The following is a 57,671-nucleotide window of genomic DNA, read 5'->3' as shown; positions in this document are numbered from 1 at the left end:
AAATTCTATGCCTACGGAGAGGAAGAAGTTCTGTTCAAGCCCACCCTTGCAAACGAAGACCAGTTCCGCAGCACTTTCGAGGAAGCATTGTCATATTTCGTCACCGGAACCGTGAGCGAAGACAAGGGATTTGCGATTGCGCCCTACACCAAGGTGCGCTGGGAAAATGAAGGCACGATCGTCGACAGCGATAGTGCCATGTCGATGGGCAACTACTATTTCACGAGACGGACGGCTCCGAGACCAAGGTTGAATACTCTTTTGGAATTGAACGTATGGGTGACGGTCAGCTGAAGATCGTCCTGCATCACTCGTCGCTGCCTTATTCGCCAAACTGATCTGGGACGAGAACCTCCTCAGGTTGCGGCAGCAGGCGGGCGGGGCCGGATCGACCGGCCCCGTTTCCCTCCTGGCAGCCTGAGGCAACTCCGTCATTGCGGGGGTTAGACTCCGAGCGCAACGCCGTCTTTTCTTGGTTCCGATGCACCGGTAAGAGTGCCGTTCTCCCAATCAATGCGGATCGCTTGTGCGCCGCCGATCGGATCCTGTGCCGGAGAGAAGGTGAAGCCTCGCCGTTCGAGCTCGGCTTTGGTCGAGCCGTCAATCGTGTGCTCTGACTCCACTGTGGTCCCGTGGGAGGTCGGCGTCACGCGCGGCAAATCGATCGCCTCCTGGAGGTCCATGCCGTAGTCGAGGACCTTTGAGATCAGATGGGCATGGCCTAGCGCCTGATAGTAGCCGCCCATCACGCCGAACGGCATCTCCACCCTGCCGTTGCGGGTCACCATGCCGGGGATGATGGTGTGAAGCGGCCGTTTCGATGGCCCGATCCTGTTGGGGTGGCCGACCCTGAGGGAGAAGCTCTGGCCGCGATTGTGCAGGATGACGCCCGAGCGAGGTGGGATGAGGCCGGCGCCGAAACTGTCGAAGATAGAGTTGATGAAGCTTGCCGCATTTCGATCTCGGTCGACGACCGAGATATAGACGGTGTCACGATGAAGCGGCATTTCGAAGGGTGGTAGGTCGGTCAGCGCCTTTGTCAGGTCGATCCTTCCCGCAAGCCTGTCGGCCAGTTCGTCGGACAGCAAGTGATCAACCGGGACATCCGCCTTCTCCGGATCGGCGATCCAGGCGTCGCGGGCGGCATAGGCAAGGCGCGTTGCCTCGATTTCGACATGCAGCCGGTCGGGCGACTGTGGATCCCCTTTGGCGCCGAAGCGGCTCAGGATGTTGAGGATCAGGAGAGCGATGACCCCTTGGCCGTTCGGTGGACACTCATGAATCGTGTAGCCACGAAAATCAGTGGTCACCGGGATCACATATTCGCCGCGCGCATTCGCGAAGTCTTCCAGCGTGTGCAGACCGCCAAGCGAATTCAGATAGGACACCATGTCCTCGGCGACCGGCCCCTTGTAGAATGCACCGCGTCCCCCGGCAGCAATGCTTTTTAGGGTTTCCGCAAGCTCCGGCTGGCGGTGAACCTCGCCGATCCTTGGCGCCCGTCCGCCGGGAAGGAAGATTCGAGCGGCGGTCGCGTCGGCCGCGAGCAGTTCTTGTTCGAGGGACCAGTCGCGGTGAACGCGTGGGGCGATCGCGTAACCCTCCTCGGCGAACCGGATCGCGGGCGCAAGTACGTCGGCAAAGGGAAGCTGGCCGTGATCGGCGTGGAGGCGTGTCCACGCGTCGATCGCCCCGGGAATGGTTACTGCCGCAGGCGACTGGCGTGGCACCTCCGTCAGTCCTTGCATATCGAACCAGTCGGCAGTGAGGGCCGCGGGCGTGCGGCCGGACCCGTTATAGGCGATGACTCTTAGGCGATGACTCTGTCGGAACCATTGGGCGCGTAAAGTGCGAAACAGTCGCCACCGATGCCGGTCGAGCCCGGTTCGACGACGCACTGCACCGCGCAGGCGGCAATGGCCGCATCCATGGCATTACCGCCCGCTTCCATGATCCGCAGTGCAGTGAGGGTGGCGGAAGGGTGCGAGGTCGCCGCCATCGCATTGATCGAAACGGCGGCAGATCGCGTCGGCTTCTCGAAGTTGCGCATTTCGTTCATTCTCTTCGTGCTTGCCGCAGGCATGTCTCAGGTCCGCGCTCGGTAGGGTGTGAGCCACGTTTCCAGCGCGTTCAGTGCCGAGATGATGGTGAAATTGAGCGTGAGATAGATCGCGCCGGCGGCCACGAAGACCTCGACGGCGCGATAGGTTTGCGAAATGAGTCCCTGCGCGATGCCGGTGACCTCCATCAGTGTGATGATCGACGCAAGCGATGTGCCCTTGATCATGAGGATGATCTCGTTGCTGTAGCTCGGGATCGCCTGGCGAAGGGCCAGGGGCAGGATGACGAGGCGCAAGGTGAGCAGCCGTGACATGCCGAAGCTGAAGGCTGCCTCGATCAGGCCGCGGGGCACGCCCTGTATCGCGCCGCGCAGGATCTCGCTACCGTAGGCCGCGGTATTGAGGCTGAGCGCGAGGATGGCGCACCAATAGGGCTCGCGAAACAGCCACCAGAGTCCGATCGCCTGGAGCGAGGGACGGAATTGGCCGAGGCCATAGTAGATCAGGAAGATTTGCACGAGAAGAGGCGTGCCGCGAAAGACCGCAACGAAAGCGCGGATGGGCAAGACCAGGACCGGGTTATTTCCCTGCTGCGCAAGCGCGAGCAGCAGCGCCATGACGAAGCCGATGCTGATCGAGGACGCCGCAAGCTGGAGGGTCATCGGCAGGCCTGCGAGCAGGGCGGGAACGATCTCAAGAAAAAAGGTAAGGTCAAACACGTGCGAACCATGCCCCGCCGGGCCCGGGCCTCGCTGTAGCGGAAAACCGAGGCGGTCATTGCCGCAATCACGAAATAGAGCATGGCCGCCGCTATGTAGAAGACAAAGGGTTCTCGTGTAGATCCGGCGCCGATCTGCGCTTGTCGCATCAGTTCGACGAGGCCGATCACTGAGATCAGTGCGGAATCCTTGAGCACCAGCTGCCAGACATTTCCGAGCCCCGGCAGTGCATGGCGCATCAATTGCGGCACGATGATGAGGCGCAGGGATTGAAAACGGGACAGGCCGAGCGCCTTGCCCGCTTCGAACTGGCCGCGATCCACGGCGTGATAGGCGCCGCGATAGACCTCGCCCTGATAGGCGCCCGATATGATACCGAGAGCCAGGACGCCGGTTGCAAAAGTCGGCAGTCCGATGAAGCCGGCGTTGCCGAAGAATTCGCCGAGTTGCGTGAGGGCGATGCTGCCGCCGTAGTACAGCAAGTAGATCGTCAGGAGATCGGGCACCCCTCGAAACACCGTGCTGTAGGCGTTCGCGAGCCAAAATGGGATGCTGCGCGACGAGAGCTTGCCACCTGCCGCCAGCGCGCCGAAGACGGCGCCGAGGAGAAAGCCAAGGGCCGACAACGAAAGCGTAATACCGGATGCGATGAGCAGGGCGCCGCCCCAGCCGCCCTCCGCCAGGGCGAAAATATGCGTGATATCCATCATATCAACCGAAGCCTTTCAGCGCGCTGCCTGGCGTAAACGGCTCGCGCCGTTTCGCCATGCAGGTCCGCTCGCGCCTACTTGACCGGCGTCACATCCGCCTTCAGCCATTTTTCCGAGAGGCGCTTGATGGTGCCGTCGGCGATTGCGCCGTCGATCGCCGCGTTCAGCATCTCCTTCAGCTTGGCGTCTTCCTTGCGCAATCCCGCGCCGGTTCCGAAGCCGAACAGGCCACCGACGAAGCCTGGCCCGGCAAGTGTGAAATCGGAGAATTCAGGCTTTGCTAGCGTCGCGGCGAGTGCTGTCTGCTGTGCGAACAGCGCATCAATGCGGCCGGCCGCCAGGTCGAGGTCATGCTGCTCGGTTGTCTTGTACTCGCGAATTTCCACGGTGTCGGCAAAGTATTTCTTCAGGAACTCGAGCATGGTCGTCGCCGCCTGGACGCCGACCACCTTGTCCTTGAGAAGTGGCTTCAGCCTCTCGATCGCGGCCCTCGATGCGGCCTCGTCCCCCATGTCGAACTTCTCCGTCGAAAGACCGAGCTTGCCGAATTCGCTGTCCTTCGCGACCGCGAAACCGCCCGGATCGACCGCATAGGGCTGTGTGAAGTCCATGACCTCGAGCCGCTTCGGCGTTATGAACATGCCGGCCATGATCACGTCGAATTTGCCGACTGTCAGCGAAGGAATCAGTCCGTCCCAGTCCTGGGCGATGAACGTGCATTCGACCTTCATCCGGGCGCATAGATTGTTGGCGAGTTCGATCTCGAAACCGTCGAGCTTGCCGTCGGCGGTGGTGAAGTTCCAGGGAGCGTAGGCACCCTCGCTTGCGATGGTTATCGCCTTGGGCGCCTCTTGTGCCAGTGCGGTGTGAATGAAGCCGAGCATGCCGAATGCGGTCGCTATCGCGGCCAAACGACGAATTTTCATTTTGCTTCCCCTTATCATAACGCCGATCTGACTGATCTGGCGTTCTCGCGACCTGCGCCCGGTCTCGTCGCCGGATCGAGGCCATTCCTGTCCAACCGGTGTTGGTTCACCGGCTCGGAGTCACGAACTCGGCCAGCATCGGCGCTGTGCCGAGGATATGCTCCTGCATAACCTGTTCCGCTTGGCCAGCGTCGCCCGATCGCAATGCTGCGATCACCGCGGCATGCTCTTCTCGCGCGGTGAGCGGTTTTTCGACATAGTCGAACCAGATGCGCATGTAGGGCTCGATTACCGCGTGCAGGGCCGAAATCTGGTGGATGAGCTTGGGCCTCTGGCTCAGTGCACATATCCGGCCATGGAATTCCTGATGGCGGACTACCCAGTCACTGCTGCCGCTCTGGCTCGCGCGCTCCATGCGATCGAGCAAGCGCTCGAGATCTTCGAGTTCCTCCTCGTCGATCCGTGGCATCGCCAGTCTGACCGCGAGTCCTTCCAGAACGGAACGTATCTCGAAAATCTCATAAAGTTCATCAACGGTCAGGCCGGCGACGACACATCCCCGATTGGGCCGCAGAACTACCAGCCCGTCAGAAGCCAGACGCCGAAAGGCTTCGCGCACCGGCATGCGGCTCATGCCGATTTCGGCCGCAATCTCCTCGGGAATGAGCCGCTCGCCTGGTCGGTAGCGCCCGAGGCGAACGGCTCGCTGAAGGTGCCTGTAGGCCTCCTCTTCTGCGGTGGCGGACATGCGTGACTCTGTCGAAATGGAGGCTGGCATGCGGTCCTGTGTATTTTTGTATCCACGTATCTAATCAAGAGCCGGTGCAACGTCAATGACCCCGGCAGACGGCGCTCCAAAAAACGAGAACGGTCGGACGGCCCCGTCTTCAGGAGGGCACGACAGCGAGGGCGGCCGGCCGGCTTCGGCGCAATGTGCGCCAGTATTGGTGGGACCTAAGAATCTTCGTAAGCGGCGGCCACTGCGCTATTGCGCCTGTCCGGTACGCTTGCGAGAGGCACCGGCATCCTTAATCAGCAAGCCGGCTCGATCCGGGCTCCGTCTGGAAATGACAGTTTGCGCCCAAGCTGCATCGCCCGCGAACGTCTCCAGGAATTTGCCATCCAATGCATTTGGTGCAATCTGCAGTCATGAAGATATCGGGGTCCGATCTCCACCTGTTTCGTGTCTTTGAAAGCGTGGTCCGCAATGGCGGCATATCTGCAGCGCAGATGGAACTGTCGCTAAGCCAGCCTACAGTCTCCAACCATCTGACCGCGCTTGAACAGCGGCTTGGCGTGAAGTTATGTGAACGGGGGCGCCGCGGCTTTTCGCTCACGGAAGAAGGGCGCCGGGTTTACGAAATCTGCACGGAAATCAGCGGGATGCTGGACTCCAACTCGGCCCGCCTCTCGTGCCTCAGAAGCGCTTTGGCGGGAAAGGTGGGCATCGGCATTGTCGACTGCATGGCGACCGACCCGAGTTTCCTGATTTCCGACGCGATTGCCGACCTTTCCGAAACCGCACCCGAAATCGAGTTGAATCTCAAGATCATGCGGCCGAATGACATAACAAAGGCGGTGGCGGAAAACGACATAGACATTGGCATAGGCGGTTCCGACATCAAGGTCGCGAGCGTGAGATACCACATCATCTACCGTGAAGAGCACGCGGTATTTTGCGGATCGGCGCATCCCTTGTTTCAGCGAAAGGAGGAAGAGATCACAAGTGCGGAATGCGACCGCCATCCATGGGTCCACAGAGGCTATTGGTATGGTATCCGGCGCCACCGCTTCGACAACTCAGCCGCAAACCGCGTAGCCTTCGATATCGAGGCGCAGCTCTTGATGGTCCTGTCAGGCGCCTACCTCGGGGTCCTGCCCATCCATTTTGCGAACTCGTTCGAACAGCAGGGGCGGCTGCGCCGACTTCCCCTGGCCGATGAAGCCTATTTCGCCGACATCGAGGTCGCCACGCGTGCAGGCGAACAGGCCGCCAACGTCGCCTATGTGCGCGACGCGATCATCAACGCGCACCGGATGCATTTGTAAAAATCAATGTATCGGTTCTCTGAATGATATTCTTGCCGCGCCGGCAGAGGTCTAGGCTCTGACACGGCTGGCGATGCGCAGGGCAGAATGTTGCCTGCGGACTTCCCTGCCAAATGTGCAGCAGCGATTTGGCCGCCGGGTCGAGCGTTCTGATCTTGGCTTCAGGGGTATGGAATGAGCACAGATGCTCTGCTGCTTCGCAACCTTCCCGGTTTTTCGCTGGAAACGACAAGACGCGTGGTCGCAAGTCGCTACGGAATCGAGGGGACATACAAGCAACTGACTTCCGAGCGCGATCTATCCTGGCGCATCGAGAGCACCGATGGTCGCGATGTCGTCGTCAAGATATCGAATGTAAGTGAACCTGAAGGCGTCGTGGATATGCAGGTCAAAGCCCTGAAGCATATCTTCGAGCGCGATCCGGCCCTTTCGGTACCTCGCGTTGTTCCCTCCCTCGCGGGCGCCCCCTATGAATGGATCGAGGACGAGCGCGGCTCCCGGCACATGGTGCGTGTGCTTACTTTCCTTCCGGGAAAGGTCATGGAGCAGGTTGAGGAAGCGTTTTCCGCCCGTACTCGGTTTAACATAGGAGCGATAGTAGGGCGACTTGCCTACGCGCTGCGCGATTTTTTTCATCCATACGCAGGCAGCAATGTGCACTTCTGGGACATTTCACGTGCCCTGGCCTTGCGCCCGCAGATAGCAAAGATCTCTGACGCCAGGCTTCGGCAATTGTGCGAGGAGATATTCGAGCGCGCCGAGCGCTTTACCCTTCCCCAATTGTTAAAGACGCGCCGCCAAGTCGTGCATCAGGATTCGCATGGCGGCAATGTCCTTGTCGATCCGAACGACAGTACATCGCCGGTGGGCATCATCGATTTTGGCGATATGGGCTACAATTCCATTGTCGCGGAGATCGCGACCGCCTCCGAGACATTCTCAAAATTCGATGACGATCCGGTCGCCTACCTTTGCGACGTGACGTCAGGTTTCGATTCAACATACCCGCTCGAAGAAAATGAGATCGATCTCATTTACGATGCGATGCTCCTGCGCCTCGCGATGGCCACTGTCATCGTGGAGGCGAGGGAAGCCACGGAAGAAACCGCCATCCCGCACATCGAGGACGCCAGCCATTATCCTCGAATGATGGAGTTGCTGAGCCGTCAGGGTCGCGCACAGGCGATCCGCAGGCTTCGTCAGGCATGCCGGTTTCCGGTGTATGGCGCCATCAGCATCGATGGCGAGCTTCTCGCAAATGACTATGACGCGCTCAGGCGTGAGCGCGAAGCTCACCTCGGACCGATATGGCATTTCTACGACAAGCCGCTGCACATCACGCGGGCTCGCGCAGCCTGGATGTATGCCGCCGACGGCACCGCCTATCTGGATGTTTACAACAACGTCCCTCAGATCGGTCATTGCCATCCGCATGTGGCGAAAGCGATCTACCGCCAGGCTAGCGCGCTGAACACCAATACGCGGTATATGTGCGACGTAGCGGTCGAATACGCAGCGCGCCTGACGGCCGACCTGCCTGACCACCTCGACACCTGCATCTTCGTCAACTCGGGCAGCGAAGCCAACGACCTGGCGATGCAGATAGCCATGTCGCTCAGCCGGCACGATGGCGGCTTGATCATCGACCGGGCCTACCACGGCTGCACCGAACTGACGACGGCGCTCTCCAATGAAAGCTGGCGTCACCTTCCCCCTGACGAGCATCCCAGGCGGATTGAAACCCTGATGGCCCCGGATATGTACAGGGGCGCTTTTGCCAACGACCCGCAAGCAGCAGCAAAGTATGCGGCCGACGCCGACAGGGCGATCGCCACCCTGCGCGAAAGGGGCCATAGGCCGGCGGCATTTATAGTCGACACGGCGCTATGTTCGAGCGGGGTTCTGCGGGCGCCAGAAAACTATTTCAATCTCATTGCGGAAAAAATTCGTTCGGCGGGCGGATTCGTCATAGCGGACGAGGTACAAGCCGGTTGTGGCCGCATGGGAACCTTTTGGGGGTTCAGAGCAAACGGGCTCAAGGACGAATATGTCGACTTCATAACGATGGGCAAACCGGTGGCAAACGGCCACCCTCTCGGCGTTGTTATTCTCAGCTCGGCGCTCATGAAGCGGTTCCTCAATGGCACCTACCCGCTGTTGTTCAGCACCTTCGGCGGCAACACCGTCGCATGCGCGGCCGGCATGGCCGTGCTGGACGTCATTGAGCGAGAAGACCTGATCAAGCGGAGCGCCGCCGTCGGAGATTATCTGCGCCAGGAGCTTAGGCGCCTGGCTGAAAGGCACGCCATCATCGGCGACGTACGCGGACTTGGAATGATGACCGGCGTGGAACTGGTGACCGATCGTCTCACAAAAGAACCGGCTGTGACGCAAACCGAGCGGCTTGTTGAAGACATGCTTGCCCGAAACATCCTCATAGGGAAAGGCACGCCCAACACCCTCAAGCTCCGCCCACCATTGATCTGGTCGCGAAACGAAGTCGACATTTTCGTCAGCGCTTTCGACCGCAGCTTGAGAATGCAGCAATGAACCCTGCCGGCGATTCACCTGGAATGATCTTTTGGGCCGAAGGGCCTTGGCCGACTTCACCTGGGCAAGGAAGAAGAGTGGTAGCTGGTGTCAAGCTGGCCTTTAGGCAGTGGCGACGATCGGCCGGTCAATGATGCTCTCCTGGACCTCGAGAGCGGAACACCTAGCCTGCCGGCAGAATGGCAAGCGGGAGCAAACGGGAGAATCTTCATGAAGAAACAACTACGACTGGCTGTCACGATGACGGCCGTCTTGTTTTCCACAGGCGTCTCGTTGGCGCAGGACAAGGTCGTCAACGTCTACAACTGGTCTGACTATATCGACAGTTCCATCCTTGAGGATTTCACAAAGGAGACCGGCATCAAGGTCGTCTACGACACCTTCGATTCGAATGAAATTCTCGAAACCAAGCTGCTTACCGGCGGGTCCGGCTATGACGTGGTGGTTCCCGCCGGACCATTCCTGGCCCGCCAGATTCAGGCCGGCGTGTTCCAGAAGCTCGACAAGTCCAAGCTGCCGAACCTCAAGAACATGTGGCCCGAAGTCATGACCCTGCTGGCGAAGTACGATCCCGGCAACGAACATGCCGTCAACTATATGTGGGGCACCACCGGCATCGGCTACAATGTCGACAAGGTGAAAGCCAAGCTCGGCGACGTGCCGATCGATAGCTGGGACGTGCTTCTCAAACCGGAGAATGCGGCCAAACTGGAAAGCTGCGGCGTCAACATCGTCGATGCCCCCGACGAAACCTTCGCCATCGCCATGAACTTTCTCGGCAAGGATGGCGACAGCAAGAAAACAGAGGACCTCGAGGCTGGCGGTGACGTTTACGCGAAGATCCGCGGCTATGTCCGCACCTTCAATTCCTCGGCCTATATCGAAGGTCTCGCCAATGGTGACATCTGCATCACCATCGGCTGGTCGGGCGACATACTGCAAGCGAAGAACCGCGCCGAGGAAGCCAAGAACGGGGTCAAGATCAACTATCTGATCCCGAAGGAAGGCACCTATATGTGGTTCGACAATCTTGCCATTCCGGCGGATGCCAAGCATGTCGATGAGGCGCACGCGTTCATCAATTACCTGATGAAGCCGGAAGTCATCGCCAAGTCATCCAACTATGTGCAAACGGCCAACGGCAATTTGGCCTCCCAGAAATTCCTCGACGAGGCGGTGCTCAAGAACCCCTCCGTCTATCCAACCGAGGAAACGCTCGAAAAGCTGTTCACGATTTATCCCTACGAGCACAAGGAGCAGCGCGTACTCACCCGCCTCTGGACGCGGATCAAGACGGGCAACTGAACGGGATATGGGGCGGACACCGCCCCATATTTCGATCGGCGCTTCGGGGTGAAAATCTGCCGCCGCGCGATAGCAATGCATAGAAGAATAGCGAAGGGGACATGGTGAGACCTCGTGGACCGGTACTGCACAGATCGATGGCCTAGGGCGGATCCGAATGCGGAGCCATCCATGTCGATCACCGGCTTTGCTTCTGATTCAACCTTGGAGGAACAATGCCGGCCTTGGATTTGATCCAGCCCGAATTGGGCGCTTACGTCAGCAGTGTCGCCATGCCGGACGACTTTGCCCGGTTTTGGACGTCGACCATCGCCGAGGCCCGCCAGGCCGACGGTGAGGTCAGCATCGTGCCGGTGCAGACAACGCTCAAGGCGGTGCAGTCCTTCGACGTCACCTTTCCGGGATTTGGCGGTCATCCGATCAAGGGATGGCTGATCTTGCCCACGCACCGCCAGGGGCGCCTGCCCGTCGTCGTCCAGTATATCGGCTATGGCGGCGGCCGCGGCTTGGCACATGAGCAGCTGCATTGGGCGGCGTCAGGGTTTGCATATTTCCGGATGGATACACGTGGGCAGGGAAGCACCTGGAGCGTCGGTGAGACCGCCGATCCGGTCGGCTCGACCTCGTCCATTCCCGGCTTTATGACGCGCGGCGTACTGGATAAGAGTGACTACTATTACCGACGCCTGTTCACCGACAGTGTGCGGGCGATTGATGCGCTCGTAGGGCAGGACTTCATCGATTCCGAACGCATCGCGGTCTGCGGTGACAGTCAGGGCGGCGGTATATCGCTTGCCGTTGGCGGCATAGACCCGCGTGTCAAGGCGGTAATGCCTGACGTGCCATTTCTGTGCGACTTTCCGCGTGCTGTGCAGACTGCCCTGCGCGATCCCTATTTGGAAATCGTCCGTTTTTTGGCGCAGCATCGCGAAAAGAAGGCGAAAGTCTTTGAAACACTCAACTATTTCGACTGCGTCAACTTCGCCCGTCAGTGCAAGGCGGCGGCGCTGTTTTCGGTAGCCCTGATGGATGAGGTCTGCCCGCCCTCTACTGTTTATGGCGCATTCAATGCCTACGCGGGCCATAAGACCATGGTAGAATACGAATTCAACAACCATGAAGGCGGGCAAGGCTACCAAGAGCGCGAACAGATGGCGTGGCTCAGCGGGCTGTTCGGTGTCAGCTGATGTTAAGCGGTCCAGCGCTGGATTGTGGCCGCTGTCCCACGCGTAAAGCTCTGGCTGATTACAGGTTGGCGAAGTTGGTCGCCCCCATCGATGTTGAGACCATCAGCGTTGAGTTTCGTGCATTCAGCTCAACGCGTGGCCGGCCAATCCATAAATCCACGGTCCATTGTCTTCCGGGTTCAGAAACCGGCGGCCCTTAGACCGCGATGCTTTTGGAATGCTTCGTGACCGAGGACCACACTCCGCGAGAAAGTTGCTCGGCTTGGAAAGTCGATGTTGATCGAGGACCGACGTTCGGATCGTCGGGCAACATCTCGGTCAGACTGGATGATGGTTGGCTGATGACGCCGACGGGAACCGGGCTGAAGGCTAAATCCAATCCTTTCGTGACCTTGCCCCGAGAGACGGGAAGGTCCGGGTTGGGGTCATGGGCGTGAATTCGGCCGGGGACCAACGAGCTTCCGCTTAAGGTCGGACTTTGCCGTTTCTGAAGACGCGGAAGCCCTCGATCCCGCTCCCCGCTGCATTCGCAGGACATCCGGTTTTGCGACGTCGCAAATATCAGTCGCGAACCGATTCAAAAGTCGGGAATTTTGCGACAAGGACCGGGTAACGACCCCCACAAGAAAAAGTTTTCGGGCATGTGTCGGGGCGCTTGGCTATCGTTCGTCTTGTTTACCTGACACGGCGGCGAGATTTTGCAGCATGGCGAAGATCGTATTCGGAATGAACCAGTCCCTCGACGGCTATGTCGACCACCAGGAACTACCTGCGCCAAGTTCCGCGCTCTTTCGTCACTGGATAGAGCACGTGCGCGACCTGACCGGCAGTGTGTACGGTCGCCGCATGTACGAGGCCATGCGCGATTGGGACGAAGACCGTCCTGAGTGGAGTACGGAGCAACACGAGTTCGCGGCGGCGTGGCGGCGCCAGCCGAAATGGGTTGTATCGCGCTCGTTGAAGTCGGTCGGTCCCAATGCCACGCTTATCGAGGATGACGTCGAGGTAGTGATACGCAGGCTAAAGGCCAAGCTAACAGGAGAGATTTCCGCTTCCGGACCAGAGTTGGCGCAAAGCCTGACCGAAATGGGTCTGATCGACGAATACCGCCTCTACCTTCACGCCGTGGTGCTTGGTCGTGGCAAGCCCTTCTTCGCCGGCTCTCGGCCACCGCTCCGCCTTGTGGCCAGCGAGCGAATCGGCGGGGAAGTCGTCAGGTTGACCTACGTTCCTGCCTGATTACAGACCACGCCGACCAGGCCCGCTTTGAGGTCGAAAGCTGCCGTTCCTGTGTCGCGCATGGCGGCGCCGCACATCGGCGGCAGCCGCTGACTTCGATGAAGATCACAGCGAAATCGCAGTCCGGATGGTATGCCGGATAGATGATCGCCCCGGACATGATGTCGTGCCCGCGGGGTTCAAACATCAGCGCCTGGCGGATCCAGTCATGATCGCGAACGAATATTTTACGTCGCTCGCCACGCAGTCGAACTCCTGCAGCACCTGCTTCTTGGACAGACCCCGTTCGGAGATAGCCTTGACGGCTGCCGAAGCGCGACCGCCGAAGATCTTCCACACGGACTGGCAGTCGATCAACACCTCGTTGGAGTCATTCATCGCAGTGCTCCTTGCGTTCCCGTGGGCCGGCCTGACGCTGGCTTTCCCTGTTTTCAAAAGATCCGGGCGGGTCGCCGACTTGGACGAACCCACCCTTCGCCAACTAATAGCTCTTGATGTTCTCCCAGCGCTTCAGCAGATCGGCATGGGCTTCGATCCACGCAGCCACGGCCTCGTCCATCGACTTGCCCTCGTTGACAGCGGCGTTGATCGCCGTGATGTCGGCGAGCGGAACGTAGACGCTGGCGATGACTTCGCGGGCGTGTGGGTTCTCCGCAGAGAAACCCTCCTGGCCGATCCAGTAGTAGCTCTGCGGCGGCGGAAAAATGCCCATGGGGTCCTTGAGGAATTTGACGTCGTATTTCTGCATCATCCAGGAGGGCTCCCAGATGGTGACTGCGATCCATTCCTGACGGTCGACGGCCGACTTGAGAGCAGCCGTCATCGCGGCGGTGCTGCCCTCGATGAGCTGTAGCTTGAGATCGTATTCCTTGACCGAGTTGGCTGTGTCGCGCATCAGACCGGAACCCGGCTCGATGCCGACGATCTTGCCGCCGAACTTATCGGCGTTGTCATTCAACTGGTCCATGGAATCAATCGTCACGTATTTCGGCACGGCGACGCCCTGGAAAAGGCCGTGAGAGACCGGAGAGATTTTCTCCAGCCGGCTCTTGTTCTTGTCCCAGTAGTCATGAGCGACGTAGTCGGTCTGCGAAGCGAGGATCTGGACGTCGCCCTTGCTGAGCGCGGCGTAGGCAATGCCCCACTCAGAGAACTCGGTCACCTTCACGGTGTAGCCGGCATCTTCGAGTACCTTTTTGGTGATACCGGTGATGGGGGTGAGGTCCTCCCAGGACATCGTACCCATGGTAATGGTCTTTTCCTGCGCGTGAGCGGGCAACATAGTCATACCGACCATCGCGACAGCGCAGAGCGCTTTCCACAACGTTTTCATTTTACTTACTCCCTGTTTCGTTCCCATTTTCATTCGAAGACTTTGCGGTCGGCTCGGTCTTCACATTGCGCGGCGAGAGCTATCCCTGGCGGCCAGCACGCAATTCCTGCAGCCGGATCACCGTGTTGACGCTGAGCCACGCGAGCGGCTCGGGAGGCAGCCGCGCGGGCTCCGGCTGATCCGAGAATTTGTCGAGCATGTCGGAGCGGGTATCGGTCGCCAGATCGGCGGCCATGACGCCCGCGAGAGTGCTTTTTACGGTCCCAAGACCGTTCTCGCAGCAGGCCGAATAAAGGCCTTCTTCGATCTCGCCGAAGGCGGGCACATGGTTGCGGCTGAGGCAAAGCCGTCCGGCCCAGACGTGTTCGAACGGCACGTCCTTGAGATATGGAAAGCGGGCGTCCAGAGACGCTCGCTGCTCGGCGGCGATTCCAACCAAGCGCTTGTCGCTGACCTGGACGGCCCAGTCGTAGGTGAACCGGGTACGGATCACGATACGCGAGAAGCCGTCGGTGCTGATCTTCCTGACCGTCGCTCCCATCGGATCAGCAGGGAGTAATGCCCACATATCCTTGCCCGTGGACTTGGAAGTGAAGGGGGCAGTCATCGATGCATAGGTGAAGATGTGCATCAGGCGGCCGCGGAAGTAACCGAAATCCTCGACGTGCCCGTTGATGCCCAAGATGACCTTCGGCGCGGTGACGGTGCCACGACGCAATACTGCTTTCCAAGCTCCGCCGTGCCGCTCAAGTTTGAGCACTGGCGAGTGCTCGAATATGTCGACCTTCGACGCCAGCCCCGCGGCGAACCCGCGGATATAGTCAGCGGGCTGGATCATCACCGCGCCCGGCGTATAAAGGCCTCCCAGATAGTAATTTGACCCGGTGATCGCCCGCATCTCTTCCGCATCAAGGAAGCGATGCTTTTCGCCGATTCCTTGCAGCGAGCGACCGTAATTCTCGTTGAGCTTCATGCCGCGATTTGTCGCCGCCGCATTGATTTTGCCCGACCGATCGAAGGTCTCGCGCGACATGTCGTATTCCGCCGCAGCGTCGGCGGCGAAAGATATCGCAAAGCGGTTCTGAGCGATCTCCGCCACCGTCACGGTCTCGCTGGCGACGGAATATTCGCCCGACGACAGATTGTGCGGGACGTCGATCATGTAGCCGGAATTCCGGCCTGAGGTACCTTTGGCGATCTCTCCCGCTTCCAGCACGACGATCTTGTCGCCAGGCCGGAGTTGAGATAACCGGCGCGCAGCAGACAATCCCGCGAAGCCCGCACCGACGATCAGCCAGTCGGCCGACAGGTCGCCGTCGAGCGTCCGGACCGGGAAGCTGCGTGTGCTGATCGCCTCCCAACCCGAGGTTCCGGATTCCGCCGGAAGACGCTTGACGACGATGTCGTTCATCGAACCGTCTCGTCGACCGAACGATCGGAAACGTCGATCCAGATCGTCTTCAGTTCGCAGTAGTTGTCATGCGCGAAGATCGACTTGTCGCGGCCGCCGAAGCCGGATTCCTTGTAGCCGCCGAACGGAGTGGTCGCATCGCCTTCGCCGAAGCAATTGACCGTGACGACGCCCGCCCGGATTTCTCGCGACAGCTTGATCGCCTTGCGAAGGCTTCCCGTGTAAACAGACGCGGTTAGGCCGTAGTTGGTGTCATTGGCGAGAGCTATCGCCTCGGCAAGCGAATTGAACGTCGTGACCGAAAGGATCGGTCCGAAAATCTCTTCCTGAAAGAGGCGACTCGAAGGCGTAACACCGTCAACGACGGTCGGCTCGATGTAGATACCCTTGTGCGTGTCGCCGCCATGGGCGACGGCGAGCTTTTCGGTCTTCACGTCGTTGAGGAAGGATTTCACCTTCTCGAAGTGGCTCTTGCTGACAAGCGCGCCAATGCGATTTTCCGGGTCGAGCGGATCGCCCGTCTTCCACTCGCGCATGTAGGCGCCGATGCGCTCGAGCAACTCATCCTTGACCTTGGCATGGACGATGAGCCGCGAAGTCGCCGAGCAGTTCTCGCCCATGTTCCAGAAAGCGCCGTTGACGACCTGTTCGGCTACCAGGTCGAGGTCTTCGGCATCCTCGAGAACCACTGCCGGATTTTTGCCCCCGCATTCAAGGACGACGCGCTTGAGATTGGAATCCGCTGCGTAGCGCAGGAAACGGCGACCTGTCGGCGTCGATCCGGTGAACGCCACCATATCGACGCCCATGTGCATGCCGATCGGTTCGCCGACATCCTTGCCGCCGCCCGTGACAACATTGAAGACGCCCGCCGGGATACCCGCCTCATGGGCCAGCTCGGCTACACGGAGCGTGGTCAGGGTCGTCTCCTGCGCAGGCTTCACGATGACCGAGCAACCCGCTGCAAGCGCCGGTCCTATTTTCCAGGCCAGCATCAGGAGCGGAAAGTTCCACGGCAGAACGCAGCCTACGACGCCGACCGGTTCGCGCACGACCATCGTCAGCGCGTTTGAACCCACAGGAGCGGTATTGTCATAGAGCTTGTCGATCAGCTCGGCATGCCAACGGAGCGTGTGGATCGTATCGGGAACATCGACGGTCTGGCATTCGCGGATCGGCTTGCCGCTGTCGAGGGTCTCCATGACCGCGAGTTCGTGGCGGTTTCGCTCGAGAAGCTTCGCGAAGTTGAGGAGTACGGCCTTGCGCTCGCCAGGCGACCGGAGGTGCCAGCGGCCGTCATCGAACGCGTCCCTGGCCTTGGCCACGGCGAAATCGACATCGCTGGAGTCGCACGCGGCGATCTCGGCAAGCGTCTCGCCCGTAGCTGGATTAGTGGTCTTGAATGTCTTGCCGGAATTGGCCGGACGGAATGCCCCGTCAATGAAGGCAATGGTCGGGAATTGAATATCTTCGGCTATCGCCTTGTATTCGGCGGCGGTCAAAGGCTCATGCATAATTCGCTCCCGACGTGATCCGGGCGACCGTGCGCTTCAAGGTGGCGACGACGGTCTGGAGAGTTCGCTTTTCTTCTGAATTGAGCGGGCGCAGCGGGGCCCGCACCGTGCCTACTTTCAGCCCAATCAGCTCACAGCCATACTTGATCGACTGAACGAACTTGCCGCACTCGAGGAAATCCATGAGGGGCAGCATCGCGGTCATGATGGCGCGGCCCTTGTCGAAGTTCTTTTCGAGCACGCAGGCGTCGTAGAGAGCGACATGTTCGCGCGGCAGAAAGTTGGAGCCGGCGCAGACCCAACTTTTCGCACCCCATGCAAAGAATTCGAGTGCCTGGTCGTCCCAGCCGCAGGAGAGCGAAATATGGGGGAACTTCCGGGCAAGCCGGTGGAGGTTGCCCATGTCGCCGGAGCTCTCCTTGATGGCCACGACGTTCCTGGACTTGCCCACGCGGGAGAAATAGTCCTCTCCCATCATCACGCCCATACGAGCGGGATAGTTGTAGAGCATGATCGGAAGGCTCGCCGCGCGGTCGACCGCAAGGGCGTGAACCGCATTCTCGCGCTCGGTCGGTAAGGCGTAGGGTGGCGACGATACGAGGATGGCATCGGCACCGATCTCCTTCGCCGCCTTGGCATATTCGATCGAGTCTTCGGTCCTGGTAGCGCCCGTTCCAACGATGAGCGGAAGCCGGGTGCCAATCACCTCCTTGGCATAGGCGGCGAGATCGAAGCGCTCCTGGGTGCTCTGGGCGTAGTATTCACCCGTCGACCCGCCGACGATGATGCCGTGCACCTTGGCCTCGATGAGCGACTCAAGAACGTCCGCGAAAGCGGCGTTGTCGATCTGCCCGGCCGGGTCGAGCGGCGTCACCGCCGGCGTGTAGATGCCCTCAAATCTCAAGACAATTCTCCATCGGTGGAGTGGTCGTTTCGACCAAGGCGTCGTTCGGCCAAACGACGGCCCTCTGCGAACTCTCCTTGAGAATTCACAGCACCCGGAACCGGTTGGTCGCGTTTGATGGTGCAGAATATCGCACGTCGGCGCGCCGGAGTCAACAAATTGTATTTATTACGTACACAATAATTATATTTTGATAATACAATGCCATATAGAAAGCTGTGAAGCGACGCATCCTCCGGGGCAGCAAATGCGACAACAGCGTGTCGCCGGCCAAGCCACACAGCGCGACCAGAGCCGCTCGCAACCGAGCGCCGGTGACAGACAGAGCTGAAAGGGAGGCACCGCCTTATGGCGCGACTGGTTTATACGCCCACCAAGGCAGTCTCGGCAGGCAAGGCTGCCGCACCGGACCAGCCGGCCAGATGAGTTGTGGCGCGGCAGAGAGACGATCGATCTGATGATCACACAATGCTGTCAGGAATCGCCAACCAGAGCATCCGCCTTCAAGCCCTGGGGCGCGATGAACATCTCCATGTTCTCGCGAGATAACTCCCAATGCTCGAACACCAGGTCGACGACGGCGCCCTCATCATGATCGCTAATGGCCGAGATAAAGCCATCATGGTGTTCGACTGCAATTTTGAGGCGCTTGCGCATGTCATCGTTGCGCGGGCGGAAGAAAGTGTGACCGATGCGGGCATGGTCGATCAGCAACCTGCCAAGGCTGGGTTGAAGGTAGGCATTTCCGGACATCTCGCCGATTATCTCGTGGAACCTGTTGTTCTCGACCACCATGGCAAGTGCGTCGCCCGACTGGCTCGCAGCACGGAAACGCGCCTGTGTGTCCTTTAGGTCTGACATCTGCGAAGATTTGAAATTCTGAACCGCAAGCCGGCCGATGGCGGCGTAGACCATAGGCGCTACCAAGAAGAATTGCCGAAGCGTCGAGTGGTTCATTGGAACAACCCGAGCGCCTCTGTTCGCGCGAATTTCGATGTAGCCTTCGCCCTCCAAGCGGCGGAATATTTCCCTAACCGGAGTCCGCGACAGGCCGTAGCGTTCGCTTAGCGCCACCTCATCTAAATCCTCGTCAGGATCGAGTTCCATCGTCAGGATGCGACGCTTGAGATCGTCGTAGAGATTGCCCTTGCTTCCTTTCATCGCACACCTTCTGAACGCTTCTTCGAGTCAATGAAACTTAGCATTCCGCCAAGAATCGCATGCGCTAGTGAGCGAGTCAACGGATTGTATTTTGTTGGTACACATGTATAGACCCCGGTGATCGATGGCTCACCCGTCAGAGGAACGCAGCCGAACCCCTCCGAATGCGAATCGAACAAAACCCACGGACAGCGCGGAAAAGGAATGGCCAAGAAGTTTGCGTTTCTCCTAGTTCGCGACTTCACCCTGTCGCCGCTCTCGCTTTTCATCGACACGCTGCGCCTGGCGGGCGACGAAGGCGATCGCAGCCGCAGGGTGGAATTCGACTGGCAGATCGTCGGCGAACGCGGCCTGCCGGTCAGGGCGAGCTGTGGTGTCGAATTGCTGCCGACAAAGGCGATCGGCAATCCGGAGGCCTTCGACAATGTTGTGGTGGTTGGAGGCCTGCTCGACACGAACCGGGGCCTGAGTTCGGATAAAGAGGCATTCCTTTTGCGGGCCGCCGAGAAGGGCGTGCCCCTGACCGCGCTTTGCACGGGGAGCTTCGTGCTCGCGCGCTACGGATTGTTGGACGGCTACAGCGCCGCCGTAAGCTGGTTTCACATCAAGGACTTTCGTACCGAGTTCCCTGATGTGAACGCCCATGCGGATAGTCTTTTTTCGGTCGACCGTAGCCGCGCGACATGCGCTGGCGGCACGGGAGCGGCAGACCTCGCCGGCTATTTCGTATCGCAATTCATCGGCCAGAAGGCGGCGGAAAAAGCCGCCAAGATTCTTGTTCTCGATCGAATCCGAAACATCTGGGACGTGCAGCCGGTCGGGGATCTGTTTCCCGAAGCGTCGAGCCGCGCGGTGAAGCGGGCCTTGCTGTTGATGGAGAGCAATCTCCAGGAAAAGGTGTCGGTTACAGAAATCGCGAGCCGGTTGAATTGCTCGAGGCGCCAGTTGGAGCGTCTTTTCGGGACGGAGTTGGGCATCAGCCCGATGGCCGCCTATCTGGCGCTACGGGTGCATTATGCAAAATCCCTGCTGGAAGGCAGCGACCTGCAGATTGGCGAAATCGCGTACCGATGCGGCTTCGAAAATGCCGGGCATTTCAGCCGGGTGTTCCGTCAGCACACCGGTATCACGCCTACCCACCTCAGGCATCCGAGCCGCTCGGTCCGCAATCCCGCCAAAGAATGATCAACAAGCAGCTAGGGGGCAATGTAGCCCCGGGTGCGCAATTTGGGAAATCGTGGCTCTCCGCTTGTCGCAAACTCGCCCTTGTGCCTCGGCACCAGCGATGCCCGCTTTTGGTGTGCAAACGGATCGTTGGAACGACTGAAATGCGGCGCTGAGCTGCCATTCAACTCACGCACTGACGAAGGCAGCTTCGGGTCATGGTCATGAATTTCAGCCGGGGCGAACGAGCTTCCGCTTAAGGTCGGACTTTGCCGTTTCTGAAGACGCAGAAGCCCTCGATCCCGCTCCCCGCTGCATCGGCTACGAATGACCGGTCACGAGATAGGCCAATAGGTAACATAGTGGCCAAAAAGGCAAAACTATTTGGCAATCGACGGCCAGCGTCAGACGGCCGCCGCCCTTATTCACTGCAGTGCGAATTCCGCCGCGTTGTTTGCGAATGCGCTGGCGCCGTGGTCGGCACGGCCGACCATTTGCCGCAACCCGGCGAAAAGCTCGCGGCCGAAGCCGAACTCATTGCCGGCAAGATCGCTGTCCGCCGCCCGCCGCAGCGCGAAGTCGCCTGCCGGCACCAGCACTTCCAGCGTCCCGGTGTCGGCGTCGAGCCTGATGATGTCGCCGTCATGGATCCTGGCGATCGGCCCGCCCTCGACTGCCTCCGGCGTCACATGGATCGCCGCCGGCACCTTGCCGCTGGCGCCCGACATGCGCCCGTCGGTGACCAGCGCCACATGCTGGCCGCGATCCTGCAGCACGCCGAGCACGGTGGTCAGCTTGTGCAGTTCCGGCATGCCGTTGGCTTTCGGGCCCTGAAAGCGGATGACGGCGATGAAATCGCCGGTCAACGTGCCGGCCTTGAACGCCTCATTGAGCCCTTGCTGGCTATCGAAAACCTTGGCCGGCGCCTCGATAATGCGCCGCTCCGGTTTGACCGCCGATGTCTTGATGACGGCGTGGCCGAGATTGCCGGACAGCATTTTCAGCCCGCCCGTCGGCTGGAACGCCTTCTTGAACGGCGCCAGCACCTTCTCGTCGCCGCTTTCGCGGGGCGAGGCCTCGCGCACCACGCCGCCATCGGCGCCGAGCCTGGCCTCGACCGCATAAGGCCTTAAGCCTTCGCCCCAAACCGTCTGGACGTCCTCGTGCAGGATTCCCTCGTCGAGCAGTTCGCGGATCAGGAAGCCGAGCCCGCCGGCGGCGTGGAAATGGTTCACGTCGGCAAGGCCGTTCGGGTAGACCCGGGCCAGCAGCGGTACGGCTTCCGAAAGATCCGAAATATCCTGCCAGCTGATGGCGATGCCGGCCGCGGCCGCCATGGCGATCAGGTGGATGGTGTGATTGGTCGATCCGCCGGTGGCGTGCAGGCCGACGATGCCGTTGACGATCGAGCGCTCGTCGATCATCCGGCCGACCGGCGTGTAGGCGTTGCCGAGCGCGGTGATCGCCAGCGCCCGCTTCGTCGCCTCCCGCGTCAGCGCGTCACGCAACGGCGTGCCGGGGTTGACGAAGGAGGCGCCCGGCGTGTGCAGGCCCATGATCTCCATCAGCATCTGGTTGGAGTTCGCCGTGCCGTAGAAGGTGCAGGTCCCCGGCCCGTGATAGGATTTGGACTCGGCCTCGAGCAGCTCGGCCCGTCCTGCCTTGCCTTCGGCATAGAGCTGGCGGACCTTGGCTTTCTCGTCGTTGGGCAGGCCTGTCGTCATCGGCCCGGCCGGGATGAATACCGCCGGCAGATGGCCGAAGGTCAGCGCCGCGATCACCAGCCCCGGCACGATCTTGTCGCAGACGCCGAGATAGACGGCGGCGTCGAACATGTTGTGCGACAGGCCAATCGCCGCCGCCATGGCGATCACGTCGCGCGAGAACAGCGACAGCTCCATGCCGGGCTGGCCCTGGGTGACGCCGTCGCACATCGCCGGCACGCCGCCGGCGACCTGGGCAATGCCGCCGGCCTCGCGCGCCGCGTCCTTGATCAGCGCCGGAAACGTCTCGAAGGGCTGATGCGCCGACAGCATGTCGTTATAGGAGGTGATGATGCCGAGGTTCGGCACGCGGTCGCCGCCAAGCGCCAGCTTTTCCGAAGGGCTGCACACGGCAAATCCGTGGGCGAGGTTGCCGCAGGACAGCACGGCCCGGTTGGCGGTGCGGCTCGAGGCCTCGGCGATGCGGCCGAGATAGGCCTCACGCCCCGGTCTGGAGCGTTGGCGGATGCGCTCGGTGATGGCTTCGATGTCGCGTCTTGCGGTCATGGCGTCGGTCCTTTCAGGCGAGGTCCCGCAAACACCGTTCGGCTGTCCGCCGGGCCTCGGCAGGTTGAAATCAGGGTGCCCAGAAAACCTCTACGGGCCTTTTGGCTGCGTCCAGCACGGCGCGAATGGGCTTTCGCGTTTCCGATGCCATCGCGCTTTCGAATGCCTTGCGCTTGTCCTCGCCCTCGATGTGCAGCGCGACGAAGCCGGCGCTGACGATCCGCGCCAGCGACAGCGTCAGCCGCGGCTCGCCGGCGCTTGCTGCATGAACCGGGAGCACGACCATTTCCGACGACGGGTCGAGCAGTGTTTCCAGATTGTCGGCGTCAGGAAAAAACGACGCGGTATGGCCATCCGCTCCCATGCCAAGCACGGCCACGTCGAGCGGCCAGGGCAGCGACCGCAACATCCTGCTGTCGGCCTCCGACATATCCTCGATGCTTTCAGCCTCCTGGTAGAGCGGCACGAAACGTGCGGCTGCGGCGGCGTGTTGCAAAAGATTGGCGGCGACCAGCCCGGCGTTGGAGCGCGGCGAAGACGCCGGCACGCAACGCTCATCGACCAGCGTCACCGTGACCTTGTTCCAGGCGATCGGGATATTCGAAAGCGATGCGAAGAAATTCGCCGGCGTCGTGCCGCCGGAAACGGCGAGCAATGCCGTGCCGCGCTCAGCGATCGCATTGGTCAGGCGGCCTGCGACGTGGCCGGCAAGTGCAGCCGCCAGGTCCTGGCGTTCGGCAAATGCGTGCCAGCTGTAAGCGGCGCCGTTCAATTGCTCTCGTGCCATGTCCGCCCGTCGCGTTCGATCAGCGCAATCGAGGCGGAGGGGCCCCATGTGCCGGCGGTATAGCCCTGCGCCTCCTGCCTGGCGCCTTCCCATGCGTCCTGAATCGGGTCGATCCATTTCCACGCCGCCTCGACCTCGTCGCGGCGCATGAACAGCGTCTGGTTGCCACGGATGACGTCCATGATCAGTCGCTCATAGGCGTCGGGGGCGCGGCCGTCGAAAGATTGCGCGAAGCTCATATCGAGCGGGATCTGGCGCAGCCGCATGCCGCCAGGCCCCGGATCCTTGATCATGATGAACTGCTTGACGCCTTCGTCGGGCTGCAGCCTGATGACCAGCTGGTTGGCGGAGATCGGCCCGGCGCTGTCGCCGAAGATCGAGTGCGGGATCGGCTTGAATTCGATGACGATCTCCGAAACGCGTGTCGCCAGCCGCTTGCCCGTCCTGAGATAGAACGGCACGCCCGCCCAGCGCCAGTTGCCGATTTCGGCCTTGAGCGCGACGAAGGTCTCGGTGTTGCTGTTCTTGCCGAGCTCCTCGACATAGCCTTTCACCGGCCCGCCGGCCGAGGCTCCGGCACGGTACTGGCCGCGCACCGTGTGCTTGGGCGCTTCATTGCCGTTGATGCGTTTCAGCGCGCGCAGAACCTTCAGCTTTTCGTCGCGCACGGCGTCGGCGTCCATCGACGACGGCGCCTCCATGGCGACGAGGCAGAGAAGCTGCAGCATGTGGTTCTGCACCATGTCGCGCAGCGCGCCAGCCTTGTCGTAATAGGTGACGCGGTCTTCGAGGCCGACGGTCTCGGCCACGGTGATCTGCACATGATCGACATTGGCGGAATTCCACAGCGGCTCGTAGAGCGCATTGGCAAAGCGCAGCGCCATCAGGTTCTGCACCGTTTCCTTGCCGAGATAGTGATCGATGCGGAAAATCTGGCTTTCATGGAAATCGTCGCCGACCAGATCGTTGAGCTGGCGCGCCGAGGCGAGATCGCGCCCGATCGGCTTCTCCAGCACGATGCGCGAGTTCGGCGTGATCAGCCCGTTCTCTTTCAGCTTGTGTGAGATGTCGCCGAACAGCGCCGGCGCAACCGCCAGATAGAAGGCGCGGATGCATTCGCTGTCGCCGATCGCCGTCTTCAATTGGTCGAAGCCGGCGCCGGTCGTCGCGTCGGCGGAGACGTAGGAAAGCCGGGCAAGGAACGTCTCCAACTCCGCGGCGTCGATATCGGCCGGGTTCACATGGTCGGAAATCGCCTGCTTGGCGAAGGCCTGGAATTCCCCGTCGGTCATCTTCGAGCGCGACGTGCCGATGATGCGCGTCGGTTCGGAAAACTGATGGCCGCGCTGGCGATGATAGAGTGACGGCAAAAGCTTGCGTTCCGACAGATCGCCGGTGCCGCCGAAAATAATGAAGTCGAAAGGGTCGACGGGAATGATCTGGCTGGTCATGGTCTGTCCGCTCTGACGCCGCTCGCTGTGTGGCGGTGGATATAATCTAATCGATTTAGATTTTCCAGTGACACGGCGTCACATCCCAGGGCCAATCGGGTGTTGCCGATTGTTCTGAGGTGTGGCCTTGACACTGGCGCAACCCGGACGCTTGTCGGCGAGGTGGTTCCGGGAGGCCTTCGCAGATGCAGCATAGAGCGGGATCGAGGCGAAAGCCAAAGGAGAAATCGAGAGTTTGTTGATCTTTCGGCGGCCATTGCCGGTGGCTGCCGCAGCGGGGAGTCTTCAATCATGAGTGAGAAAGCCATGCGCCTGGAAAACAAAGTTGCCATCATCACCGGTGCCGCGTCAGGCTTCGGCGAGGGCATGGCCAAGCGTTTTGCCGAGGAAGGCGCCAAGGTCGTTGTCGCCGACCTCAACGCTAAGGGCGCCGAACGCGTCGCCAACGAGATCGGCCGGGCGGCGATCTGGACCCAGAGGGACGTCTCTACCCGTTCCGAGTTCGACGAGATGGTCAATGCCGCAAGAACCGCCTTTGGCCGCATCGACATCATGGTCAATAATGCCGGCTACACCCATCGCAACGGCGATATGCTCGAGGTCGACGAGACGACTTTCGATCTGATCACGGCCGTCAACATGAAGGCGATCTACCACGCCGCTCTGGCGGTCGTGCCGGTGATGGATAGGCAAGGCGGCGGCGTCATCCTGACCACGGCCTCGACCGCCGGCATCAGGCCGCGGCCAGGCCTTACCTGGTACAATGCGTCGAAAGGCTGGGCCATCACCGCGACCAAATCCATGGCGGTGGAACTCGCGCCGAAGAACATCCGCGTCAACTGCCTGTGCCCGGTCGCCGGCGAGACCGGCATGCTGGAAAAATTCATGGGCGCCGACACACCCGAAATCCGCGAGAAATTCCGTGCGTCGATACCGCTTGGCCGGCTTTCGACGCCGCTCGATATAGCCAACGCGGCGCTCTGGCTGGCTTCGGACGAGGCGGCCTTCGTCACTGGCGTGGCGCTGGAGGTTGACGGCGGGCGGTGCATCTAAGCCGTTCGGCCCCGCACCCCGGGTGGCTGAGTGGCAGCAGCCAAATGAGCCGTCGGCAACGTCAAGGAATGGCCTGACGGCCCTAACGGTAAAGCGCGTCGCCTTTGAATGGACTCATGCGACGCGCTTTGGGCTCTTGTTTTTATGGATGTCGTTGTCGCAAAACCGCTACCCTCGGTTCAAGCCCGAGGGCATGCTTTCGCGCGACATGCATCAGGCGCCGGTCTTGACGAAGCTCTTGTAGATCCAGCCGCGTTTGCCGTTGTAGACGATCTGGCACCATTTCTTGCAGCCCATCACCTGAACCGAGGTCTTGGCCGGAATGGTGACGATGGCCGCCGCACTGTTCTTCGGACCGGTGCGCATGGTGACGCCCCTGAGGATGCGTCCGGTCTCTGCCGCGCTCGGCTGCTTGGCCTCGACTTTGGCTTGGGTGCTATCCTTCTGTGTCGCGGCCGGCAGCGGTTCTGGGGTGGGGATGGCTGCGGTTGGAGCCCCGTCCGTCGCCGCCTTGGCGGGAGCGGCGACTTTGGCAATCAATGCTGCCACTTTGGTTTTCGCCGCCGGATCGGCGAATGCCGCCGCAGCGGACGGCTTGTCCGCTTTTTCAGCCTGGCCGGCCAGCTGGCCGGATGTGGTCTTCGGTCCCGATCTTGTCCAGCGAGGATCATTGGGCGCCAGCGCCGCTATCTCGGCCTTCGCTGCAACCACCGCCGACGAAATCGCATCGGTCTTGCTCGCAGCCTGCTGCGCCGCTTCTATCCTCGCGGCCGCGGCCGCGGCCGGCACGATCCTTGTCGTTTTCACCGAAATGCTGGAAACGATCTGCTCGGGACTGGCGACAGCTTGTCTCTCGCTGGCCGGCAATGCCAGCCATAGCGCCAGCGCTGCCACGCCAAGCAGCGCTGCTGTGCCAAACGCGGCGATGACCAGGTGCAGGTTCGACCGGATTTGCCGCCAGAATCTGGGCTGCATGTCGTAGCCAAACTGCATCGCAAAGCGCCGTCGTTCCGGCGCGCCGAAACTGAAGGGCTCTCTCACTCTTGCAACCTCCATTTGCGGGCCAACGTTCTTACGACCTGTGCCGGGAAACCGGCATTTGGTCGGCATCGGTCCCAATCCAACGCGGGCAGGCCCGCAAAATCCCCCTTCGACTGCCCAGAACCGGCATCCTTTGCCGGCGATTGTGGCATCACTGCGCCCTTGCCGGACGGATTCTGCACCTTTACGATCGATTCTGCAACTTGCAAGGGATTTTGCAACCTGTGGTTATATGCGGTCCCTCAAGGCATACCAGTTGAGTGCAAAAAACAGAAGAGGCGCGCGCAAGCGCCGGCCTCCGGGAAAGGCCGGGATGTTCAGGTCCTCGATCAGCCTCAGCCGGTCCCGGTTGCCGGCGACGGTTTCGGCATAGAGCTTGCCGAAAAAGTTCGACAGCATGACGCCGTGGCCGGAATAGCCGCCGACCGAGATCACATTGGGCATCACCTCGCGCACGAACGGTTTTCTCGGCATCGTGATGCCGACATAGCCGCCCCAGCCATGGGTGATCTCGACGTCCCTGAGGTCAGGGTAAATCTCGGCGATCTGCCGGCGGATGTGGACATGGATGTCTTTCGGATCGTTGACGGCGTAGATCTCGCGCCCGCCGAACAGCAGTCGCCCATCCGTCGATTTGCGGAAATAGCGAACGACGAAGCGGGAATCGTCGACCGCCTCACCGCCCGGCAGCACGTTTGAATCCCCGAGCGGCACCGTCGCGCCGATGAAGGAGCCGATCGGCATGATATGCGCGGCACTGATCGGCTCGAGCGTGCCGCCATGGGCGTTGACGCCGATCAGACATTTCTCGGCTGATATCGTGCCTTTCGGCGTCGTGACCCTGACCTTGCCGCCAACGGACGCGATGGCGGTCGCCGGCGTCTGCTCGAACAGCTGCGCGCCCGCCTGCGCCGCCACTTTTGCCGTGCCGATCACCAGCTTCAGCGGATGGATGTGGCCGGTGCCGGTGTCGCGGGTGCCGCCGAAATAGCGCGCCGAGCCCAACCGCTCCGCCGTCTCCCTGGCGTCCATGAAGCTGATGTGCGGATAGTGGAAGCGGTTCGCCATGATCTCGGCATGCGCCTTGTAGTCGTCGACGTAGCGCTGCTTGTGCGCCACCGACATCTGGCCGGGCATGTAGTCGATCTCGATCTTGTTGACAGCGGCGAATTCGAGGAGATGCGCCTTGGCCTCTTCGGCGAGGTCGAACAGCGCCTTGGCTCGGGAGAAGCCGTATTCCGCTTCGAGCTCTTCGGCCCAGGCGCGCTGACCAGTGCCGAGCTGGCCGCCATTGCGGCCCGAAGCGCCGTCGCCGAAACGATGCGCTTCGATCAGCACGACATTGCTGCCGGCCCTGGCCAGGTGCACCGCCGCCGACAGGCCGGTAAAGCCGCCGCCGACGATCACGACGTCGCATGTCCGGTCACCGTCGAGCGCCTTGTATTCGGGCCGTGGGCCGGCGGTGTCCTCATACCAGGAGCGGCCGGGGGAGATTGGGGATTGGTAGGGCATGATGCTCGGTAGGGGAGTAGGGCAGTAGGGCAGTAGGGCAGTAGGGCAGTAGGGCAGCAGGGCAGTAGGGCAGCAGGGCAGTAGGAGCTATTCAGGTGACAATTTGCGGATCAGAAGGCGCAATAGCGTCCCTACGCTCTCGCTGCGGTCCATCAAAGGTTCGATCGTCTCGTGCGAGGCGATTCCGACACGGTGCGCAATCATAAGATGCGTCTCCAGTTCCTTGAGTGATCCTTGGGCGATCCTGAGAAATTGTTGATAGGAAGCTCGGCTCTCTCGGCCGTAACCCTCAGCGATGTTGGCAGGCACGGAGGTAGCTGCCCGACGCACCTGACCTGTCATTCCATAGAGCTCGTCTTTCGGCCAAGCTCGTGTCACTTCATAAATTGATACTGCCAGGTCCATTGCCTGCTGCCAGACGATCAGATCCCTGTAGGACTCGATCTTCGCCATTACGTGCCGCCCCCTACTGCCCTACTGCCCTACTGCCGTACTCCCCTATTGCCGTACTCCCCTACTCCCCTCACACATTCAACAACAAATACTCCCGCTCCCACGGGCTGATCACTTCCATGAAGGTCTCGAATTCCGCCCGCTTGATCGCCGCATAGGTGGCGGCGAACGACTTGCCGAGCAGCGCGCAGAGTTCCTCGTCGGCTTCGAACAGGTCGACCGCCTCGAGCAGGCTGCGCGGCAGGTCGATCTCGGCCTCGTTGGCGGTGGTGAGAACCGGCGGTTCGGCCTTGATCTTGTTGGTCATGCCGATCAGCCCGCAGGCGAGCGATGCGGCCAGCGCCAGATAGGGATTGGCGTCGGAGGAGGGGATGCGGTTCTCGACGCGCCTGGCTGCCGGGTCGGAGCGCGGGACGCGGAAGGCGGTGGTGCGGTTGTCGTAACCCCATTTGTTGTTGACCGGCGCCGAAGCCGACTGCGTCAGCCGGCGGTAGGAATTGACGTAGGGCGCAAACATCACCAGCGCGTTCGGCACATGTTTCTGCATGCCGCCGAGGAAATGGAAGAAGGCCTCGGTTTCCGAGCCGTCCTCTGCGGAAAAGACGTTCCTGCCGGTCTTCTTGTCGATGATCGACTGGTGGATATGCATCGCCGACCCGGGCTGGCCCTGGATCGGCTTGGCCATGAAGGTGGCATAGATCTCATGCTTGAGCGCCGCCTCGCGGATGGTGCGCTTGAACATGAACACCTGGTCGGCCAGTTCGATCGGATCGCCGTGGCGCAGATTGATCTCGAGTTGGCCGGCGCCTTCCTCGTGGATCAGCGTATCGATCTCCAGGCCCTGGCTTTCGGAGAAATGGTAGATGTCGTCGATCAGTTCGTCGAACTCGTTGACGCCGGCGATCGAGTAGCCGGCGCCACCGCCGATCGCCCGGCCCGAACGCCCGACCGGCGGGGTCAGCGGGTAGTCCGGATCGGGATTCTTGCGCACCAGGTAGAACTCGATCTCGGGCGCCACCACCGGCTTCAGCCCGCGCTTGTCGTAAGCGGCAAGCACACGCTTCAGCACGTTGCGAGGCGTGAACTCGACCGAGCGGCCGTCCTGGTGGACGAGGTCGCAGATGACCGCCGCCGTCGGGTCCTCTTCCCACGGCACCACGGTCAGTGTCGAAAGGTCCGGCATCAGCTTGAGGTCGCCGTCGTCTTCCGGATAGTTGAAGCCGTTGCCGTTCTCCGGGTAGCCGCCGGAGATCGTCGTCATGAACACGGCCGAAGGCAGCGCCAGCGAGGTGTTGGAGGTGAATTTCTTCGACGGCATCATCTTGCCGCGCGCAACACCGGCCTGGTCGGGCGTGATGCATTCGATATCCTCGATGCCGCGCCACGCCAGCCAGGCGCCGACTTCCTTCCAGTTTTTCACACCACGTTGATTTTTCACGAAGGCAGGCGTGCGGATACGTCCTCCGCGGCTCGACGGGCGGACTTCCTTTTTTGCAGGCGGCATCATTCACCAGATTGGGTTGCGGATTTGGGAGTATAGCCGGGGCCGGTGATGGAAGGGAAGGGGAGCGCGGTTGCGTTTGCCTGCCCAGTTGAAAACCGCCGCAAGCAGCTTAGGTTCGACGCAAGTTCAATGACCTCGTTTGAAGACGTCGCATGCGGAACAATCATGAATTGACCACGATCGGCTTCGATGCCGACGACACGCTCTGGCAGAACGAGCAGTTCTTCCGCATCACCGAAAAGCGCTTTGCCGCTCTGCTCGCCGATCACGCCGAGGAGCAGCACATCTCGGCAAGATTGCTGGAGGCGGAGAAGCGCAACCTCGCCGTTTACGGCTTCGGCATCAAGGGGTTTACCCTGTCGATGATCGAAACGGCGATCGAGATCACCGAGGGCCGCGCGCCGGCCTCGGTCATCGCCGAAATTCTTGCCGCGAGCCGCGAGATGCTTGGCCATCCGATCGAGGCGCTGCCTCATGCGCGCGAAACCGTTGAAAAACTGGCGGATGCCTATCGCCTCGTGCTGATCACCAAGGGCGACCTTTTCGACCAGGAACGCAAACTGGCGCAATCGGGCCTCGGTGACCTGTTCGATGCCGTCGAGATCGTCAGCGACAAGAGCCCCGCTACTTATATCAGCATCTTCGGCCGCCACGGTGATGGCGCCGAAAAAAGCATGATGGTCGGCAATTCGCTCAAGTCGGACGTGGTGCCGGCCATCGAGGCCGGCAGTTGGGGCGTCCACGTGCCGCATGAGCTGACCTGGGCGCTGGAACATGTCGAGCCGCCGGTCACCGCGCCTCGCTTCCGCCAGATAGCCGATCTCTCGGAACTGCCCCGGCTGGTCGACAGCATCGTCAAAGCCGGCTGATCGCGTATCTCGGCGTCGAACCGGCCTGCGCGGCCCCCTCCGTCGCGGCCCCTCCATCGCGCGGCTCTTGTACAATCCACGCTGTAAAATCGTTTTCTACTTGCAAATCAGTCGCAATTGCAGAATATGCGACAAGCGCGGCGTCACAGCAGCCGCGCGGCATGCGAGTAAATCGCGACAGGAGATTTTGATGATCGAGAGATACGGGCGACGGGTTGTCGTCGGGTTGATGGCTGCGGTTTTCGCTGCGGCGTTGGCTTCAAGCCCAGCGAAAGCGCAGGAAAAATTCAAGGCCGTGACGACCTTCACCGTCATCGCCGACATGGCGAAGAACGTGGCGGGCGACGCAGCGATCGTGGAATCGATCACCAAGCCGGGGGCGGAGATCCACAATTACGCGCCGACGCCGGGCGACATTCAGCGGGCGCAGGGCGCAAAGCTCATTCTGTGGAACGGGCTCAACCTCGAACTCTGGTTCGAAAAGTTCTTCCAGAACCTCAGCGACGTGCCCGGCGCCATCGTCTCCGAGGGTGTCCAACCGATGAGCATCGCCGAGGGACCTTATACCGGCAAACCGAATCCGCACGCCTGGATGTCGCCGACAAACGCGCTGATCTACGTCGACAACATCCGCGACGCCTTCGTCGAGCACGATCCGGCGAATGCCGAGACCTACAAGGCCAATGCAGAAGCCTACAAGGCAAAGATAGAGGCGGCCGTCGCGCCGATCCGCGATAAGCTTGCCTCGATCCCGCAGGACAGGCGCTGGCTGGTGTCGAGCGAGGGCGCTTTCTCCTACCTCGCACGCGATTTCGCGCTGAAGGAGCTTTATTTGTGGCCGATCAACGCTGACCAGCAAGGCACCCCGCAGCAGGTTCGCAAGGTGATCGACGCCGTCAGGGAAAACAAGATCGTCGCCGTCTTCAGCGAAAGCACCGTGTCGGACAAGCCGGCCCGGCAGGTCGCGCGTGAGACCGGAGTGCATTACGGCGGCGTGCTCTACGTCGATTCCCTCAGCGAGGCGGACGGCCCGGTGCCGACCTATATCGACCTGCTGCGTGTGACATCGGATACGATTCAGAAAGGCCTCGCCGCAGGGCTGTCGCAATGAACGCAGCCGTTCCGCCTCTTGCCGCCGCGTCGGAGGATGCGGGAGGCGGTCTCGCCATTCGCGGCGCTACCGTCACCTACCGCAACGGCCTCACGGCGTTGCGCGATGCGAGCTTTGAAATTCCGGCAGGCACGATCACCGCACTTGTCGGTGTCAACGGCTCGGGCAAGTCGACGCTGTTCAAAGCTATCATGGGCTTCGTGCGGCTGGCAAAGGGAGAGATTCTTGTTCTCGGACAGCCGGCCGCGGCCGCGCTGAGGAAGAACATCGTCGCCTATGTGCCGCAGGCCGAAGAGGTCGACTGGGACTTTCCGGTACTGGTCGAGGACGTCGTCATGATGGGGCGTTACGGCCATATGGGCATGATGCGCCTGCCGAAGGCGGCTGATCGCGAGGCGGTTACATCAGCGCTTGCGCGTGTCGGCATGAGCGATTTCCGCAAGCGCCAGATCGGCGAGCTTTCTGGCGGGCAGAAGAAGCGCGTCTTTCTCGCTCGGGCGCTGGCGCAGGACGGGCGCGTCATCCTGCTCGACGAGCCCTTTACCGGCGTCGATGTCAGGACCGAGGACGCTATCGTCGAACTGCTGCGCGCGCTCCGGGACGAAGGCCGGGTGATGCTGGTCTCGACGCATAATCTGGGTAGCGTGCCGGAGTTCTGCGACCGTGCCGTGCTGCTCCGGAACACGGTCCTTGCCTACGGGCCGACTGGCCAGACCTTCACGCAGGCGAACCTGGAAAAGGCTTTCGGTGGCGTCTTGCGTCATTTCGTGCTGGGCGGCGCCGGGCTGCATGAGGACGACGACAGGCGCCGCCTTGCCGTCATCACCGATGACGAGCGGCCACTGGTCTTCTACGGAGAGAACGGAGCCATGCAGCACAAGATGCGGGAACCGGACGAATGAATGTCCTGCTCGAGCCGTTCGGCTACGAATATATGCTCAACGCCATGTGGGTGTCCGCCCTGGTCGGTGGTGTCTGCGCCTTCCTGTCCTGCTATCTGATGCTGAAAGGCTGGTCGCTGATCGGTGACGCGCTCTCGCATTCGATCGTGCCGGGCGTCGCCGGCGCCTATATGCTTGGCCTTCCCTTCTCGATCGGCGCTTTCTTCTCCGGCGGGCTCGCCGCCGCGGTGATGCTCTTCCTCAACCAGCGCACCAAGCTGAAGGAAGACGCCATCATCGGCCTGATCTTCTCCTCCTTCTTCGGCCTCGGCTTGTTCATGGTGTCGCTGTCGCCGACCTCGGTGAATATCCAGACGATCGTGCTCGGCAACATCCTGGCCATCACTCCGGAAGACACGCTTCAGCTTGCCATCATAGGCTTCGTCTCGCTCGCCGTCCTGCTGGTGAAATGGAAGGATCTGATGGTGGTCTTCTTCGATGAGAGCCATGCCCGCTCGATCGGGCTCAACCCCAGCGCGCTCAAGATCATGTTCTTCATGCTGCTATCGGCCTCCACCGTCGCCGCGCTTCAGACCGTGGGCGCCTTCCTGGTCATTTGCATGGTGGTGACCCCCGGCGCGACCGCCTATCTTCTGACGGACCGCTTTCCGCGCCTGCTCGTCATCGCGGTCGCCATCGGCGCGGCGACGAGTTTCACCGGCGCCTATGCCAGCTATTTCCTCGACGGCGCCACCGGCGGCATCATCGTCGTGTTGCAGACGCTGATCTTTCTCGCCGCCTTCTTCTTTGCTCCCAAGCATGGAATGCTGGCAGCCCGCCGCCGCTCGGCGAGGGCCCTGGAGGCCAGCCGATGAGCATCCTCGATACACTGCTTGCCCCCTTCCAGTTCGGCTTCATGGTCAATGCGCTGATTGCTTCGGTGCTGGTCGCCGTGCCGACGGCGCTGCTCTCCTGCTTTCTCGTTCTCAAGGGTTGGTCGCTGATGGGCGACGCCATCAGCCACGCCGTCTTTCCCGGCGTGGTCATCGCTTACATCCTCGGATTCCCCTATTCGATCGGCGCCTTCGCCGCCGGGATGGTCTGCGCTCTCGCCACCGGCTTCCTCAAGGACAATAGCCGCATCAAGCAGGACACGGTTATGGGCATCGTCTTCTCCGGCATGTTCGGCTTCGGCCTGGTGCTCTACGTAAAAATTCAGTCCGACGTGCATCTCGACCATATATTGTTCGGCGACGTTCTGGGCATCGGCCTGCGCGACATCGTCGAAACCGGGCTCATCGCTGCGATCACGGCCGGCATTATCGGCATCAAGTGGCGCGACTTCCTGCTGCACGCCTTCGACCCGGCTCAGGCTCGCGCGGTTGGTCTTCGGGTCAACCTGCTCCATTACGGACTGCTTTGCTTGATCTCGCTCACCGTCGTCGGCGCGCTGAAGGCGGTCGGCATCATCATGGCCATCGCCATGCTGATCGCGCCTGGCGCCATCGCCTTCCTGCTGACAAGGAAGTTCAGCGCCATGCTGATCCTGTCGGTGGCGATCGCGGTCGCCGCGTCGTTTCTAGGCGTCTATTCGTCCTTCTTCATGGACAGCGCACCGGCGCCGACCATCGTTCTCATGCTGACTGCCGCCTTCATCGCAGCCTTCGTCGTCACCACGCTCAAAGCCGGCCGAATGGAACTCGGCGACGAGGGCTAACGCATGTCGCCCAAAAGCATGCCCTCGGGCCTGACCCGGGGGTGCGCAGCGGTTTTGGCATAACGACATGCATAAAAGAACAGCTGGCGGTCATTCTCTGGTTTGACGAGAGCGTCGCGCTTTCTGGATCGGCTTCACGTAGATCTCGAGTCTGTGGCTGATGATCGTGAATCCGTGCTGTCGAGCGATTTCCTCCTGGAGCCGCTCGATCTCCGCCGACTGGAATTCGATGACATCTCCGGTCTCGATGTTGATGAGATGATCGTGATGCTCGCGGGGAACGGTTTCATATCTGGCGCGCCGATCGCCAAAGGTGTGCCGCTCCAGAATGCCCTTTTCGCGCAAAAGGCTGACGGTGCGATAGACAGTGGCGAGCGCGATCGTCGGCTCGATGGCGACAACACGGCGATGGAGTTCCACCACATCCGGATGGTCGCTGGATTCGGATAGAACGCGCATGATGACGCGGCGCGGACCGGTGATGCGCAGTCCGAGTTCCCTGCAAAGCGCGGCGATGGTCTGTTCTGAGGACATGTCATGATCCGCCAATATCGACAGCCATGTCGCGAAGTCGGAACATGCCTGCGGATTTGTTCGAAGGTGCTATCCCAGATGCGTCGCAATTGCAAAAGGACATCGGACTGGGTTCACTGTCAGGCGGTCACATACTGACATAAGATATCCAGATCCGATCACAAGAAGCGATCAAGGAGCCAAATCGGATGCCGGCTAGCTGCGTCCGAGCGTGATCAAGTGGTCGATCACCGGCTGCAGCCGTTCGGTCGTGATCGGTTTGACGACCACCGCATCGACGACGCTCGATAGGCCGAGGCTCTCCGGTGTGCCGCTTTTGGTCGAGAGCAGGATCACCGAAGGACGCGACCTGCCCGACATGCGCCGCAGCGCATCGATGCCCGATATCAGCGCGTCGCAGTCCTTGTTGTCGGCTCCGCCATCGAGGACGATCACTCCGGGAATCAGCGAGCGCAGCGTCGTTGCTGCCGTTTCGGGCGATTCCGAGATCGGTTTGAGCCCGGACCGTTCGACGATTTTGGAAACCACCACCCGGTTGACCGGCGATTTTCCGACGACGAGCACGCGGGTGAAGTTGGTGAGCATCTCGGGGTCCACGTTCCGGCTCATCAAACTCAGCTGATTCACCGTGCGATTCAAGGGGCGCATGAGCTGGGCGGACACTCGTTGGATTCAATGCAGGGTTGTACCTAGGAAATAATTGCCGTCAGATCGCTGCCTATGTCAAGCTGAAATGGCTGGCATCGAGAACAACGCAAGAAAGGTTAAAATTTAAAGCAAGTTCTTTTCTGGCCCCCGCATCCAACTGGTTGAGCAAGTGCAAATCACCTGCGCAGGGACTGCGCAGGTGATGCCGGATCCGACAGCAGGGGCTGGTCGGATTTTGGTCAGCCGAGGCTCCGTTGCGTGACGATCACCGGGATCAGCAGATCGCCCCAGTTGCCGTCGCCGCCATGGTGTCGTGCCGAGCGCACGAGTTCCACCGACACACCGGCCTCGACCGCCTTCATCACCGACTGGTTGAGCCTGTGCAGGTCGTTGGCCAGCATGCGGATGGTCGCCTGCTGGTCGACGGTCATCGTGGTGGCCTGTTCTTCGGCCCGTTCCTTGACGCGGCTTATCGATGCCATTGGTCTTCTCCTTGCGTATTTTCCCCCTTTTGGGGCGTTGCCTCTATTTGTCGCGTTCGTGCTATTCCGCCGCCGGTTTGAATTGGGCGTGCTCGGTCGATTCGTGCATCGCCGTGGTCGAAGACCGGCCACCGCTGATCGCCATCGACACTGCGTCGAAATAGCCGGTGCCGACTTCGCGCTGGTGCTTGGTCGCAGTGTAGCCGTGGGCTTCCGCCGCGAATTCAGCCTCCTGCAGTTCGGAATAAGCCGCCATCTGCCGCGCCTTGTAGCCGCGGGCGAGTTCGAACATGCCGAAATTGAGCTGGTGAAAGCCGGCCAGCGTGATGAACTGGAACTTGTAGCCCATGGCGCCGAGTTCCTTCTGGAACCTGGCGATGGTGGCATCGTCGAGGTTCTTCTTCCAGTTGAACGACGGCGAGCAATTATAGGCGAGAAGCTTGCCGGGATACTGCCTGTGCACGCCCTCGGCGAACTTTTTGGCCTGCGCCAGATCGGGTTTGGAGGTTTCGCACCAGATCAGGTCGGCGTGGGGCGCGTAGGCGACTGCCCGTGCGATGCAGGGCTCGATGCCGTTCCTGACTTGATAGAAGCCCTCCACCGTGCGGCCGGCGCCGTAGTCGACGAACGGCTGGTCGCGCTCGTCGATGTCGGAGGTGAGCAGCTTTGCCGCTTCCGCGTCGGTGCGTGCGACGACCAGCGTCGGCGTGCCCATGACGTCGGCGGCAAGTCGCGCGGCGTTGAGGTTGCGGATGTGTGCGGCGGTCGGGATCAGCACCTTGCCGCCGAGATGGCCGCATTTCTTCTCCGACGCCAGCTGGTCCTCGTAGTGGACGCCGGCGGCGCCCGCCTCGATGAAGGCCTTCATGATCTCGAAGGCGTTGAGCGGTCCGCCGAAGCCGGCTTCCGCATCGGCGACAACAGGCGCGAACCAGGTGTCGACCGAAAGCCCCTTGCCTTCGGAGGTCTCGATCTGGTCGGCGCGCTGCAGGGTGCGGTTGATGCGCTTGACCAGTTCGGGCGCCGCATTGGCGGGATAAAGCGACTGGTCAGGATACATGGCGGATGCGGTGTTGGCGTCGGCCGCGACCTGCCATCCAGACAGGTAGATCGCCTTCAGCCCGGCGCGGACCTGCTGCATCGCCTGGTTGCCCGACATGGCGCCAAGCGCGTTGACGAAGTCCTCTTCGTGGATGAGCTTCCAGAGCCGGTTGGCACCCATTTCGGCGAGGCTCTGCCGGATCTGGACCGAACCGCGCAGCCGCTTCACATCGTCCGGCGAGTAGGGCCGCTCGATGCCGTCGAAGCGGCCTTCTGGCGCCGAGGGGACGAGGTTGTAAAAATCAGTCATTGGTCGCTCCGACAGATCGTTGCTGGGATAGAAACGCCGCCTCATGAAAATTTCTGCGCCGTTTTGGTATGACAGCATTTACATTTTGCCGCGAGATCGGCGAGGAAAACCAGAGGATTGGCTGGAAAATAAGGGAAAACCTGTGTTGCGTTTGACAGTCAGGCGCTGTAAATATGTCATGATTGTAAAAGGCCGGCATTGGCAGCGCCGCGAGGAAGTCATGTAAATTCTGTCAAGGACAGCCGAGTGGCCGATCAAAAAATCTTCGCCGGGCCGCGCATCCGCCGCATCCGCAGCGCCAAGGGCCTGACCCAGACGGCGATGGCCGAAGGGCTCGGCATCTCGCCGTCCTACCTCAATCTCATCGAGCGCAACCAGCGGCCGCTGACGGTTCAGCTGATCCTCAAGCTGGCATCTGTCTACAAGGTCGACCCGCATGAATTGCAGGGCGAGGCAAGGGGGTCGGTCACCGCCTTGAAGGAAGTGTTTTCCGATCCGCTGCTGGTCGGCGAATTGCCTGGCGACCAGGAACTGATCGAGCTTGCCGAGGCGGCACCCAATGCTTCTGCCGCAGTGATAAAACTGTTTCGCGCTTATCGCGAGCAGGCCGAGCGCCTTTCCGACATCAACGAGCTCCTGGCGCGTGAGGGCAAAGCGACGGCGCTGTCCAGCGCCCGCTTGCCGATCGACGAGGTGCACGAGATTTTCGAGCGCCGTCCGAACCATTTTGCCGCGCTGGAAGAGGAGGCCGAGGCATTCACCTCGGTGCTCGATGCCGGCGACGATCTGCTCGGCGCGCTGAAGGCCTGGCTGAAGCGTGAATACGGCATCGTCGTCAAGGTGTTGCCGGTCGCCACCATGCCGAACTGGCGCCGCCGCTACGACCGCCACTCGCAGCGTCTGTTCCTGTCCGAGCGCCTGTCGCCGTTCGACCAGTTGCGCGAGGTGGCGATGGAGGCCTGCCTGATCCGCATGACGGTCGCGGTGGCAAGCGAGATCCAGGCACTGAAGCTGACCACGGATGAGGCCCGCCGGCTCGCCCGCTTCGAGCTTGGCCGCTACGCCGCTCACGCGCTGATGATGCCCTATCAATCCTTTCACGCAGCCGCCACGCGCGCGCGTTACGACATCGATGTGCTGCGCTCGCGCTTCGGCGTCTCCTTCGAGCAGGCGGCGAACCGGTTGACCACGCTGCAGCGGCCGGGCACGCCGGGCGTGCCGTTCTTCATGCTCGAGGTCGACAATGCCGGCAACCGCTTCCGCAAGGCTGGCAGCCAGGGTTTTCCGCAGAGCCGCTTCGGCGGCGGCTGTCCAAAACTTCCCGTGCATGCCGCCTTTACCCAGCCCGGCCAGATCTTCGTCGAGGCGGTGGAAATGCCCGACGGCGCCGAGTTCCTCTGCGTCGCCCGCACGCTCGAAGGGCCGCAAGGCTCGTTTGCGGAGCGCCCGCGCCGTACTGCACTTCTGCTCGGCTGCGACATCGGCTTTCGTGACGAGATCGTCTACGGCGCGGCACTGCCGGGGCCGGCTGCCGCGGCGGCCGGAAAAGCCGGACAGGGCACAAATCCGGCCACGCCGGTTGGCCGGGCCTGCCGGCTGTGCGAACGCATCGGCTGCCTCGCCCGCGCTGAGCCGCCGGTGACGCGTCCGCTCGGCCTCGACGAAATGGTGACCGGATTAAGCGCGTTCGATTTCCAGTGAGGTCCCGGCAGGCGACCGCCGTCTTTGCCACAACCGTCGCCGCCCGGTGGACCACGCTCCGCCGCTGCCTTTGCGCTAGGCGAATGTGGCACGTTTCTGTCGTCCGCTGTGCATCGTCTCGCCTCGAAATCGCCGACAGTCGCAATCATGACCGATACATCATCAGCGATAGCCGTCTCCCCCGCTGTCTCGCCGCGTGACGAGCGAATCGGGCTCCTGTTGATATTCCTGTCGGCGCTGATGTGGAGTTTTGGCGGCGCCATCGCCCGTTTCATCGACGCCGGCGACAGCTGGACCGTGGTGTTCTGGCGCTCGGTCTGGGCCGCCGCCTTCCTGGTCTGCTTCATGGTCTGGCGCGACGGCTGGCGCGGCATGGTGAAGTTGTTCCGCGGCATGGGCCTGCCCGGCCTTGCCGTGGCGTTCTGCTTCGCCACCGCATCGACCTCATTCGTCGTGGCGCTTGCCTACACCACCGTCGCCAACATCCTTTTGATGCAGGCCGGCGTGCCGCTCCTGGCGGCGCTGTTTGCCTGGGTGCTGTTTCGCGAACGGGTGGCGTTGGCAACCTGGGTGGCGATTGCCGCCGTCATTGCCGGCGTTGCCATCATGGTATCGGAATCGCTCGATGGCGCCGTGTCGCCCATCGGCGACGGCCTGGCGCTGCTCATCGCCGTGATGTTTTCGATCGCCACCGTCATCACGCGACGCTTTGCCCATGTGCGGATGACGCCGGCGACCTGCCTCGGCACGATGATTGCCGCCGCATTCGCGGCGTCCCAGGCATCGCAATTCGGCGTCTCCAGCAGCGACATGGGCTTCCTGTTTGCATTCGGCGTGGTCAATCTCGGTCTCGGCCTTGCCTTTTTCGCCACCGGCGCCCGGCTCGTCCCGGCGGCGGTCGCAGCACTGCTCGGCACTTTCGAGCCGATCCTCGGCCCGATCTGGGTCTGGCTCATCCATTCCGAGGTGCCGTCGGGACGCACCATCCTTGGCGGCACGGTCGTGGTCACGGCGCTGCTCGTCCATATCGGGCTCGAATTCAAGCGTCAGGCGCGGCCGGTGCGGCCGGGTGTCACCGGTATGCCATCGCCTAATTGATGCAGCGCACGCGCCAAAGCGAGATGAGCCATTGACAATGGCGCGGCCGCGCGGGCAGGCTGTCAACACGGCAACAACAAGACAGGCTCATCTTGCCAAGTCTCCCCTCCGGCCCGACCGGGACCGGACAGCATCGTCGTATCCCTGCCCGCGCCATGGCGAGAGCCTTTGACGGCGCTGGAATGCCACCTCGGTCACGACATGAGAAAGGCGGGCTCGGCCGCCGCGCATCGAACCGCGATGGCGTTGGCGGTTCGCGCTTGTCGCTTCCCGGAAAGCCCAATAATCTGAAGCAAATGCCCAGCCCTGCAGCCCCGCGACGTGCTGGCGATGGAACACTCATCAAAGGAGAGACTCAATGACCCGCAAAGCATTCCGGCTTTCGGCGACCTCGGCATTTCTGGCGCTTTTCACCCTCGGCGCACATGCCCAGGACCGCGTCGTCAATGTCTCTAACTGGTCGGATTACATCGACAGCTCGATCATCGATGACTTCACCAAGGAAACCGGCATCAAGGTCACCTACGACACCTTCGATTCCAACGAGCTGCTTGAGACGAAACTGCTTGCCGGCGGCAGCGGCTACGACGTTGTCGTGCCGACCGCCAATTTCCTCGCACGCCAGATCCAGGCAGGGGTGTTCCAGAAGCTCGACAAGTCGAAGCTGCCCAACATTTCCCACATGTGGGACGTGATTTTGGAGCGTACTGCCAAGTACGATCCCGGCAACGAATATTCGATCAACTACATGTGGGGCACGGTCGGCCTCGGCTATAACGTCAAGAAAGTGCAGGAAGCGCTCGGCACCGACAAGATCGACAGCTGGGACGTGTTCTTCAACCCGGAAAAGCTGGCCAAGCTGAAGGATTGCGGCGTCTATGTTCTCGATTCTCCGAGCGACATCCTGCCGAACGCCTTCAAATATCTGGGCATCGATCCTGAGACCACGTCGCTGGACGATTTCGCCAAGGCCGAAGAAGTGATGCTGAAGATCAGGCCTTACATCCGCAAGTTCCACTCGTCGGAATATATCAACGCGCTGGCCAATGGCGACATCTGCCTGGCCGTCGGCTGGTCGGGCGACGTGTTCCAGGCGCGCGACCGTGCGACGGAAGCAAACCAGGGCGTTGAGATCGCCTATTCCGTGCCGAAGGAAGGCGCCGAAATGTGGTTCGACCAGATGGCGATCCCGGCCGACGCGCCGCATGTCGCCGAGGCGCATGAATTCCTGAACTACATGATGAAGCCGGAAGTCATCGCCAAGGCGAGCAACTACGTCTTCTACGCAAATGGCAACAAGGCGTCGCAGCAGTTCATCGACAAGGAGATACTCGAGGATCCGGCGATCTACCCGGACGAGGCGACGCTGGCGAAACTGTTCACCATCGCCCCCTACGATTCCAAGACCCAGCGCGTCGTCACCCGCACCTGGACCAAGATCGTCACCGGGCAGTAAGCGACAATCAGCGACCCCGGCAGGGTGTTGCCGGGGTCAGTCTGGGGATAGAACGGAGCACGGAGTGGGACATGAAATCGCTTGGCAGCATCCGCAGGGATTTCGCGCCATGGAACGATCCGAACGCCAAGCCGTACATCCAGTTCGACAAGGTCACCAAGAAGTTCGGTGACTTCACCGCCGTCAACAATTTGTCGCTGACGATATTCGAGCGCGAGTTCTTTGCCCTGCTCGGCGCATCAGGCTGCGGAAAGTCGACGCTTCTGCGGATGCTCGCCGGATTCGAGGAGCCGACCGCCGGCCGCATCCTGCTCGACGGCCAGGATCTGCGCGGCATCCCGCCATACCGACGGCCGGTCAACATGATGTTCCAGTCCTATGCGCTGTTCCCGCATATGACGGTCGAAAACAACATCGCCTTCGGCCTCAAGCAGGACGGCATGCCGAAGCCTGATATCGCGGCGCGCGTTGGAGAGATGCTGAAGCTGGTCAAGCTCGAGCAGTTCGCCAAGCGCAAGCCGCACCAGTTGTCCGGCGGCCAGCGCCAGCGTGTCGCGCTTGCCCGCTCAGTCGCCAAGCGGCCGAAGGTGCTGCTGCTCGACGAGCCGTTGGGCGCGCTGGACAAGAAGCTGCGCGAGGAAACGCAATTCGAGCTGATGGATCTGCAGCAATCACTCGGCCTCACCTTCGTTGTCGTCACCCACGACCAGGAAGAGGCGATGACGATGGCCGACCGCATCGCCATCATCGACAAGGGCGAGGTGATGCAGGTGGCGACGCCAGCCGAAGTCTACGAGGCGCCGGGCTCCCGTTTCGTCGCCGGCTTTGTCGGAAACGTCAACATGTTCGAAGGCAAGATTGCGCGTGGCGAGGTGGGTGCGGCAAGCATCGATGCCGGCAATGGCATCACCATCCGGACCGAGAATGCCGGCGATGCCGCAACTGGCGCGGCCGTCGCTTTCGCCATCAGGCCGGAGAAGATCAGAATATCGTCGACGAGACCGGCCGGCGCTGTCAACGCCATCGAGGGCGAGGTCTACGATATCGCCTATCTCGGTGACATGACCGTCTATCATGTCAGGCTGGACGACGGCCAGGTGGTGCGGGCGAGCACCATGAACGCGGCCCGCATCACCGAGGATCCGCTGAGTTGGAACGACCGTGCCTGGGTGTCGTTCCGGCCGGATGCCGGCGTCGTGCTGACGCGATAGGGGGCGGCCATGTCGAATGCCGCTGTCACAGCTGCAACGAGCTCTCAAGCCACCGCAGCCGGCAAATCCGCCCTGGCCAGGCTGGGAGAGGCCTTCGTTGGCCGTCTTGTCATCCTCATCCCGTATCTCTGGCTGGTCTTCTTCTTCCTCATTCCGTTCGTCATCGTCTTCAAGATCTCGCTGTCGCAGACGGCGATCGCCATACCGCCCTACACGCCGGTGCTCGGCTTCGGCGAGGGCCTTGCCGGTTTCTTCGCCCAGCTGAATGAGCTCAGCATCGATAACTACACCTGGCTGACGCAGGACGCGCTCTACGTCAACGCCTATGTGACCAGCGTCATCGTCGCCGCCGTGTCGACGGTGCTGACATTGCTTGTCGGCTACCCGATCGCCTACGGCATGGCCCGCGCCCCGGCGATGCTGCGCCCGACTTTGCTGATGCTGGTGATCCTGCCGTTCTGGACCTCGTTCCTGATCAGGGTCTACGCCTGGATCGGCATCCTCAAGCCTGAAGGGCTGCTCAACCAGCTGCTGCTCGCCACCGGAATTGTCAGTCAGCCGCTGATCATCCTCAACACCTATACGCCGATCTTCATCGGCATCGTCTATTCCTACCTGCCGTTTATGGTGCTGCCGCTCTATTCGTCGCTGGAAAAGATGGATTATTCGCTGATCGAGGCAGCCAAGGATCTCGGCTGCCCACCGATCAGCGCCTTCTGGAAGATCACCTTTCCGCTGTCGCTGCCCGGCGTCATCGCCGGTTGCCTGCTGGTGTTCATCCCCGCTGTCGGCGAGTTCGTCATTCCCGACCTGCTCGGCGGCTCACAGACGCTGATGATCGGCAAGACGCTGTGGAACGAGTTCTTCGCCAATCGCGACTGGCCGGTGTCGTCGGCCGTCGCCGTCATCTTGCTGTTGCTGCTGATCGTGCCGATCATGCTCTTCCAGCGGGCCCAGGCCCGCGCCCAGGAACAGGATCGGTAGACCAATGAACGCCACCTGGAGCCGCTTCAACATCACTTCGATCGTGCTCGGCTTTGCCTTTCTTTACCTGCCGATCGTCCTGCTCGTCGTCTTCTCCTTCAACGAGTCGAAGCTGGTCACCGTCTGGGGCGGCTTCTCGACCAAATGGTACGTCTCGCTGTTCCACAACCAGGGCCTCATGGACGCCACCTGGGTAACGGCCCGCGTCGCCGTCATCTCGGCCACAGTGGCGACCGTGCTCGGCACGCTGGCGGCCCTCACCTTGACGCGCTACACGCGCTTCAAGGGCCGGACGCTGTTTTCCGGCATGGTCTTTGCGCCGCTGGTCATGCCGGAAGTGATTACCGGCCTGTCACTGCTGCTGCTCTTCGTCGCCGTCGGTCTCGACCGCGGTTTTGTAACCGTCACGCTTGCCCACATCACCCTGACCATGTGCTTCGTCGCCGTCGTCGTGCAGTCGCGCCTGATCACGTTCGACCGCTCGCTGGAAGAAGCCGCAATGGATCTTGGCGCGCCGCCGGTGAAGACCTTCTTCCAGATCACGCTGCCGGTCATTATGCCGGCGATCGTATCCGGCTGGATGCTGGCGTTCACATTGTCGCTCGACGATCTGGTCATCGCCAGCTTCACCTCAGGGCCTGGCGCAACCACGCTGCCGATGAAGATCTACAGCCAGGTTCGTCTCGGTGTGACGCCGGAGATCAACGCCGCCTGCACCATCCTGATCGCGGTTGTAGCGGTCGGCGTGATCATCGCTTCGCTCGCCAACAAGCGGCGCGAGGTACAGCGCCAGCGCGATGAGCAGGCCGCGCAGCGGGGCTGACGACAGGGCAGCACCTGACGACCGCAGCAGCCTCGTCGGCCTATTCTCCGGAAACGCCGCGGCTTATCGGCGAGATGAACGGCGTGCTCCACGTTCCGCCGACGAAGAACGAAGACTGGTTGGGACCCTGGCTATTTGTCTGCGTGGCTGGCTGGTCCGCCTGAATGATGCCGCCGGACAGCGCCAGCCCGCGCCCGGCATAGGAGGCAATGCCGGAAAGCCAGATCTTGTACTTCGCCGAATTCGCTTCGGCCTTGTCGATCTTCGCCACACCGTTCGAAATGCTCGCCTTGAGTTCGGCCCCGTCGATCGGCAGCGTTCCGTCGGAGACATCGTCGAGCGCGAAGAACCCGCCCTGTTCGGTGTGTTTGAGAAACGCCGGCAGGTTGAACCGGCTCAACGCGCCCTGGCCGAATTTCGCCGAAACCGAGCCGTCGGCGTTTTCGAAAATGGAATCCCAGGTTCTGCCTGGCCCCTTGAGGATGACCGAAACGGTTCCCGTGCCGATCGGCACCAGTCGCGTCATTCCTGCTGCGGTGCCAAAAGCGCCGCCGTCGATGTCAGAGGCGAGCAGCCTCATCTCGACCTGCGTGCCTTCCGGCTTGCGGTCGAAACGAAGACTGCTCTGGATGTTGCCGCCAAAGGCCGATGCATCGGAAATATCGAAGACCGCAAGACCGTTCTTGACCTGGGCGGCGGCGGCGACGTCGGCAAGCTGGATGGCGCCTGCGGTGGCCTGCGCTGCCGATAGTCTGAGATCGAGATTGATGCGATCGGCGACGCTTATGTCGATTTCGCCGGGGCCAGCGCCGTTCGCGGGCGCCAAGGGCGTGAAGGCGGAGAGAAACGACCGCAGGTCGAGCGTCTCGAAGGCGAGCGTACCGGAGACCACAGGGCGCGCCTCGCCAAAGGAGAAATCCAGCGCACCCATTCCCGGATTGTCGTCCAGGGCGATCTCGGTGTTTTCAAATTTAATGCGGCCGGAGGTCGCCGTGAGCTTGCTGGAAACAGAAACTGAACCAATTGCTGCGCCCGGCGCGATGCCGGCCCGCGACCATTCGAGTGCTCGCCTGAGCGAGGGTGCGGCAAACTTTGCCTGGCCGTCGAAATAAGCGTTCTCGGACATGCTGGCCACGCCGTCGAACGAAAAACTGGCAGGGGCCGCCTTGAAGGAAAGCGTCATAGGCGCCGCACCTCCGCCAAACAGCACCAGCGGGTTTGACGACGCAGCATCCACGGCGACGCTTTCGCCGCGCCAGATCCCGGTCACCGACAGCGTCGCATTGCTGTTCATTGCGGCCCAGTTCGCCTGGCCGCTCAGGCTGCTCAGTATCTCAGCGTCCTTGCCATCGACGGAGGTCACCACGCGGCCGTTCCTGAACTCCACGGTGCCGAACGGATCAGCCGGCAGGTTGCCCAGATCCGGCTTGGCTGGATTGGCGGAGACCACGGCGCGAGCGATGTCGATGGACCGGGTGATGCGCCCGCCCGAAGGCAGGGCGGGCAGGAAAAATCCATGTGCTGCGCGTTGGACCCTGATCGTCGGCCGGATCAGCCGCGCCGTCGAGAACACCACATTGCCACGCAACGCCGCCATGGCGGAGAGATTGACCTCGACCCGTTCAGCCTCGATCACCGGCGGCGCGTCGGTTTCTGTCCATTGCGAAAGCGTCACGTCGCTCAGGATGGCACGGAAATTCGGCCAGACCTCGATCCGTGGCGCGCCATCGATGGTGACCCTGAAACCGCTCCACGCACTCATTTCCCAGGCTATGCGGTCGCGCACGATACGCGTCGAGGCGACGAGCGGCAGGGCGGCAACGGCCAGCGCGATGACGAGCACGGCAACGCCGATCGCCCATATTCCGCGCCGGATCAAAGGTGATGGCATGTCGCCCCGTATGCTTCCGTTCCGACAAATCGCCCGACGGGTGTAACCCCCAGTCGTTACTACGACTTAGGGCTGACGCATTTCAAGTCTTTATAGCCCGGCGATGGCATGTGCGCACACCCGCGTCGCCCGGCCGAACAAAATCTTGCTCTGCTGCGCGGCGATATGCATAAGCGATGCCAATGCATGTCGCCAAAATGCGCAACGTTTTCGGATAACGACATGATAATAACAAAAGTCTAAAGCGCGTCGCGTGAATCTCTTTAGACGTAACGTGCTTTAAGGAGGAACGATCATGGCTGGCGACGCACCGCTCTGGACACCGACCAAAGACCAGATCGACGCGGCGCCGATGACCGCCTTCATGCAGGCCGCGGCGGCCGCAACCGGCAAGGTTTTTTCCTCCTACGCCGATCTTCATCGTTGGTCGATCGACGATCGCGAGGCGTTCTGGAGCCTGGTCTGGGAGTTTTGCGGCATCGTCGGCGACAAGGGCGCGAGTGGGGGCGCCAGTGGGGGGATCAGTGGCGGCGAGCGCGTGCTCGTCGATGGCGAGAAGATGCCCGGCGCCGCCTTCTTTCCCGACGCCAAGCTTAACTTCGCCGAGAACCTGTTGAAAAAAACCGGGCTCGGTGACGCCATCGTCTTTCGCGGCGAGGACAAGGTCGAGCGCCGGCTCTCCTGGAACGAGTTGCATGCGCTGACCTCGCGGCTGCAGCAGCTTTTCCTGTCGCTCGGCGTGAAAAAGGGCGACCGCATCGCCGCCATGATGCCCAATATGCCGGAGACGGTCGCGGCAATGCTGGCGACAGCCTCGATCGGCGCTGTGTGGTCGTCCTGCTCTCCCGATTTCGGCGAGCAGGGCGTTCTGGACCGATTCGGGCAGATCGAGCCTGTCGTCTTCATCGCACCCGACGGTTACTGGTACAATGGCAAGGCGATTGAGGTTGCCGACAAGATCGCGGCCGTTGCGGCAAAGCTCGTCACCGTCCGCAAGATCCTGATCGTCGACTATCTCGGCACGTCGACCGATGTGGCGGTGACCATCGAGAAGGCGACTGCGCTGGACGAGGCGTTGTCATCCTTTGCTGCCAGGTCGGTCACCTTCGAACGGTTGCCGTTCGCGCATCCGCTCTACATCCTGTTTTCTTCCGGAACGACCGGCATTCCCAAATGCATCGTCCATTCGGCCGGCGGAACGCTGATCCAGCATGTCAAGGAAGAACGGCTCCACGCCGGCCTGCTCGACGGCGACCGCTTCTTTTATTTCACCACCTGCGGCTGGATGATGTGGAACTGGCTGGTCTCCGGCCTGGCGTCGGGCGCAACCCTTCTGCTTTATGACGGGTCGCCCTTCTACCCCGATGGCAACGTGCTGTTCGACTTCGCCGACGCAGAGAAGATGACCTATTTCGGCACCTCGGCCAAATTCATCGATTCCGTGCGCAAGGCCGGCCTCAGGCCGATCAACACGCACGATCTTTCCAGCGTGCGCACGATCTCCTCCACCGGCTCGCCACTGTCGCCGGAAGATTTCCGCTTCGTCTATGACGGCATCAAGAAAGACGTTCATCTCGCCTCGATCTCCGGCGGCACCGACATCGTCTCCTGCTTCGTGCTCGGCGTGCTGATCGAACCGGTATGGATCGGAGAGATCCAGGGACCTGGCCTCGGCCTCGCCGTCGATGTCTGGGACGATGACGGCCAGCCGCTCAGGCAGGGCAAAGGTGAGCTCGTCTGCACCAAGGCGTTCCCGGCGATGCCGATCGGCTTCTGGAACGATCCCGAAGGCAAGAAATACCACGTCGCCTATTTCGAGCGCTTCGACAATGTCTGGTGCCACGGCGACTTCGCCGAATGGACCGCCCATGGCGGCCTGATCATCCATGGCCGTTCCGACGCAACGCTCAATCCGGGCGGTGTGCGGATCGGCACGGCGGAGATCTACAATCAGGTCGAGCAGATGCCGGAAATCCTGGAAGCGCTGTGCATCGGCCAGGATTTCGACAATGATGTGCGGGTCGTGCTGTTCGTGCGGCTGGCGGCCGGCGTTGAACTCGACGCCGAGCTGGAAAAACGCATCCGCGCGAAAATCCGCAGCGGCGCGAGCCCACGCCATGTGCCGGCTAAAATCGTCGCCGTCGCCGACATTCCACGCACCAAATCGGGCAAGATCACCGAGCTTGCGGTGCGCGACGTGGTGCATGGCCGTGCCGTCAAGAACAAGGAGGCGCTGGCCAATCCCGAAGCGCTCGAGCTGTTCCGCGACCTGCCGCAGCTGGCGGATTAGGTCTTCCCTGCGAGTGATATTAGTAGGTTGGAGGCCTGTTTGGTGGCCATGATTTCATGGTTCGTCGAGTGAACCGTCGCAAATGCTTAGAGATTGGCCAAGGCTCCTCAACATTCTGGGGTCTGCGCCGCGTCGCTCCGCTCCTTGCTCCGCCCCAGAATGACGAAGGGACGGGCGCTTCAGCTAATCTCCAAGAACTGCGAATCATCACGCGCCAAATGGCAACCGGCATGGTTAACGAAATATCTCGCTTGAATTTACCTAGATTTCATGAGTGGTACACATTGGTAAATTTTTTGCGGTGCCGGTAAGGTTTTGTTAAGGGCCGACATCGATAGTCGTGCGTAACTTGAGGGAGAAATCCCGTTCCTCTAAATCCCTAGAGGATCTGAATTCGCTCAAGCCCCCGATGTACAGCAATCAATCTCAAGGCGTCCCGTTGGACGCCTTTCTTTTTGGAGCATCGGACCCAAAAGTAGGCACCGGTTTTGGGAAAATCCGATGCTCAAACAAAGACAGAGCATCGGACCCAAAAGTGGGCACCGGTTTTGGGAAAATCCGATGCTCAAACAAAGATAGCGGCGACACGGACGACTGAGGGTCCGCCGCCCTAATCCGCCAGCACGCGGGTCGACGGGAAGGCGACTTCGACCAGAGTGCCCTCGCCGGGCGTCGAGTTGATGGTGAACCGGGCCCGGTTCGCCTCGACCATGGCCTTGGTCAGCGGCAGCCCGAGACCGGTGCCGTCGCCGCGCCCGCGCTTCAGCGCGTTGAGTTGCTTGAACGGCTTGAGCGCCTGCTCGATCTCGGGCTGGCTCATGCCGATGCCGGTGTCGCGCACGCGCATCACGACGTCGCCGGAGATCTCGTAGGCTGTCGATACGATCACCTGACCGCCGGCCTGCGTGTAGCGGATGGCATTCGACAGAATGTTCAGCGCGATCTGGCGCACGCTGCGCAGATCGGCCACCACTTCCGGCAGCCTCGAGGCGAAGCTGGAGCGGATGATGACACGTTCGCGGTTGGCCTGCGGCTGCATCATCGCCACCGTCTCGGCCAGCGTGTCGTTGAGCGACACTGCCTCATAGGCCATCTCCTGCTGGCCGGCCTCGATTTTCGAAATATCGAGCAGATCGTTGACCAGGTCGAGCACATGGTTGCCCGACCGGTTGATGTCGCGCAGATAGTCGCGGTAGCGGTCATTGGCGACCGGTCCGAATTTCTCGTCGACCATCAACTCGGAGAAGCCGATGATGGCGTTGAGCGGCGTGCGGATTTCGTGGCTGATGCGGGCGAGGAAGTCGGTCTTCTGCGAGGAAGCGCGCTCGGCGACGGCGCGCGCCTGGGTCAGATCCTCTTCGGCCCGCTTCCACTGGGTGATGTCGCGCACCACTGCGCAGAAGCCGCTGTCGTTGGGCAGCCTGCCGATGGTCATGAACAGCGGAATGAAGCGCCCCTGCGCCTCGCGTCCGATCACCTCGCGGCCGTCGTTGAGCACGCTCGCCACGCCGGGCTCGGACAATCCGTCGAGATAGTCTCGCGCGGCGCGCTGGCTTTCGATCGCGAACAGCGAGACGAAGGGTTTTCCGGTCACCTCGTCGCTGTCGAAACCGAACAGCGCCTCCGCCGGTCGGCTGATCGAGCGGATCGTTCCGTCTCGGCCGATCAGCACGACGCCGTCGGTCGCGGTGTCGATGATGGTGCGCATCTCGGCGATGCGCGCCTTGAGCTCGGAAGCGTCCGGCTGCGTCTGGTCGTCGGCGGCACCTGCTGCCTCGTCGTCGCCGGAACGGCGCACGACCAGCATCAGCGCCTTGCCGCCACGCCAGGGAACCGAGCGCAGAATGGCCTCGATCGGGAACTCCTGACCGTCACGCGTCTTCAACCGCAACGCGTGGTCGGTTCCATCCGTGGCGCTGCCGTCGTAAGGATCGGCAAACAGCGCGTCGAGGCCACCGGCATCCTCCAGCTTGTCGAGCGTGTCATAGCCGGTCAGGCTGAGGAATTCCTCGTTCGCATAGTGAAGATCGTCGCCGGAATGGATGAGCAGCGGCACTGGCAGCTTGCCGAGGATCGAAATGTCCGGAGCCTTGTTGTCGTCTGCGGTCGAAAAAGCCGACGGCACGAAGCCTTCGAGCTTGAGCGGCGGCACCGGCAGGCGCGGCCGCTCGACCGTCGCCGGCTCGACGTCGCCGGTATCGGCGATGTCATCGGTTGGCGAACCGGTCTCGTCGACATCGGTCCGCGCCCAGTCCTCGCTGTCTTCTGCATCGCGGAAATCGGCGGCCGTCATGCTGTCGGCGTCTTCGGCGACCGATCGACTGGCCGCGCCGATGGGCTCACCGATTTCCTGCGCCGGTTTGTCCGGCTCGGAGACCGGCGCACCGTCGCTATCGTCGGCGACGTAGTCCCGGTCGGCATAGTCGAGCAGCGAGCCTGAGATGTCGGACACGGTTGCTTGCGACTGCTCACCGTCGAGCCTTGCGACATCCTTCTCGTCTTGGACATCGGTTTCGTCTTGGACATCGTTTTCGGTCGATTCCGCCGCAGCCGGCTCTGCCGCAATTGCGGCATCGGGCTGTTCGGTCGGGGGATTGTCCTTCTTGAGCCGCTCGCCGATCTCACGGAATGCACTGCGTTCCAGCGTCGACAGGCCTTTATCGTTGGCCGGCTGCCTGTGCTCCGCCAACCGGATCACCTTGTCGGCAAAGCGCCGCTCCGGCTTCGGCACGATGGTCAGCGCCGGCACCTCGCCCTGGAACGGGTCGGTTTCGCCAGGCGTTTTGGCGACTTCCGGCTCGACCGCCACGGGGACGTCAGCATTGGCGACAAGCGCCATACCGATCGCTTCCGGATCGACCACCGCATCGCCGGTGCGGGCAACGCCGAAACCGCGAAAACCTTCGAAGGCACGGCTGCGGCCATAGACGGGCAGCGCCGCCAGGTCGACGGGTATCTTGAAATCGGTGCCGGCAACCGGCCACAGCACCGAGCGTCCGGACCAGGTATCACGTCGATCGAGCAGGCCGGCGATCTCGCCGGTCGCATCGAGGTCGAAGGTGGCCGCGACGTCCCTGAAGCGCCGGCCGATCACATCGGCCGCCGGCTTGCCGACGAGTTCCGCGAATTCCGGCGACAGCGCACTGAACCTGCCCTCGGCGTCGGTGCGCCAGACGAAACGCAGGGGCGCCGCCGCGCGATCGATCGAGGGGATGGCGCGCTCGACCGGGGAGGCGGCCCTGACGGCATCCTGTGCGGAGCTTTCCGCCGAAGCATCCGCCTCGACAGGATCGGACGCATCCGGTCCCGGCATTTGCGCCTCGTCCTCGCTGGCGCTGAAATACCAATGGTCATGCTGTATTCCGCCGGCCGCTTCTGGACCCTGCTCGGTTGAATCAGGCGCAGTTGAACCAGAGCCGGTCGAATCGAGCCCAGTCGAATCGGGCCCAGTCGAATCGAGTCCGGTGGAATCGGGAACATCATGCTCCGCCGACACCGAAGTGTCTTCGTCGGCTGCCGCAACTGTCTGCGCTGCCGCGTCCGTTTTCGCGACTGTTGCGGGCGGGTTGTCCCGTTCTGCTTTTGGCGGGACTGCGGCATCGGCCGCCGCCCCCGCGCTGGGCTCGTCAGCAGGGGCTGCTTCGGAGTCCAGCTGGTTCTCGTCGATCACCACCAGCAGGTGCCGCTCATCCGTCAGCCGGGCGAGGCCGGCCGGGTAGGAAGCGGTGCCGCCTGGAACCAGGCGTTTGACGATGCGACCGCTTTCGTTGGCGACATCGGCGACAAGCGCTGCCAGCGTTTCGGGCAATATGCCGAGTGCCGAAAAACCATCGGAAGCGGCCTCGATGTTGCCGTTGGCATCGACGAAGGCGATGAAATGACCGTCTTCGGTAAAGCCGCTGATGGCCCGAGCGGCGATCTCGGCGGCACTGCGCGAGCCGGTCTGCGTCGCCGGCACCGCCAGCATGATGGCGTTTTCGCCGTCAGGCATTGTCACCGCGCTGGCCAGAAAGCCAACCGCGCGGCTGGTCAGGCCGGTTGCCAGCCGGACCGTGATGGCGCGGTCGCGGCCGATCTGTGGAAAACCGCTTGTCGCCATGATCTGGCGCCTGGCGATCAGCGGCAAGCCGGCCGAGGCGCCGATGATCGCCTCGATGTCGGGATAGCCGAACACCGCTGCCCCTGGTCCGTTGGCCCAGATCACCTGTTCGAGGTCTGCCGACAGAAGGGCGATCGCGTCGCCGGCGGCAAAGCGCTGGCGGACCGCGTCGAGCACGGCGACGTCGAGGAAGGAGTAGTTTTCAGACGGCATGCGTTTTGGAAACCCTTACGAAGCGGGCAGTTTGCAGTTAACGCTTTGTTAATAAAAGCCGACGGCGCGAAGGTCCACAAGCCATAGCGTGCAACCGCCGGAATCTCTGGGCGCGTGGTTAACGCTGGGAGATAAATTTATGGTGCGCTGCAACAAAGATATTGCAATGCACAAGATTTGCCTTTATATTGCCATCATACATGAACGAGACGGCTTTCCTATCGAAGCCGCTGCCACTGCAAAGGATGGAAAATTGTCCAGGACCAAGACCGCTGATACCATTGAATTCCCGAGCTTCGACGCTTCCAAGGCCACCGACCAGATCCGTGCTTTCGCCGAAAAGGGCGTCGAGCAGTCGAAAGAGGCCTATGCCAAGCTGAAGACCGGCGCCGAAGAAACCCAGAAAGCTCTTGAGTCGACCTTTGAGACCGCCAAGACCGTTTCCAACGACCTGTCGCTCAAGACCATTGCCGCTCTGCGCGCCAATACCGAAGCCGGCTTGTCGCATTTCGAAGCTCTGATCGGCGCCAAGTCGCTGTCGGAAGTCGTCGAACTGCAGACCGCATTCCTGCGCAAGCAGGTCGAGATGACTGTCGAGCAGGCAAAGGATTTCCAGACCGTCGCCTCCAAGGCGGCCGAGGACGTCTCCAAGCCGATCAAGACCGCCTTCGAGAAGGCGATGAAGGAAGTTAAGGCCGCCTAATATTTGCGCATAGTTCGAAGATGCAACAAAAGGTCGCATTTCTCCGAACAGGATTATGTGAGATATAGTGGTCCAAGCGAATACCCGGGGGTGGAACCTCCTCCCTCTGCTCTCCGGGATGACCAGCCAGCACCTCCTCCCGCTGGCTCGGAACAGGAAAAGGCCGGCACCTCCTCCCGCCGGCCTTTTTCTTTGCCCGGCGAAATATGATGTCGTGCCGGAGCGCTCTTTGCCTACAGCACTGCGCCCCTTCTTTGGCACGCAAAGGACGCGGTGGTGCCTGGGATTTTGCGCATGATTCCCAGCGAAATCGATTCTGATTTTCGCGGTCATGCGCGGCCAAAAGCCTTGAACTAAACTCCGATAACCCGTATGGACGCATCGCCGAACGACAGAGCGGGTCTGGGAGAACGAACGTTCTCATCCCGCTCAGGCGAACGTGCCGTTGTAGCTCAGATGGTTAGAGCGCCGGATTGTGGATCCGGAGGTCGCTGGTTCGATCCCAGCCAACGGTACCATTGATCCCATCCCGCGATGAGCTTTAGACAATGCCTCGGCAACTCGACTGCCCACGGTCGAGACCCAACGGCTGATCAGCGTTCAGGTGCTTTGGCGACCGTCCGGCTGGTGCCAAAGATGCCTTCGACAATCGCACGCGGACAATCGGCATCAATATGCTCCACCGGCGTGTCGCGCCGAGCCAGTGGATTGCGGCCGTTGCGAGAGTTCAGCGATCAGATGGTCGGCAATCACCCGAACGGAGGGAAGCTGCCCGCGACGATGCGGCATCAGCAGCGTGGTCGCCACGCCACGCGCTGTCCAGCCCGGCAAGATGCGGACAAGCGCGCCGGACTCGATCAGCGACGCGCAGAAGCCACTTGCCAGACAGGCCACCCCGAGCCCCGCCCTGGCGGCTTCGCGCAGAGAGACGGTTTCGTTGGCCACATAGCGCGGCGAGGGCGCAACCTCGGCAACGGCGCCTTCCCTATTGTGAAGCGTCCAGACCCTGTCCGAAGACGATGCCATGAGCCCATCAAGCCCGTTCGCTTCCTCGGGTCGAGAAGGCATGCCCTTCTCCCTGATGTAGTCGGCCGAGGCGACAAGCCAGGCGGGGTCGTGGCCGATGCGACGTTGCACGAGATCCGTATCCGGCAACGGGGCGAAGTGGTTGCGGATGGCGATGTCGAAGCCCTCCTGCACGATATCCACGAACCTGTCGGAGACGTCGAGCATGATGCGGACCTTCGGATAGCTCGCTGCGAGACGCGGAAGCAGCGCCGCCAATCGGAATTGAGCGAGCGGCAGCGATGCCGTGATTCGCACGGTTCCGCTCGGTTCCGCAAGACGACCCTTGATGACCTGCTCAGCCGCCTCCGCTTCGATCAGCATGGCGGCGGCATGACGATGAAAATCGCGGCCAATCTCGGTCACGGCGAAGCTGCGCGAGGTCCGCTGGACCAGACGCACGCCGATCGCCTTCTCCAACTCGGACAGCCGCTTGCTGAGGGTCGACTTGGGGATGCCCAAGGCGCGCCCGGCTGCAGCGAAGCCGCCATGATTCACCACCTGGACGAAAACGAGGAGGTCGTTGAGATTCAGCATCTGAAGCCTTTATCGTTCCTGAATGTAGACGATAGGTCTGCGGATAGCCAACTACTGCTTCCGCGTCCAACATTGCATCTCTTTGCAACCGCCGCTTTTGGGGGCGGGGCTGCAACTCGGAACGCAAAAGGACGCATTTAGATGGCAAATATCTCGATCCTCGGCCTCGGCGCCATGGGGCAGGCGCTGACCGCCCGCTTTCTTCAACAGGGCCACACGGTCACGGTCTGGAACCGTACGCCCGGCAAGGCCGCCTCACTGGTCGCGAAAGGCGCGCGCGAGGTGAAGTCCGCCGCCGACGCCATCGCCGCAAGCGATGTCACCGTAATGTGCGTGCTGGACTATGCCGCGTCGGATTCGGTGATCGATGATGCGACTTCGGCGCTGCCCGGGCGCGCGCTGGTCAATCTCACCAACGGCACGCCGGCACAGGCGCGCGCCGCAGCCGAGCGAGTCGCCGGGCTGGGCGCCGCCTATCTCGACGGCGGCATCATGGCGACGCCTCCGATGATCGGCGGCGAGCACGCGCTCATTCTCTACAGCGGCTCCAAAGCCACCTTTGATGCGCATGCCCGGACGCTCGAGACGCTTGGCGCCGCGAACTATCTCGGTGCCGATCCGGGGCTGGCGTCACTGCACGACCTCGCCCTTCTCAGCGGGATGTATGGCCTTTTCGCGGGCTTCTTCCACGCCAGCGCGCTCGTCGATTCCGAAAGTATCCCGGCCGGCGCGTTCCTCAAGCTCCTTGGCCCTTGGATGACCGCGATGATGGGCGAGCTACCCGGTTATGCGGAGAAGATCGACAGCGGCAGGCACGGCGTGAATGTGGTGTCGAACCTCGGCATGCAGGCCGCCTCTATGGACAACATCCTCACCGCCAGCCGCGAGCAGCGCGTCGCCACCGATCTGCTCCATCCCTTGCTAAAACTGTTCCGCAAGCGGGCCGACGCCGGTTTCGCAGACGAGGACATCTCAGGCATATTCGAGCTGATCCGGCGCAAAAGCAGCGCAGGCGGCTGACGCCGTCGTCGGTGGCTCGCTCACAGCCGACATTCCCGGCCTCCTGGATGGGAAGTAGCCGGATGAGCGTCATTTCAGAGATCACGCAGCGGGCTTCATTGATGGCGGGTCCCTCACAGCTCCGCAGCGTGCTCTTTCAGTGCCACCTCAAGCGCCTGGCTGTGAGGCACTGCCTCGGAGAACAGGAAGCCCTGAGCAGTTCTGCAGCCAAGCTTGTACAGAATTTGCCGGTCCGCCTCTGTTTCGACGCCCTCGGCCATGACATCGACGCCCAGCGCCCGACCAAGATCGATCACCGTTTTGACAAGCAGCCGGTCCTCCCGAGACTTGGCTAAACCGCGGACGAAGCCCTGGTCTATTTTCACCTTGCGTATCCGACTGTCCTTGAGCGATGCCAATGTGGAAAAGCCGGTGCCGAAGTCATCGAGCGCGATGGAAATGCCGGCATGTGAAAGCCGTCCGAGCTTTTCATCCACTCTGTCCGGGTCCACTGGAGACTCTTCGGTAATCTCGATTTCGAACATCGTTGCCGGGAGGTCTTTTGCCGCCAGACCATTCAGAACCATGTCGTCGATATCGCCGGCTTCCAATTCGCGCGCTGAAACATTCATGGCCACACGAACATCTCGACAGTCAGCTTTCACCAAACCTTCGATAAGAGCACAACAGTCGGAGAATACCGTT

47 protein-coding genes, 1 tRNA gene and 3 pseudogenes (2 of these 51 only partly in view) are annotated in these 57,671 nt (G+C 61.5%); 24 read left to right on the top strand and 27 right to left on the bottom strand.

The window, feature by feature from the left end; translation table 11 throughout:
* On the top strand, window positions 1–294 hold the 3' portion of the coding sequence (locus JG739_RS28080) for a hypothetical protein (RefSeq protein ID WP_202364359.1). It extends 198 nt beyond the left edge of the window; only the last 294 of its 492 coding nucleotides appear in the window; its start codon lies off the left edge, out of view; it ends in the stop codon at window positions 292–294.
* A 149-nt stretch (window positions 295–443) separates the two neighbouring features.
* Here the strand turns inward: JG739_RS28080 and ggt are convergent.
* The 5 genes and pseudogenes from ggt to JG739_RS28055 form a co-directional block, all read right to left on the bottom strand.
* Window positions 444–2,050, bottom strand: a pseudogene (gene ggt, locus JG739_RS28075) (gamma-glutamyltransferase).
* Window positions 2,051–2,086: 36 nt separating this feature from the next.
* Entirely contained in the window at window positions 2,087–2,779 is a 693-nt protein-coding gene (locus JG739_RS28070) for an ABC transporter permease (RefSeq protein WP_202364358.1), read from the bottom strand.
* A complete protein-coding gene (locus JG739_RS28065) occupies window positions 2,719–3,489 on the bottom strand; it encodes an ABC transporter permease (protein WP_202364357.1) in 771 nt (256 codons plus the stop codon). The genes JG739_RS28070 and JG739_RS28065 overlap by 61 nt, the downstream gene beginning before the upstream one ends.
* Window positions 3,490–3,563: 74 nt before the next feature.
* On the bottom strand, window positions 3,564–4,415 hold the full coding sequence (locus tag JG739_RS28060) for a transporter substrate-binding domain-containing protein (RefSeq protein WP_202364356.1): 852 nt from the start codon (window positions 4,413–4,415) through the stop codon (window positions 3,564–3,566).
* A 106-nt stretch (window positions 4,416–4,521) separates the two neighbouring features.
* Window positions 4,522–5,163, bottom strand: a complete 642-nt coding sequence (locus JG739_RS28055) for a GntR family transcriptional regulator (protein ID WP_244749599.1) — start codon at window positions 5,161–5,163, stop codon at window positions 4,522–4,524.
* Between the two features lie 377 nt (window positions 5,164–5,540).
* Here JG739_RS28055 and JG739_RS28050 point away from each other — a divergent pair, with 377 nt between their 5' ends.
* The 6 genes and pseudogenes from JG739_RS28050 to JG739_RS28025 all read left to right on the top strand — a co-directional run bounded on the left by JG739_RS28050 (window position 5,541) and on the right by JG739_RS28025 (window position 12,745).
* Window positions 5,541–6,464: a LysR family transcriptional regulator gene (locus JG739_RS28050; RefSeq protein ID WP_202364354.1), complete on the top strand. Its 924-nt coding sequence runs from the start codon at window positions 5,541–5,543 to the stop codon at window positions 6,462–6,464.
* 174 nt (window positions 6,465–6,638) lie between these two features.
* Complete coding sequence (locus JG739_RS28045; protein WP_202364353.1) at window positions 6,639–9,014, top strand: aminotransferase class III-fold pyridoxal phosphate-dependent enzyme; 2,376 nt, start codon at window positions 6,639–6,641, stop codon at window positions 9,012–9,014.
* A gap of 210 nt (window positions 9,015–9,224) precedes the next feature.
* A complete protein-coding gene (locus JG739_RS28040) occupies window positions 9,225–10,319 on the top strand; it encodes a polyamine ABC transporter substrate-binding protein (protein ID WP_202364352.1) in 1,095 nt (364 codons plus the stop codon).
* Window positions 10,320–10,534: 215 nt separating this feature from the next.
* Complete coding sequence (locus JG739_RS28035; protein WP_202364351.1) at window positions 10,535–11,506, top strand: acetylxylan esterase; 972 nt, start codon at window positions 10,535–10,537, stop codon at window positions 11,504–11,506.
* 273 nt (window positions 11,507–11,779) lie between these two features.
* Window positions 11,780–11,871 (top strand): annotated as a pseudogene (locus JG739_RS35595) (aldolase); the annotation flags it as partial.
* Between the two features lie 340 nt (window positions 11,872–12,211).
* A complete protein-coding gene (locus tag JG739_RS28025; RefSeq protein ID WP_202364350.1) occupies window positions 12,212–12,745 on the top strand; it encodes a dihydrofolate reductase family protein in 534 nt (177 codons plus the stop codon).
* 14 nt (window positions 12,746–12,759) lie between these two features.
* On the opposite strand, the pseudogene JG739_RS35590 reads toward JG739_RS28025, so the two are convergent.
* The 7 genes and pseudogenes from JG739_RS35590 to JG739_RS27995 form a co-directional block, all read right to left on the bottom strand.
* A pseudogene (locus tag JG739_RS35590) lies at window positions 12,760–12,992 on the bottom strand (proline racemase family protein); the annotation flags it as partial.
* A complete protein-coding gene (locus JG739_RS35585) occupies window positions 12,932–13,123 on the bottom strand; it encodes a hypothetical protein (RefSeq protein WP_446720581.1) in 192 nt (63 codons plus the stop codon). The gene JG739_RS35585 and the pseudogene JG739_RS35590, both read right to left, overlap by 61 nt.
* Window positions 13,124–13,226: 103 nt before the next feature.
* On the bottom strand, window positions 13,227–14,078 hold the full coding sequence (locus JG739_RS28015) for a glycine betaine ABC transporter substrate-binding protein (RefSeq protein ID WP_202367677.1): 852 nt from the start codon (window positions 14,076–14,078) through the stop codon (window positions 13,227–13,229).
* A gap of 79 nt (window positions 14,079–14,157) precedes the next feature.
* Window positions 14,158–15,489, bottom strand: coding sequence for an NAD(P)/FAD-dependent oxidoreductase (locus JG739_RS28010; protein ID WP_202364349.1), 1,332 nt, complete (start codon window positions 15,487–15,489; stop codon window positions 14,158–14,160).
* A complete protein-coding gene (locus JG739_RS28005; RefSeq protein ID WP_202364348.1) occupies window positions 15,486–17,003 on the bottom strand; it encodes an aldehyde dehydrogenase in 1,518 nt (505 codons plus the stop codon). The genes JG739_RS28010 and JG739_RS28005 overlap by 4 nt, the downstream gene beginning before the upstream one ends.
* Window positions 16,996–17,907, bottom strand: coding sequence for a dihydrodipicolinate synthase family protein (locus JG739_RS28000; protein ID WP_202364347.1), 912 nt, complete (start codon window positions 17,905–17,907; stop codon window positions 16,996–16,998). Before JG739_RS28000 ends, JG739_RS28005 begins: the two co-directional genes overlap by 8 nt.
* A gap of 474 nt (window positions 17,908–18,381) precedes the next feature.
* Window positions 18,382–19,068: a GntR family transcriptional regulator gene (locus JG739_RS27995; protein ID WP_202364346.1), complete on the bottom strand. Its 687-nt coding sequence runs from the start codon at window positions 19,066–19,068 to the stop codon at window positions 18,382–18,384.
* Window positions 19,069–19,185: 117 nt separating this feature from the next.
* On the opposite strand from JG739_RS27995, the gene JG739_RS27990 reads away from it, so the two are divergent.
* Window positions 19,186–20,253 carry a GlxA family transcriptional regulator gene (locus JG739_RS27990; protein ID WP_244749598.1) on the top strand — a complete coding sequence of 356 codons (1,068 nt, stop codon included), beginning with the start codon at window positions 19,186–19,188 and terminating at the stop codon, window positions 20,251–20,253.
* 404 nt (window positions 20,254–20,657) lie between these two features.
* Here the strand turns inward: JG739_RS27990 and edd are convergent, their stop codons facing one another.
* The 3 genes from edd to zwf all read right to left on the bottom strand — a co-directional run bounded on the left by edd (window position 20,658) and on the right by zwf (window position 24,740).
* A complete protein-coding gene (edd, locus tag JG739_RS27985) occupies window positions 20,658–22,502 on the bottom strand; it encodes a phosphogluconate dehydratase (RefSeq protein WP_202364345.1) in 1,845 nt (614 codons plus the stop codon).
* Between the two features lie 70 nt (window positions 22,503–22,572).
* On the bottom strand, window positions 22,573–23,289 hold the full coding sequence (pgl, locus tag JG739_RS27980) for a 6-phosphogluconolactonase (RefSeq protein ID WP_202364344.1): 717 nt from the start codon (window positions 23,287–23,289) through the stop codon (window positions 22,573–22,575).
* Window positions 23,271–24,740, bottom strand: a complete 1,470-nt coding sequence (gene zwf, locus JG739_RS27975) for a glucose-6-phosphate dehydrogenase (RefSeq protein ID WP_202364343.1) — start codon at window positions 24,738–24,740, stop codon at window positions 23,271–23,273. Before zwf ends, pgl begins: the two co-directional genes overlap by 19 nt.
* 306 nt (window positions 24,741–25,046) lie before the next feature.
* Here zwf and JG739_RS27970 point away from each other — a divergent pair, with 306 nt between their 5' ends.
* Window positions 25,047–25,793, top strand: a complete 747-nt coding sequence (locus JG739_RS27970; protein ID WP_202367675.1) for an SDR family oxidoreductase — start codon at window positions 25,047–25,049, stop codon at window positions 25,791–25,793.
* Between the two features lie 213 nt (window positions 25,794–26,006).
* On the opposite strand, the gene JG739_RS27965 is transcribed toward JG739_RS27970, so the two are convergent.
* The 4 genes from JG739_RS27965 to JG739_RS27950 all read right to left on the bottom strand — a co-directional run bounded on the left by JG739_RS27965 (window position 26,007) and on the right by JG739_RS27950 (window position 30,306).
* Complete coding sequence (locus JG739_RS27965) at window positions 26,007–26,834, bottom strand: SH3 domain-containing protein (protein ID WP_202364342.1); 828 nt, start codon at window positions 26,832–26,834, stop codon at window positions 26,007–26,009.
* Between the two features lie 228 nt (window positions 26,835–27,062).
* A complete protein-coding gene (locus JG739_RS27960) occupies window positions 27,063–28,346 on the bottom strand; it encodes an NAD(P)/FAD-dependent oxidoreductase (protein ID WP_202364341.1) in 1,284 nt (427 codons plus the stop codon).
* Between the two features lie 87 nt (window positions 28,347–28,433).
* Entirely contained in the window at window positions 28,434–28,799 is a 366-nt protein-coding gene (locus tag JG739_RS27955) for a four helix bundle protein (protein WP_202364340.1), read from the bottom strand.
* A gap of 70 nt (window positions 28,800–28,869) precedes the next feature.
* On the bottom strand, window positions 28,870–30,306 hold the full coding sequence (locus JG739_RS27950) for a glutamine synthetase family protein (RefSeq protein ID WP_202364339.1): 1,437 nt from the start codon (window positions 30,304–30,306) through the stop codon (window positions 28,870–28,872).
* 149 nt (window positions 30,307–30,455) lie between these two features.
* Between JG739_RS27950 and JG739_RS27945 the strand changes: the two genes are divergently transcribed.
* From JG739_RS27945 to JG739_RS27925, 5 genes are all read left to right on the top strand, one after another.
* On the top strand, window positions 30,456–31,172 hold the full coding sequence (locus JG739_RS27945; protein ID WP_202364338.1) for an HAD family hydrolase: 717 nt from the start codon (window positions 30,456–30,458) through the stop codon (window positions 31,170–31,172).
* Between the two features lie 229 nt (window positions 31,173–31,401).
* Complete coding sequence (locus tag JG739_RS27940; protein WP_244749991.1) at window positions 31,402–32,283, top strand: metal ABC transporter substrate-binding protein; 882 nt, start codon at window positions 31,402–31,404, stop codon at window positions 32,281–32,283.
* A complete protein-coding gene (locus tag JG739_RS27935) occupies window positions 32,280–33,185 on the top strand; it encodes a manganese/iron ABC transporter ATP-binding protein (protein ID WP_202364336.1) in 906 nt (301 codons plus the stop codon). The genes JG739_RS27940 and JG739_RS27935 overlap by 4 nt, the downstream gene beginning before the upstream one ends.
* A complete protein-coding gene (gene sitC / locus JG739_RS27930; RefSeq protein ID WP_202364335.1) occupies window positions 33,182–34,039 on the top strand; it encodes an iron/manganese ABC transporter permease subunit SitC in 858 nt (285 codons plus the stop codon). The genes JG739_RS27935 and sitC overlap by 4 nt, the downstream gene beginning before the upstream one ends.
* Entirely contained in the window at window positions 34,036–34,881 is an 846-nt protein-coding gene (locus tag JG739_RS27925) for a metal ABC transporter permease (RefSeq protein WP_202364334.1), read from the top strand. Before sitC ends, JG739_RS27925 begins: the two co-directional genes overlap by 4 nt.
* A 90-nt stretch (window positions 34,882–34,971) precedes the next feature.
* Here the strand turns inward: JG739_RS27925 and JG739_RS27920 are convergent, their stop codons facing one another.
* From JG739_RS27920 to aceA, 4 genes are all read right to left on the bottom strand, one after another.
* Window positions 34,972–35,415: a Fur family transcriptional regulator gene (locus JG739_RS27920; protein WP_202364333.1), complete on the bottom strand. Its 444-nt coding sequence runs from the start codon at window positions 35,413–35,415 to the stop codon at window positions 34,972–34,974.
* Window positions 35,416–35,610: 195 nt separating this feature from the next.
* Window positions 35,611–36,024 (bottom strand): response regulator, encoded by a 414-nt coding sequence (locus JG739_RS27915; RefSeq protein WP_244749990.1) that lies wholly within the window; start codon window positions 36,022–36,024, stop codon window positions 35,611–35,613.
* Window positions 36,025–36,302: 278 nt separating this feature from the next.
* The gene (locus tag JG739_RS27910; protein WP_077379645.1) at window positions 36,303–36,545 is read right to left on the bottom strand and encodes an SMc00767 family acetate metabolism repressor; all 243 of its coding nucleotides are present in this window, start codon (window positions 36,543–36,545) and stop codon (window positions 36,303–36,305) included.
* A gap of 61 nt (window positions 36,546–36,606) precedes the next feature.
* Complete coding sequence (gene aceA / locus JG739_RS27905; RefSeq protein WP_202364332.1) at window positions 36,607–37,896, bottom strand: isocitrate lyase; 1,290 nt, start codon at window positions 37,894–37,896, stop codon at window positions 36,607–36,609.
* Window positions 37,897–38,142: 246 nt separating this feature from the next.
* Between aceA and JG739_RS27900 the strand changes: the two genes are divergently transcribed.
* The 6 genes from JG739_RS27900 (at window position 38,143) to JG739_RS27875 (ending at window position 45,169) form a co-directional block, all read left to right on the top strand.
* Entirely contained in the window at window positions 38,143–39,597 is a 1,455-nt protein-coding gene (locus tag JG739_RS27900) for a helix-turn-helix domain-containing protein (RefSeq protein ID WP_202364331.1), read from the top strand.
* Between the two features lie 147 nt (window positions 39,598–39,744).
* On the top strand, window positions 39,745–40,695 hold the full coding sequence (locus JG739_RS27895; RefSeq protein WP_202364330.1) for a DMT family transporter: 951 nt from the start codon (window positions 39,745–39,747) through the stop codon (window positions 40,693–40,695).
* A gap of 358 nt (window positions 40,696–41,053) precedes the next feature.
* Window positions 41,054–42,151 (top strand): polyamine ABC transporter substrate-binding protein, encoded by a 1,098-nt coding sequence (locus JG739_RS27890; RefSeq protein ID WP_202364329.1) that lies wholly within the window; start codon window positions 41,054–41,056, stop codon window positions 42,149–42,151.
* Between the two features lie 71 nt (window positions 42,152–42,222).
* The gene (locus JG739_RS27885; RefSeq protein ID WP_202364328.1) at window positions 42,223–43,362 is read left to right on the top strand and encodes an ABC transporter ATP-binding protein; all 1,140 of its coding nucleotides are present in this window, start codon (window positions 42,223–42,225) and stop codon (window positions 43,360–43,362) included.
* Between the two features lie 9 nt (window positions 43,363–43,371).
* Complete coding sequence (locus JG739_RS27880) at window positions 43,372–44,346, top strand: ABC transporter permease subunit (protein WP_202364327.1); 975 nt, start codon at window positions 43,372–43,374, stop codon at window positions 44,344–44,346.
* 4 nt (window positions 44,347–44,350) lie between these two features.
* Window positions 44,351–45,169, top strand: coding sequence for an ABC transporter permease (locus JG739_RS27875; protein WP_202364326.1), 819 nt, complete (start codon window positions 44,351–44,353; stop codon window positions 45,167–45,169).
* A gap of 40 nt (window positions 45,170–45,209) precedes the next feature.
* Here JG739_RS27875 and JG739_RS27870 read toward each other — a convergent pair whose 3' ends face one another.
* Window positions 45,210–47,060, bottom strand: coding sequence for an AsmA family protein (locus tag JG739_RS27870; RefSeq protein WP_202364325.1), 1,851 nt, complete (start codon window positions 47,058–47,060; stop codon window positions 45,210–45,212).
* Window positions 47,061–47,355: 295 nt separating this feature from the next.
* Here JG739_RS27870 and JG739_RS27865 point away from each other — a divergent pair, with 295 nt between their 5' ends.
* On the top strand, window positions 47,356–49,350 hold the full coding sequence (locus JG739_RS27865; RefSeq protein WP_202364324.1) for an acetoacetate--CoA ligase: 1,995 nt from the start codon (window positions 47,356–47,358) through the stop codon (window positions 49,348–49,350).
* A gap of 610 nt (window positions 49,351–49,960) precedes the next feature.
* On the opposite strand, the gene JG739_RS27860 is transcribed toward JG739_RS27865, so the two are convergent.
* Window positions 49,961–53,662, bottom strand: a complete 3,702-nt coding sequence (locus JG739_RS27860) for a PAS domain S-box protein (protein WP_202364323.1) — start codon at window positions 53,660–53,662, stop codon at window positions 49,961–49,963.
* Between the two features lie 253 nt (window positions 53,663–53,915).
* On the opposite strand from JG739_RS27860, the gene JG739_RS27855 reads away from it, so the two are divergent.
* Complete coding sequence (locus JG739_RS27855; protein ID WP_202364322.1) at window positions 53,916–54,365, top strand: phasin; 450 nt, start codon at window positions 53,916–53,918, stop codon at window positions 54,363–54,365.
* A gap of 441 nt (window positions 54,366–54,806) precedes the next feature.
* Window positions 54,807–54,883 (top strand) — tRNA-His (locus tag JG739_RS27850).
* Between the two features lie 151 nt (window positions 54,884–55,034).
* On the opposite strand, the gene JG739_RS27845 is transcribed toward JG739_RS27850, so the two are convergent.
* Window positions 55,035–55,967 (bottom strand): LysR substrate-binding domain-containing protein, encoded by a 933-nt coding sequence (locus tag JG739_RS27845; protein ID WP_202364321.1) that lies wholly within the window; start codon window positions 55,965–55,967, stop codon window positions 55,035–55,037.
* 141 nt (window positions 55,968–56,108) lie between these two features.
* Here JG739_RS27845 and JG739_RS27840 point away from each other — a divergent pair, with 141 nt between their 5' ends.
* Complete coding sequence (locus tag JG739_RS27840) at window positions 56,109–56,987, top strand: NAD(P)-dependent oxidoreductase (protein WP_202364320.1); 879 nt, start codon at window positions 56,109–56,111, stop codon at window positions 56,985–56,987.
* A gap of 113 nt (window positions 56,988–57,100) precedes the next feature.
* Here the strand turns inward: JG739_RS27840 and JG739_RS27835 are convergent, their stop codons facing one another.
* Window positions 57,101–57,671 carry the 3' portion of a putative bifunctional diguanylate cyclase/phosphodiesterase gene (locus tag JG739_RS27835; RefSeq protein WP_202364319.1) on the bottom strand. Its footprint extends 1,337 nt past the window's final position, so the window shows 571 of its 1,908 coding nt (coding positions 1,338–1,908); its start codon lies beyond the right edge, outside the window; its stop codon occupies window positions 57,101–57,103.

This window comes from Mesorhizobium sp. L-2-11 (assembly GCF_016756595.1).
Classification (GTDB): domain Bacteria; phylum Pseudomonadota; class Alphaproteobacteria; order Rhizobiales; family Rhizobiaceae; genus Mesorhizobium.
This window is presented reverse-complemented; position numbering and strand designations above follow the sequence as displayed.

Bases quoted from the DNA above. Each gene is read 5' to 3' on its own strand.
- JG739_RS28065 (WP_202364357.1), bottom strand. From the start codon at position 3,489: ATGATGGATATCACGCATATTTTCGCCCTGGCGGAGGGCGGCTGGGGC.
- JG739_RS28060 (WP_202364356.1), bottom strand. From the start codon at position 4,415: ATGAAAATTCGTCGTTTGGCCGCGATAGCGACCGCATTCGGCATGCTC.
- JG739_RS28055 (WP_244749599.1), bottom strand. From the start codon at position 5,163: ATGTCCGCCACCGCAGAAGAGGAGGCCTACAGGCACCTTCAGCGAGCC.
- JG739_RS28050 (WP_202364354.1), top strand. From the start codon at position 5,541: ATGCATTTGGTGCAATCTGCAGTCATGAAGATATCGGGGTCCGATCTC.
- JG739_RS28045 (WP_202364353.1), top strand. From the start codon at position 6,639: ATGAGCACAGATGCTCTGCTGCTTCGCAACCTTCCCGGTTTTTCGCTG.
- JG739_RS28040 (WP_202364352.1), top strand. From the start codon at position 9,225: ATGAAGAAACAACTACGACTGGCTGTCACGATGACGGCCGTCTTGTTT.
- JG739_RS28035 (WP_202364351.1), top strand. From the start codon at position 10,535: ATGCCGGCCTTGGATTTGATCCAGCCCGAATTGGGCGCTTACGTCAGC.
- JG739_RS28025 (WP_202364350.1), top strand. From the start codon at position 12,212: ATGGCGAAGATCGTATTCGGAATGAACCAGTCCCTCGACGGCTATGTC.
- JG739_RS35585 (WP_446720581.1), bottom strand. From the start codon at position 13,123: ATGAATGACTCCAACGAGGTGTTGATCGACTGCCAGTCCGTGTGGAAG.
- JG739_RS28015 (WP_202367677.1), bottom strand. From the start codon at position 14,078: ATGAAAACGTTGTGGAAAGCGCTCTGCGCTGTCGCGATGGTCGGTATG.
- JG739_RS28010 (WP_202364349.1), bottom strand. From the start codon at position 15,489: ATGAACGACATCGTCGTCAAGCGTCTTCCGGCGGAATCCGGAACCTCG.
- JG739_RS28005 (WP_202364348.1), bottom strand. From the start codon at position 17,003: ATGCATGAGCCTTTGACCGCCGCCGAATACAAGGCGATAGCCGAAGAT.
- JG739_RS27995 (WP_202364346.1), bottom strand. From the start codon at position 19,068: ATGAAAGGAAGCAAGGGCAATCTCTACGACGATCTCAAGCGTCGCATC.
- edd (WP_202364345.1), bottom strand. From the start codon at position 22,502: ATGACCGCAAGACGCGACATCGAAGCCATCACCGAGCGCATCCGCCAA.
- pgl (WP_202364344.1), bottom strand. From the start codon at position 23,289: ATGGCACGAGAGCAATTGAACGGCGCCGCTTACAGCTGGCACGCATTT.
- zwf (WP_202364343.1), bottom strand. From the start codon at position 24,740: ATGACCAGCCAGATCATTCCCGTCGACCCTTTCGACTTCATTATTTTC.
- JG739_RS27970 (WP_202367675.1), top strand. From the start codon at position 25,047: ATGCGCCTGGAAAACAAAGTTGCCATCATCACCGGTGCCGCGTCAGGC.
- JG739_RS27960 (WP_202364341.1), bottom strand. From the start codon at position 28,346: ATGCCCTACCAATCCCCAATCTCCCCCGGCCGCTCCTGGTATGAGGAC.
- JG739_RS27955 (WP_202364340.1), bottom strand. From the start codon at position 28,799: ATGGCGAAGATCGAGTCCTACAGGGATCTGATCGTCTGGCAGCAGGCA.
- JG739_RS27950 (WP_202364339.1), bottom strand. From the start codon at position 30,306: ATGATGCCGCCTGCAAAAAAGGAAGTCCGCCCGTCGAGCCGCGGAGGA.
- JG739_RS27945 (WP_202364338.1), top strand. From the start codon at position 30,456: ATGCGGAACAATCATGAATTGACCACGATCGGCTTCGATGCCGACGAC.
- JG739_RS27940 (WP_244749991.1), top strand. From the start codon at position 31,402: ATGGCTGCGGTTTTCGCTGCGGCGTTGGCTTCAAGCCCAGCGAAAGCG.
- JG739_RS27935 (WP_202364336.1), top strand. From the start codon at position 32,280: ATGAACGCAGCCGTTCCGCCTCTTGCCGCCGCGTCGGAGGATGCGGGA.
- sitC (WP_202364335.1), top strand. From the start codon at position 33,182: ATGAATGTCCTGCTCGAGCCGTTCGGCTACGAATATATGCTCAACGCC.
- JG739_RS27925 (WP_202364334.1), top strand. From the start codon at position 34,036: ATGAGCATCCTCGATACACTGCTTGCCCCCTTCCAGTTCGGCTTCATG.
- JG739_RS27920 (WP_202364333.1), bottom strand. From the start codon at position 35,415: ATGTCCTCAGAACAGACCATCGCCGCGCTTTGCAGGGAACTCGGACTG.
- JG739_RS27915 (WP_244749990.1), bottom strand. From the start codon at position 36,024: ATGAGCCGGAACGTGGACCCCGAGATGCTCACCAACTTCACCCGCGTG.
- JG739_RS27910 (WP_077379645.1), bottom strand. From the start codon at position 36,545: ATGGCATCGATAAGCCGCGTCAAGGAACGGGCCGAAGAACAGGCCACC.
- aceA (WP_202364332.1), bottom strand. From the start codon at position 37,896: ATGACTGATTTTTACAACCTCGTCCCCTCGGCGCCAGAAGGCCGCTTC.
- JG739_RS27895 (WP_202364330.1), top strand. From the start codon at position 39,745: ATGACCGATACATCATCAGCGATAGCCGTCTCCCCCGCTGTCTCGCCG.
- JG739_RS27890 (WP_202364329.1), top strand. From the start codon at position 41,054: ATGACCCGCAAAGCATTCCGGCTTTCGGCGACCTCGGCATTTCTGGCG.
- JG739_RS27885 (WP_202364328.1), top strand. From the start codon at position 42,223: ATGAAATCGCTTGGCAGCATCCGCAGGGATTTCGCGCCATGGAACGAT.
- JG739_RS27880 (WP_202364327.1), top strand. From the start codon at position 43,372: ATGTCGAATGCCGCTGTCACAGCTGCAACGAGCTCTCAAGCCACCGCA.
- JG739_RS27875 (WP_202364326.1), top strand. From the start codon at position 44,351: ATGAACGCCACCTGGAGCCGCTTCAACATCACTTCGATCGTGCTCGGC.
- JG739_RS27870 (WP_202364325.1), bottom strand. From the start codon at position 47,060: ATGCCATCACCTTTGATCCGGCGCGGAATATGGGCGATCGGCGTTGCC.
- JG739_RS27865 (WP_202364324.1), top strand. From the start codon at position 47,356: ATGGCTGGCGACGCACCGCTCTGGACACCGACCAAAGACCAGATCGAC.
- JG739_RS27860 (WP_202364323.1), bottom strand. From the start codon at position 53,662: ATGCCGTCTGAAAACTACTCCTTCCTCGACGTCGCCGTGCTCGACGCG.
- JG739_RS27845 (WP_202364321.1), bottom strand. From the start codon at position 55,967: ATGCTGAATCTCAACGACCTCCTCGTTTTCGTCCAGGTGGTGAATCAT.
- JG739_RS27840 (WP_202364320.1), top strand. From the start codon at position 56,109: ATGGCAAATATCTCGATCCTCGGCCTCGGCGCCATGGGGCAGGCGCTG.